The sequence below is a fragment of the Candidimonas sp. SYP-B2681 genome (assembly GCF_003971065.1).
Lineage (GTDB): Bacteria > Pseudomonadota > Gammaproteobacteria > Burkholderiales > Burkholderiaceae_B > Pollutimonas.
The window spans coordinates 1-57,322 of the sequence record NZ_RYDV01000007.1 but is presented as its reverse complement, the minus strand read 5'-3'; the positions used below and the strand labels follow the sequence as shown (position 1 = coordinate 57,322).

General features: G+C 54.5%; 55 protein-coding genes and 1 tRNA gene. 30 read left to right on the top strand and 26 right to left on the bottom strand.

Features of this window, described 5'->3' with window-relative positions:
* The first annotated feature begins 43 nt into the window (after positions 1–43).
* A complete protein-coding gene (gene dbpA, locus EKL30_RS14805) occupies positions 44–1,432 on the top strand; it encodes an ATP-dependent RNA helicase DbpA (RefSeq protein WP_126708024.1) in 1,389 nt (462 codons plus the stop codon).
* Between the two features lie 15 nt (positions 1,433–1,447).
* Here dbpA and ribA read toward each other — a convergent pair whose 3' ends face one another.
* On the bottom strand, positions 1,448–2,119 hold the full coding sequence (gene ribA, locus EKL30_RS14800; RefSeq protein ID WP_126708023.1) for a GTP cyclohydrolase II: 672 nt from the start codon (positions 2,117–2,119) through the stop codon (positions 1,448–1,450).
* 360 nt (positions 2,120–2,479) lie between these two features.
* Here ribA and EKL30_RS14795 point away from each other — a divergent pair, with 360 nt between their 5' ends.
* The 5 genes from EKL30_RS14795 to EKL30_RS14775 all read left to right on the top strand — a co-directional run bounded on the left by EKL30_RS14795 (position 2,480) and on the right by EKL30_RS14775 (position 4,955).
* Positions 2,480–2,845, top strand: a complete 366-nt coding sequence (locus EKL30_RS14795) for a hypothetical protein (protein WP_126708022.1) — start codon at positions 2,480–2,482, stop codon at positions 2,843–2,845.
* 47 nt (positions 2,846–2,892) lie between these two features.
* Entirely contained in the window at positions 2,893–3,234 is a 342-nt protein-coding gene (locus EKL30_RS14790; protein ID WP_126708021.1) for a hypothetical protein, read from the top strand.
* A 52-nt stretch (positions 3,235–3,286) separates the two neighbouring features.
* Entirely contained in the window at positions 3,287–3,979 is a 693-nt protein-coding gene (locus EKL30_RS14785) for a cytochrome b/b6 domain-containing protein (RefSeq protein ID WP_126708020.1), read from the top strand.
* Positions 3,980–4,050: 71 nt separating this feature from the next.
* Complete coding sequence (locus EKL30_RS14780) at positions 4,051–4,251, top strand: hypothetical protein (RefSeq protein ID WP_126708019.1); 201 nt, start codon at positions 4,051–4,053, stop codon at positions 4,249–4,251.
* A 197-nt stretch (positions 4,252–4,448) separates the two neighbouring features.
* Complete coding sequence (locus tag EKL30_RS14775; RefSeq protein WP_126708018.1) at positions 4,449–4,955, top strand: hypothetical protein; 507 nt, start codon at positions 4,449–4,451, stop codon at positions 4,953–4,955.
* Between the two features lie 72 nt (positions 4,956–5,027).
* On the opposite strand, the gene EKL30_RS14770 is transcribed toward EKL30_RS14775, so the two are convergent.
* On the bottom strand, positions 5,028–5,381 hold the full coding sequence (locus tag EKL30_RS14770; RefSeq protein WP_126708017.1) for a DUF1428 domain-containing protein: 354 nt from the start codon (positions 5,379–5,381) through the stop codon (positions 5,028–5,030).
* Between the two features lie 670 nt (positions 5,382–6,051).
* Between EKL30_RS14770 and EKL30_RS14765 the strand changes: the two genes are divergently transcribed.
* From EKL30_RS14765 to EKL30_RS14750, 4 genes are all read left to right on the top strand, one after another.
* A complete protein-coding gene (locus EKL30_RS14765; protein WP_126708016.1) occupies positions 6,052–7,044 on the top strand; it encodes a glutathione S-transferase family protein in 993 nt (330 codons plus the stop codon).
* Positions 7,045–7,056: 12 nt separating this feature from the next.
* On the top strand, positions 7,057–8,283 hold the full coding sequence (locus EKL30_RS14760; RefSeq protein WP_126708015.1) for an alpha-hydroxy-acid oxidizing protein: 1,227 nt from the start codon (positions 7,057–7,059) through the stop codon (positions 8,281–8,283).
* 20 nt (positions 8,284–8,303) lie between these two features.
* Positions 8,304–9,248: a VTT domain-containing protein gene (locus EKL30_RS14755; protein WP_126708211.1), complete on the top strand. Its 945-nt coding sequence runs from the start codon at positions 8,304–8,306 to the stop codon at positions 9,246–9,248.
* Between the two features lie 283 nt (positions 9,249–9,531).
* The gene (locus EKL30_RS14750) at positions 9,532–11,982 is read left to right on the top strand and encodes a penicillin acylase family protein (RefSeq protein WP_126708014.1); all 2,451 of its coding nucleotides are present in this window, start codon (positions 9,532–9,534) and stop codon (positions 11,980–11,982) included.
* Between the two features lie 202 nt (positions 11,983–12,184).
* Here EKL30_RS14750 and EKL30_RS14745 read toward each other — a convergent pair whose 3' ends face one another.
* The 6 genes from EKL30_RS14745 to EKL30_RS14720 form a co-directional block, all read right to left on the bottom strand.
* Positions 12,185–15,034, bottom strand: a complete 2,850-nt coding sequence (locus tag EKL30_RS14745) for an adenosylcobalamin-dependent ribonucleoside-diphosphate reductase (protein WP_126708013.1) — start codon at positions 15,032–15,034, stop codon at positions 12,185–12,187.
* Positions 15,035–15,149: 115 nt separating this feature from the next.
* Complete coding sequence (locus tag EKL30_RS14740; RefSeq protein WP_126708012.1) at positions 15,150–15,305, bottom strand: DUF2474 domain-containing protein; 156 nt, start codon at positions 15,303–15,305, stop codon at positions 15,150–15,152.
* A complete protein-coding gene (gene cydB, locus EKL30_RS14735) occupies positions 15,305–16,312 on the bottom strand; it encodes a cytochrome d ubiquinol oxidase subunit II (protein ID WP_126708011.1) in 1,008 nt (335 codons plus the stop codon). The genes EKL30_RS14740 and cydB overlap by 1 nt, the downstream gene beginning before the upstream one ends.
* A 4-nt stretch (positions 16,313–16,316) precedes the next feature.
* The gene (locus EKL30_RS14730; protein ID WP_126708010.1) at positions 16,317–17,750 is read right to left on the bottom strand and encodes a cytochrome ubiquinol oxidase subunit I; all 1,434 of its coding nucleotides are present in this window, start codon (positions 17,748–17,750) and stop codon (positions 16,317–16,319) included.
* A gap of 77 nt (positions 17,751–17,827) precedes the next feature.
* Entirely contained in the window at positions 17,828–18,712 is an 885-nt protein-coding gene (locus EKL30_RS14725) for a fumarylacetoacetate hydrolase family protein (protein WP_126708009.1), read from the bottom strand.
* Between the two features lie 21 nt (positions 18,713–18,733).
* Entirely contained in the window at positions 18,734–19,324 is a 591-nt protein-coding gene (locus EKL30_RS14720; RefSeq protein WP_126708008.1) for a lipocalin family protein, read from the bottom strand.
* 148 nt (positions 19,325–19,472) lie between these two features.
* Here EKL30_RS14720 and EKL30_RS14715 point away from each other — a divergent pair, with 148 nt between their 5' ends.
* From EKL30_RS14715 to EKL30_RS14690, 5 genes are all read left to right on the top strand, one after another.
* The gene (locus EKL30_RS14715) at positions 19,473–19,913 is read left to right on the top strand and encodes a hemerythrin domain-containing protein (protein WP_126708007.1); all 441 of its coding nucleotides are present in this window, start codon (positions 19,473–19,475) and stop codon (positions 19,911–19,913) included.
* 53 nt (positions 19,914–19,966) lie between these two features.
* The gene (locus tag EKL30_RS14710) at positions 19,967–20,311 is read left to right on the top strand and encodes a hypothetical protein (RefSeq protein WP_126708006.1); all 345 of its coding nucleotides are present in this window, start codon (positions 19,967–19,969) and stop codon (positions 20,309–20,311) included.
* A 521-nt stretch (positions 20,312–20,832) separates the two neighbouring features.
* A complete protein-coding gene (locus EKL30_RS14705) occupies positions 20,833–21,240 on the top strand; it encodes a hypothetical protein (protein ID WP_126708005.1) in 408 nt (135 codons plus the stop codon).
* A 146-nt stretch (positions 21,241–21,386) separates the two neighbouring features.
* The gene (locus tag EKL30_RS14700) at positions 21,387–21,581 is read left to right on the top strand and encodes a hypothetical protein (protein ID WP_126708004.1); all 195 of its coding nucleotides are present in this window, start codon (positions 21,387–21,389) and stop codon (positions 21,579–21,581) included.
* Positions 21,582–22,926: 1,345 nt separating this feature from the next.
* Positions 22,927–23,559, top strand: coding sequence for a hypothetical protein (locus EKL30_RS14690; RefSeq protein ID WP_126708002.1), 633 nt, complete (start codon positions 22,927–22,929; stop codon positions 23,557–23,559).
* 74 nt (positions 23,560–23,633) lie between these two features.
* On the opposite strand, the gene EKL30_RS14685 is transcribed toward EKL30_RS14690, so the two are convergent.
* A complete protein-coding gene (locus EKL30_RS14685; protein WP_126708001.1) occupies positions 23,634–24,398 on the bottom strand; it encodes an SDR family oxidoreductase in 765 nt (254 codons plus the stop codon).
* Positions 24,399–24,742: 344 nt separating this feature from the next.
* Here EKL30_RS14685 and EKL30_RS14680 point away from each other — a divergent pair, with 344 nt between their 5' ends.
* Together EKL30_RS14680 and EKL30_RS14675 are read left to right on the top strand one after the other, a co-directional pair.
* Positions 24,743–24,931: a hypothetical protein gene (locus EKL30_RS14680; RefSeq protein WP_126708000.1), complete on the top strand. Its 189-nt coding sequence runs from the start codon at positions 24,743–24,745 to the stop codon at positions 24,929–24,931.
* A gap of 151 nt (positions 24,932–25,082) precedes the next feature.
* Positions 25,083–25,598, top strand: a complete 516-nt coding sequence (locus EKL30_RS14675) for a hypothetical protein (RefSeq protein WP_126707999.1) — start codon at positions 25,083–25,085, stop codon at positions 25,596–25,598.
* Between the two features lie 175 nt (positions 25,599–25,773).
* On the opposite strand, the gene EKL30_RS14670 is transcribed toward EKL30_RS14675, so the two are convergent.
* From EKL30_RS14670 to purB, 4 genes are all read right to left on the bottom strand, one after another.
* Positions 25,774–25,983 (bottom strand): cold-shock protein, encoded by a 210-nt coding sequence (locus EKL30_RS14670; RefSeq protein ID WP_126707998.1) that lies wholly within the window; start codon positions 25,981–25,983, stop codon positions 25,774–25,776.
* Positions 25,984–26,301: 318 nt separating this feature from the next.
* Positions 26,302–26,377, bottom strand: a tRNA-Lys gene (locus EKL30_RS14660).
* A gap of 129 nt (positions 26,378–26,506) precedes the next feature.
* Positions 26,507–26,959: a cytochrome c gene (locus tag EKL30_RS14655; RefSeq protein WP_126707997.1), complete on the bottom strand. Its 453-nt coding sequence runs from the start codon at positions 26,957–26,959 to the stop codon at positions 26,507–26,509.
* A 137-nt stretch (positions 26,960–27,096) separates the two neighbouring features.
* Positions 27,097–28,473: an adenylosuccinate lyase gene (purB, locus tag EKL30_RS14650; protein WP_126707996.1), complete on the bottom strand. Its 1,377-nt coding sequence runs from the start codon at positions 28,471–28,473 to the stop codon at positions 27,097–27,099.
* 237 nt (positions 28,474–28,710) lie between these two features.
* Here purB and EKL30_RS14645 point away from each other — a divergent pair, with 237 nt between their 5' ends.
* Entirely contained in the window at positions 28,711–29,325 is a 615-nt protein-coding gene (locus EKL30_RS14645; RefSeq protein WP_126707995.1) for a glutathione S-transferase N-terminal domain-containing protein, read from the top strand.
* Positions 29,326–29,382: 57 nt separating this feature from the next.
* Here EKL30_RS14645 and EKL30_RS14640 read toward each other — a convergent pair whose 3' ends face one another.
* The 9 genes from EKL30_RS14640 to EKL30_RS14600 form a co-directional block, all read right to left on the bottom strand.
* Positions 29,383–30,201 carry a sulfite exporter TauE/SafE family protein gene (locus EKL30_RS14640; RefSeq protein ID WP_126707994.1) on the bottom strand — a complete coding sequence of 273 codons (819 nt, stop codon included), beginning with the start codon at positions 30,199–30,201 and terminating at the stop codon, positions 29,383–29,385.
* A 57-nt stretch (positions 30,202–30,258) separates the two neighbouring features.
* Positions 30,259–31,374 carry a tRNA 2-thiouridine(34) synthase MnmA gene (mnmA, locus tag EKL30_RS14635; protein ID WP_126707993.1) on the bottom strand — a complete coding sequence of 372 codons (1,116 nt, stop codon included), beginning with the start codon at positions 31,372–31,374 and terminating at the stop codon, positions 30,259–30,261.
* A 26-nt stretch (positions 31,375–31,400) separates the two neighbouring features.
* Positions 31,401–32,651: a glycolate oxidase subunit GlcF gene (gene glcF / locus EKL30_RS14630; RefSeq protein ID WP_126707992.1), complete on the bottom strand. Its 1,251-nt coding sequence runs from the start codon at positions 32,649–32,651 to the stop codon at positions 31,401–31,403.
* A gap of 10 nt (positions 32,652–32,661) precedes the next feature.
* The gene (gene glcE / locus EKL30_RS14625; RefSeq protein ID WP_126707991.1) at positions 32,662–33,762 is read right to left on the bottom strand and encodes a glycolate oxidase subunit GlcE; all 1,101 of its coding nucleotides are present in this window, start codon (positions 33,760–33,762) and stop codon (positions 32,662–32,664) included.
* A gap of 9 nt (positions 33,763–33,771) precedes the next feature.
* Positions 33,772–35,265 carry an FAD-linked oxidase C-terminal domain-containing protein gene (locus tag EKL30_RS14620; protein ID WP_126707990.1) on the bottom strand — a complete coding sequence of 498 codons (1,494 nt, stop codon included), beginning with the start codon at positions 35,263–35,265 and terminating at the stop codon, positions 33,772–33,774.
* Between the two features lie 49 nt (positions 35,266–35,314).
* Positions 35,315–36,727 (bottom strand): FAD-binding oxidoreductase, encoded by a 1,413-nt coding sequence (locus tag EKL30_RS14615; RefSeq protein WP_126707989.1) that lies wholly within the window; start codon positions 36,725–36,727, stop codon positions 35,315–35,317.
* Between the two features lie 53 nt (positions 36,728–36,780).
* A complete protein-coding gene (aroG, locus tag EKL30_RS14610; RefSeq protein ID WP_126707988.1) occupies positions 36,781–37,875 on the bottom strand; it encodes a 3-deoxy-7-phosphoheptulonate synthase AroG in 1,095 nt (364 codons plus the stop codon).
* A 265-nt stretch (positions 37,876–38,140) separates the two neighbouring features.
* A complete protein-coding gene (gene tldD / locus EKL30_RS14605) occupies positions 38,141–39,598 on the bottom strand; it encodes a metalloprotease TldD (RefSeq protein WP_126707987.1) in 1,458 nt (485 codons plus the stop codon).
* Between the two features lie 24 nt (positions 39,599–39,622).
* Positions 39,623–40,447, bottom strand: a complete 825-nt coding sequence (locus EKL30_RS14600) for a carbon-nitrogen hydrolase family protein (protein ID WP_126707986.1) — start codon at positions 40,445–40,447, stop codon at positions 39,623–39,625.
* Between the two features lie 155 nt (positions 40,448–40,602).
* On the opposite strand from EKL30_RS14600, the gene EKL30_RS14595 reads away from it, so the two are divergent.
* Positions 40,603–40,965, top strand: a complete 363-nt coding sequence (locus EKL30_RS14595; RefSeq protein WP_126707985.1) for an H-NS family nucleoid-associated regulatory protein — start codon at positions 40,603–40,605, stop codon at positions 40,963–40,965.
* 12 nt (positions 40,966–40,977) lie between these two features.
* On the opposite strand, the gene EKL30_RS14590 is transcribed toward EKL30_RS14595, so the two are convergent.
* Positions 40,978–41,628, bottom strand: a complete 651-nt coding sequence (locus tag EKL30_RS14590) for a DUF4136 domain-containing protein (protein ID WP_126707984.1) — start codon at positions 41,626–41,628, stop codon at positions 40,978–40,980.
* A 181-nt stretch (positions 41,629–41,809) separates the two neighbouring features.
* Between EKL30_RS14590 and pepN the strand changes: the two genes are divergently transcribed.
* Both pepN and EKL30_RS14580 read left to right on the top strand, forming a co-directional pair.
* Entirely contained in the window at positions 41,810–44,518 is a 2,709-nt protein-coding gene (pepN, locus tag EKL30_RS14585; protein ID WP_126707983.1) for an aminopeptidase N, read from the top strand.
* The gene (locus tag EKL30_RS14580; RefSeq protein ID WP_126707982.1) at positions 44,515–45,537 is read left to right on the top strand and encodes a class 1 fructose-bisphosphatase; all 1,023 of its coding nucleotides are present in this window, start codon (positions 44,515–44,517) and stop codon (positions 45,535–45,537) included. The genes pepN and EKL30_RS14580 overlap by 4 nt, the downstream gene beginning before the upstream one ends.
* Positions 45,538–45,621: 84 nt before the next feature.
* Here the strand turns inward: EKL30_RS14580 and EKL30_RS14575 are convergent, their stop codons facing one another.
* Entirely contained in the window at positions 45,622–46,608 is a 987-nt protein-coding gene (locus EKL30_RS14575; protein ID WP_126707981.1) for a quinone oxidoreductase, read from the bottom strand.
* An 80-nt stretch (positions 46,609–46,688) separates the two neighbouring features.
* Between EKL30_RS14575 and EKL30_RS14570 the strand changes: the two genes are divergently transcribed.
* On the top strand, positions 46,689–47,576 hold the full coding sequence (locus EKL30_RS14570; RefSeq protein ID WP_126707980.1) for a DMT family transporter: 888 nt from the start codon (positions 46,689–46,691) through the stop codon (positions 47,574–47,576).
* Here the strand turns inward: EKL30_RS14570 and EKL30_RS14565 are convergent.
* A complete protein-coding gene (locus EKL30_RS14565) occupies positions 47,560–48,627 on the bottom strand; it encodes a tartrate dehydrogenase (RefSeq protein WP_126707979.1) in 1,068 nt (355 codons plus the stop codon). The two genes, EKL30_RS14570 and EKL30_RS14565, sit on opposite strands and share 17 nt — an antisense overlap.
* Before the next feature lie 102 nt (positions 48,628–48,729).
* Positions 48,730–50,244 carry a helicase HerA-like C-terminal domain-containing protein gene (locus EKL30_RS14560; protein WP_126707978.1) on the bottom strand — a complete coding sequence of 505 codons (1,515 nt, stop codon included), beginning with the start codon at positions 50,242–50,244 and terminating at the stop codon, positions 48,730–48,732.
* A gap of 112 nt (positions 50,245–50,356) precedes the next feature.
* Here EKL30_RS14560 and EKL30_RS14555 point away from each other — a divergent pair, with 112 nt between their 5' ends.
* The 8 genes from EKL30_RS14555 to EKL30_RS14520 all read left to right on the top strand — a co-directional run bounded on the left by EKL30_RS14555 (position 50,357) and on the right by EKL30_RS14520 (position 57,096).
* Positions 50,357–51,088, top strand: coding sequence for a YebC/PmpR family DNA-binding transcriptional regulator (locus EKL30_RS14555; RefSeq protein WP_126707977.1), 732 nt, complete (start codon positions 50,357–50,359; stop codon positions 51,086–51,088).
* A 68-nt stretch (positions 51,089–51,156) separates the two neighbouring features.
* Positions 51,157–52,452 carry a phosphoribosylamine--glycine ligase gene (gene purD / locus EKL30_RS14550; RefSeq protein WP_126707976.1) on the top strand — a complete coding sequence of 432 codons (1,296 nt, stop codon included), beginning with the start codon at positions 51,157–51,159 and terminating at the stop codon, positions 52,450–52,452.
* Between the two features lie 43 nt (positions 52,453–52,495).
* Positions 52,496–53,401: an oxygen-dependent coproporphyrinogen oxidase gene (gene hemF / locus EKL30_RS14545; RefSeq protein ID WP_126707975.1), complete on the top strand. Its 906-nt coding sequence runs from the start codon at positions 52,496–52,498 to the stop codon at positions 53,399–53,401.
* Positions 53,392–53,997, top strand: a complete 606-nt coding sequence (gene nadD, locus EKL30_RS14540; protein ID WP_199748583.1) for a nicotinate (nicotinamide) nucleotide adenylyltransferase — start codon at positions 53,392–53,394, stop codon at positions 53,995–53,997. The genes hemF and nadD overlap by 10 nt, the downstream gene beginning before the upstream one ends.
* Positions 53,998–54,019: 22 nt before the next feature.
* Entirely contained in the window at positions 54,020–54,418 is a 399-nt protein-coding gene (gene rsfS / locus EKL30_RS14535) for a ribosome silencing factor (RefSeq protein WP_126707974.1), read from the top strand.
* Between the two features lie 9 nt (positions 54,419–54,427).
* Positions 54,428–54,898 carry a 23S rRNA (pseudouridine(1915)-N(3))-methyltransferase RlmH gene (gene rlmH / locus EKL30_RS14530; RefSeq protein WP_126707973.1) on the top strand — a complete coding sequence of 157 codons (471 nt, stop codon included), beginning with the start codon at positions 54,428–54,430 and terminating at the stop codon, positions 54,896–54,898.
* 42 nt (positions 54,899–54,940) lie between these two features.
* On the top strand, positions 54,941–56,377 hold the full coding sequence (gene pyk / locus EKL30_RS14525) for a pyruvate kinase (protein ID WP_126707972.1): 1,437 nt from the start codon (positions 54,941–54,943) through the stop codon (positions 56,375–56,377).
* Positions 56,378–56,436: 59 nt separating this feature from the next.
* Positions 56,437–57,096: a nucleoside triphosphate pyrophosphatase gene (locus EKL30_RS14520; RefSeq protein WP_126707971.1), complete on the top strand. Its 660-nt coding sequence runs from the start codon at positions 56,437–56,439 to the stop codon at positions 57,094–57,096.
* Positions 57,097–57,322 lie beyond the last annotated feature (226 nt).

The window sequence follows — 57,322 nt, the reverse complement described above, 5'->3', positions numbered from 1 at the left end:
CAATCCTGGTTCCGGGCCAGACGAACCGTTCTGCCGGCCTATCGTGACGACTCTACCTTTTTCTTCTCTGCCGTTCTCGCGCGCAATCCTCGATAATCTTGACAATCTCGGTTACCAGACCATGACGCCCATACAGGCGCAAGGTTTGCCACTAATCGTAGAGGGCCGCGATCTTATCGCACAAGCCAAAACCGGCAGCGGTAAAACCGCCGCCTTCGGCCTGGGTATCGTGCATTCCTTGAATGTAGCCCTGTCTGCGACGCAGTCGCTGGTGCTGTGTCCCACACGCGAACTCGCGGAACAAGTGGCGAACGAACTGCGGCGTTTGGCACGCGCGCTGGGCAATACAAAAATCATCACGCTGTGCGGCGGCACGCCCATTCGCCCTCAAGTCGAATCGCTCAAATTCGGCGCACACGTCATCGTGGCGACGCCGGGCCGGCTCATGGACCACATCGACCGAGGGACCGTAGACCTGTCTGGAATCCGCACCTTGGTGCTTGACGAAGCTGACCGCATGCTCGATATGGGATTCTACGACGATGTCACCCACATAGTCAGCGTTTGCCCGGACAAACGACAAACCTTGCTGTTTTCCGCCACCTATGCAGACGACATCCGCAAGGCCAGCGCCCGTTTTATGAAGAAGCCGGCCGAAGTCAAGGTCGAGTCCGTCCATAACGCCAGCCAAATCGAGCAGCTGTTCTACGAAATCGAACCCGATCGCCGTCTTGCCACGGTCGCTCTATTGCTCGAACACTTCAGACCGGTGTCCACATTGGCATTTTGCAATACCAAGGCGCAATGTCGCGAGCTGTCCGAAGTTCTGGAATCGCGCGGCTTCAGTGCTCTTGCCTTGCATGGCGACCTTGATCAACGTGAACGTGAAGATGTACTGATACAGTTTGCAAATCAAAGCTGCTCCGTGCTGGTCGCAACCGATGTAGCCGCACGCGGACTTGATATCCAGACATTAGACGCCGTCATCAACGTTGACGTAACGCCCGACCCTGAAGTGCACATTCACCGAATCGGCCGCACCGGTCGCAGCGAGGCAAAAGGTTTGGCCTTAAGCCTGTGCACGCCTGATGAAATGCGCTGGGCTAACCAGATCGAGAAATATCAAGGCCAGCCCCTGATCTGGGCGAATCCAAAAAACTTAAAATCCGCGGCAGGTGGATCATTGAATCCGCCCATGATCACGCTTTGCGTTCAGGGCGGTAAAAAAGACAAGTTGCGGCCGGGCGATTTGCTGGGCGCCTTGACCAAGGATGCCGGTTTTTCCGCCGATCAGATTGGCAAGATCAATATTCTGGAATTCGTAAGCTTCGTTGCCCTGAACCGCCAAATTGCTAAAGAAGCCTTCGCCAAACTAAGTAATGGAAACATCAAGGGCAAACGGTTCCGGATGCGGTTCATGTCTGACATCTAAACTGAAACACAGCCGCTATAGCTTTTCTTTCAACCAGTGTCCGAGCTTCGCGGCTTTTGTGCTTAAGTAGTTTTCATTGAACGGATTGCGATTTACCTGGATGGGTATGCGCTCGACGATGGGAACTCCAAGGCTCTCTAGGGTGTTGACCTTGCGCGGATTGTTCGTCATGAGCCGCAATGAAACGATTCCGAAATAATCGAGCATGGGCTTGCACAAGTCGTATCGGCGCATATCGGCTGGGAAGCCCAAGCGCTCATTCGCTTGAACGGTGTCTGCGCCTTGGTCTTGCAACTGATACGCACGGATTTTGTTCACCAAGCCAATTCCCCGCCCTTCTTGGCGCATATACAACAGTGCGCCCCGCCCTTGCGCGGCAATGGTTTTGAGCGCCGTCTCAAGTTGGGCACCACAATCGCAGCGTTGACTGAACAAGGCATCGCCAGTAAGACATTCGGAATGAACTCGAGCAAGGACCGGTCGGCCGTCGCCGACGTCACCCAGAGTAAGCATCAGGTGCTCTTTCCCGGTTGCTGCCTCGATAAACACATGAATACCGAAGGTCGCCCAAGGGGTAGGAAGCTTGCTCGATGCGACAAATTCCAGTTCGTGATCTGACGGAACACCAGCAGCAACTTTTTTATTGTTCTGGACTACGACAGCTTCATCGCCATGCGGGGGCAGCATAAATTACCTCAAAACTTAAAGAGACGAGAGGTTAACATTCTTCAATGATGGTATAGCGCCAGCGACAAGACTGTCGCGCGCTGCACTGACCTCTTTTTGCGGCAACCAAATGAAAAGGTGTGCCGGCTGCTTCTATAGTACTTCTGTAACACCATTGCCAGTAGTAGGCGCGAATAGTTTTCACCGTTCCACCAACGGGACAACAGAACCGTCTGTTATGGGCACCACCGTGGTACAGCCCACATCCGGACGATTCCACAATGCCAACGCGTTGTTCAAATCCCGGATAAAATAAATCCATGCCTGCGATGGCCCAACCAGCGAGCGACATATCGCGGCTTAACTTGAAAGATACACGATTTGAATACGACACAAAATGAATCCTGGGGATTCCTGCATCCCGATTGTCACGGCCAAAAAGCGCTAATGTTTTTTAGCTGGGATTTGGCAAAAACCATAGAGCAACAGTTCACCTTGCATGCCCAGTCGTCCTTGTCCATACAACTGTACGAAGCACAAAAAGCAGTGGACCGACTTTTGAAGCAATATGTGCAAATCCAGGCCAACCCGGATGCCTTCGATGGCCAAACGATCCAGCTACATCTGGAAAGCGATGATGCCGAGCCGGACGCGCCGCCAGTTGTGGCTCTGCGGACCTCACCCCATCTTGAAAAGCTGATTATTGAAATCCAAGCGCAACAGCAAGCGTCACGCAGCATCAACTGATCCGCACGGGCTATCATTCTGTACATTATTGTCACCACGGAGTCCATATGACCATAAAGCAATGGGGCTATGAACGCGCCGACTGTCGAGGAAGCTTCGCACTAAGCCTCTTCCTTGACGATATGGACCGACTGATCGACCACTACACCGCCCAGGCCGTAGAAGAGCCCGAAGCCGTTTTATTCCGGGCTCAGGCTGCCGCTAATAAGCTACTGCAAGCCTACGACAAGAATGCGCGAAACACGGTGGCGTTCAGCAATCAATTTATTGAAGTCAAATCGGTTATCGACGCTGCTGGAACTTTGGTGCTTGTGCCTATATTCTCTTCTGGGCTGAAGCAAAAGCTTATCGAACTATTAAAGCGCAGCAACGACACCAGCCTGCACTAACCCGAGGTTGCGTTAAAGCTAGCCCTATCACGATTAGAAGCTACGGAGCACGATGTCTCAACCTATCGCCCGGATTCGGGTCTGGGATCTTCCCATTCGATTATTTCATTGGATGCTGGCTCTATGCGTGATCGCGTCGTTCCTTACCGTCAAGCTGGGAGGCTTATGGATGGATTGGCACGCCCGGTTTGGGCTGATCACATTTGGGCTAATTGTATTCCGGCTTGTATGGGGGCTAGCAGGCTCGCATTACGCCCGCTTCGCGCAATTTATCCACGGTCCTGCGGCGATAATGCAATACTTGCGCGATCGTTCCAGCCATATCGCCGGACACAATCCCTTGGGCGCATGGTCGGTTGTGGCGCTTTTACTGCTCTTGGCATTCCAGGTTTTCAGCGGCCTATTCGCCAACGACGATGTTCTGACCTCTGGCCCGCTCGCCTTTTTGAACGAAGACTGGTCAAACACGTTTACCAGCCTGCACAAGCTGAATGAATGGCCGATTATTGCCATGGTGGTTCTTCACATCGCCGCCATCGTTTGGTATCGGCTCAAGTATCAAGAAGACTTACTCAGCCCCATGATCAGTGGCGATGCCAATTTATCGACAGCGCCCACCAGTTTGCCCGCCCAAGCGAAAGACACATGGGCGACGCGGTTGGGTGCTTTAGCGCTTGCCACCATTATTGCCGCCGCCGTGTGGGGGCTTACGACACTGACGCCATCAGTGGACGCATTCTACTGATAAATTGGCAAATTGCTCTGCGCTATCCCCGATCAAGAGCCCTGCAGCAGTGGGCAGGCTAAAATGCAACGATGAAAATCGGAATTATTTTCCTCAGCATTTTGGCGGCCGCAGGCACATGGTGGTGGAGCACCCAGTTTCGCCGCCCTGACCGCCGTCCGCCCTTTACTACAAAAATCAAACATCTGTTCAAAAGCCTCGTGGCTGGTGCGGCGGTCTACTTCGTGCTGATGTCCCTCGTCTTGATCTATCTAACCGTTAGTACCGGTTGACCAAGACGCCAATACTATTCGTCCACCGGCTGCAATCACTTGCCAGCATGCAAAAAATGAATTGTAATACCGCTTACAAAGCGTGGTATTACCGCGTAATATTGTAACGTTATCGCGACGTTGACTACGAGCATAACAGTGCAGCCAACACGGTCGCCCAACACCTCGATGGTGTTATCCCTACTATGAGTTCCACCATGTTCGCCTTTGCTCCACGACTACTTGCCCCCGCGTTATTAATGCTGGTGAGTCCGGCCTTTGGAAGCGCCCAACCCAGCTGGCCAATCAGTCCATCTCGATTGCAGCTCAGCACGCCCTACGGCGACCTACAGGTTAAAAGCAGCGAGTATATTTACGAAGCGCGTCTTCAAATCGATAATACTGACGTTGATCCGGAAATCCACGGCATCCTTAACATTACGTATGCGTTCAATATGCCTACGTCCCAGGCAGCTTTGGTATCAATCAACAGCGGCAACAACGGCTGTCCCATCACTTACCGGTGGGTCGTATTGAAAAAAACTGGCTACGACATTTCGCCTGAGTTCGGTTCATGCAACGAGCAAATCAAGGTCACCGCGAAAGGTCGGCACCTTACCCTGCAAACCCCCAGCACCCAGGCCGCCGATAAAATCGACGAGTATGTATACGATGGAAAAACCGTAAAGCACCGCTTACGCAACCTGAAAAAGGAGTTTAAATAGCCGATTACGGGGTCCAGCACCTACAATTATTTTGATCATCAGTGCATGGGCGTGAACACGTCATGCGGCGTTCTATACGTCGAGTATAGGAACGAAACCACCGAAGATCATGCGCTTGCCATCGAATGGCATTTGCTCGCCCATGGCCTTCATACGCGGGTCAGACATCATCTTTTCGTTAGCGGAATCGCGTACCTCTTTCGACGGATACTCGAGCCAGCTGAATACCACGACCTCCCCCTGTTCGGCCTTCACGGCTCGGCGAAAGTCGGTGACTTTGCCATCGGGTACGTCGTCTTCCCAGCATTCGACAAACCGCGTCGCGCCAAATTCCTTGAATAATGGCACGGCCTTTGCGGCGTGATCGCGGTACGCCTCTTTATTGGCCTTAGGCACCGCTACAACAAACCCTTCAACATACTTCATCGCAGTTCTCCTTTGCTAAAGTAAAAATGGGTTTATATCGCCCTATTCTACGAGCTAAGGGGTAGCGCATAAAGTGAAACCTTAAAAAAAAAGGTTGCCCGAGGACGTTTCTCACCGTCAACGGTACAACAACGCGCGCCGGCTAAGCCTTGCAGACAATTTGGCCGCACAACTAGAGAGAGCGCAACCAAGGGTGAGCCAAGTCCATCCACTGGTGTCACCGCCTGATTGAGACCCCTTCCGTCTGACAATCGAATCCGCCTCACAAGCATCGACAAAAAATAATCTATGACATCTTCTATTGAACCTTGATTATTCCTGTTTATTGAATAGTATATGTTTCTTCAGCGTATTTATTCATCTAGCCGAATCTATTAAAGTAACTACATCGAAACTCCGGTTACGCGCGAATAGGTCAGGCCGAACTGGCCGCGGCGATTCGCAGGGCGATGTCACCATCGGTGGAAGCGGCGCAAGGCTGAAGCGAGCATTTACCCAGGACTATCTCGCAAAAAAACCGTTCGCATGTAACCCGCGCCGAAGCGCTGGCTGAACTGGCAGAAGCCATTCGAGCGTAGCGAACTTAATGCAGGTCACCTTGGACATTGCCTTGGACGCCATTGTCGAGTAAACGGGCGAACGTAAGGAATTAACAAACAAAGGAATCACTATGGGACTTCTAGTCGATGGAAAATGGCATGATCAGTGGTATGACACGGCGAGCACGGGCGGGCGCTTCGTGCGCAGCGATGCGCAGTTTCGCAACTGGATCACTTCCGATGGCAGTGCCGGTGCAAGTGGAACTGGCGGATTCCGGGCCGAGCCTGGCCGCTATCATCCCTATGTGTCGCTGGCCTGCCCCTGGGCGCACCGCGTATTGATCCTACGGACATTAAAGGGCCTGGACCAGATGATCAGCGTGTCCGTTGTCAATCCCTATATGGGCGAAAATGGCTGGACCTTCGAGCCAGGCCCAGGCGTCGTGGCTGACCCGGTTGGCCAGGCCAAATACTTGTATGAAGTCTACTTGCGGGCACAGCCCGGCTACAGCGGCCGCGTAACGGTGCCTGTTCTATGGGACCTACAGCGCAACACGATCGTCAGCAATGAGTCGTCCGAGATCATCCGTATGCTCAACTCCGCGTTCGATGGAATCTGCGCCAGCGAAGGCGACTATGCGCCCGCCGAGCTACTGCCGCAAATCGATGCGATCAACGCTGAAATCTATGATGCCGTCAACAATGGCGTCTATAAAGTCGGTTTTGCGACCGCCCAGGACGTATACGAACACGAAGTCGGCACGCTGTTCCGTTTCCTTGATGAACTCGAAATCCGGCTTGGAACTCAGCGCTACCTGCTGGGCGACCGGGTCACCGAGGCTGACTGGCGGCTGTTCACCACGCTGATCCGCTTTGATGCGGTCTACCACGGCCACTTCAAGTGCAATCTGAAGCGCCTGGCTGACTACGAGAATCTGTGGCGCTACACGCGTGAGCTATACCAGTGGCCCGGGGTCGCGGCCACGGTCAACTTCGAGCATATCAAGCAGCACTATTACCGTAGCCATCACAGCATCAACCCTAACGGTATTGTTCCGGCCGGGCCCCTGCTGAATCTGGAGCCTGCTAGTCCTAAGGTGACTGCAACGCAGCCGATTGTTTAAAGGAGAAGTACCATGAGCGACACTGCAAACCATGTCGTTTCCACCAATACCGTTGAACCAACCAACCATTCGCGCCGCGACATGTTCCGGCTAGCCGGAGCAGGCTTTGCTACCGCCGCACTTTCCGCCTCCGGCCTGGCTCGCGCGCAGGTACAAGAAGAAGCGAGTACTGAGTCGATGATGATCGAGCGCAAAGGAATCAACAAAGACCTTCGCGTATTCAATATCGATCTTCTCGAAGAGGAGGCCAAGCAAAAATACGGACATGGCACGTATGTGTTCGTGTCGCATGGCTCGGGCGATCAGTGGACCTTGCGGGAGAACCGCCGCGCATTCGGCGACTATGTCTTTACACCCCATCGGATGCGGGGCATTGTTCGCGAAAAGATCGACACCTCCGTCACGCTGCTGGGCGAAAAGCTTCCCCATCCCGTGATCGTGACACCATTTGGCAGCCACGGCCTGCACCACCCGGCCGGAGAAGTCGCCACCGCTGAAGGCGCAGCGCGCTCGGGCGCCTTATTGACCGTGTCCAGTGCATCGACGCGCAGCATGGAAGACATTGCCAAGGCTTCTACCGGGCCGAAGTGGTTTCAGATGTATTTGACGGTCGATGCCGGCCAATCCAAAGAGGTGCTCCTGCGCGCACGCCATGCCGGCTTCAAGGCCATTGTCTTTACCGTCGATGCCATCGGCCAGGGCTCCTCCGATGAATACATGCGTCTAGGCAACCCCCGCCCATGGCTGCCCTATGGCAACTTTCCCACCGGCAATGCCAACGCCTTCAAAACGAACCTGACCTGGGACGACTTGGAATTCATCGGCGCGACCACCGGCCTGCCGGTCATCGTCAAGGGCGTGACCCGGCCCGAAGACGCCGTCGCCGCCGTCAAGGCAGGCGCCGCGGCAATCCAGGTCTCCAACCATGGTGGACGGGCGCTGGATGGCACGCCCGCGGCCATTACCGTACTGCCCCAAATCGCCCAGGCGTTACAGGGCGACGTACCCATCATCATGGACAGTGGCATTCGTCGCGGCACCGATATCGTCAAAGCACTGGCTTTGGGCGCGGACGCCGTTGCCATCGGCCGCCCCCTAATGTACGGCCTGACGGCGGGCGGTTCAGGCGGCGTCAATGCCGTCATGGAGTTCATGAACCGGGAACTGGTCAATACCGTGCTGCATAGCGGCGTGGATAGCATCAGCAAACTGAACGAAAGCCACGTGCGGCGCGCCTAGGTCCATCGCAGCCCGCCATGATGCAATCCATACTGCAACTGATCGAGGAACACGGCCTTGCCGTCGTGTTCCTTAACGTGCTTATCGAGCAGGCGGGTGCGCCCATACCGGCGTACCCCGTTCTAGTCATCAGTGGCGCGCTGCTCGATACCAGCGCTTATTCCGCGCTGGCCTTGTTGGGGGTCGCCGTCTTGGGCGCCCTACTTGCGGACTTCGGGTGGTATCTGGCCGGGCGGCGTTATGGCCGTAAAATGCTTTCGACGCTGTGCCGCATTTCCCTGTCACCTGACTCGTGCGTCAAGCAGACGGAATCCATTTACTTGAGCTGGGGGCCGCCGTCACTGATGGTGGCCAAGTTCATCCCCGGGTTTGCCTCCATCGCCAGCGTGCTGGCAGGCGCCGTCGGAACCAAAAAAAGAAGCTTTCTGCTGTTCGACGTCATAGGCGCCGCGCTCTGGGCCGGGTCCGCCATCTTCTTGGGTTCGCTGTTTAGCACAGCCGTTGACGAACTGCTGAGTGTACTGGTCAGCCTTGGCCTGCTGGGTGTGCTGTTGCTGGGCGCTGGGCTCTTGCTGTTCATCGCGAACAAGTGGTGGCAGCGCAAACGCTTCATCAAATCCCTGTGCATGGAGCGAGTCACCGTCGAAGAGCTCCACGATCTGCTGCAATCGGGCAGCCAACCCATCATCGTCGATGTGCGATCGGCGCTTGCACAAGCGCAAGGGCGAATTCCGGGCGCGATCTCGCTAACCGCCGGAAGTATTGCAATGAACGCAGAGCGAATAAGTGAAGTCATCGTTTACTGCGATTGTCCAAACGACGCCTCGGCCGCCGTCGTCTCCAAGCAGCTGATGCAAAAAGGCTATGGCAGGGTTCGGCCCCTTGCGGGCGGCATTGAAGCCGGGTTGGATGCGGGCTATTCGATTGAGGACGAAATTGACACCCTTCTCGCTCCTGAGGCATGAAGATGCCAGCATGCATCGTTAGCCCCGGCATGCTTCCCGACAACCCGATACCAGGCACCTCATCATAACTTCCGCCACTCCCCACCTCGTCACGCTCACCCGCCGTTACATGCCTATACGGAAAAAACCGTAGGCAAAGTGTATAGAAATTGTGTAACTTACCCGACCCTTAAACAATCATTGGTTACATAAGCTCATAGACTATTGTCAAGTTGTATGACACGCTTTCGCTTCATCAAACAGTCAAAGAAAAATTCATCGACCACTGTTAAAGGGAGCATGTATGAGGACACATCGTTTACACGCCTTGGCGTGGGCTATAAGCCTGGGGCTTACCGCCGCGTGCGCTGGCACCCTCCACGCACAAACGTCAGGCGGCAACGACGAAAGCTATACCACGGCGGGCATCGAAAAACCCGCAAAGGTATTGATCGATAAATGGGGCATTTCGCATATCTATGCCAATACGTTTTACGACGCTTTCTACGTGCAGGGCTTCATGGCGGCGCGCGATCGCCTGTGGCAGATCGATACCTGGCGCAAACGCGGGCTTGGCGAGATGGCCAAGGATTTTGGGCCCGCTTACGTTGAAGGCGACCGCATGGCGCGCGCTGTCCTGTTCCGTGGCGATATGTACAGGGAATGGCTGGCCTATGGCTCCGACGCCAAACGCGTAGCGGAAGTGTTCGTGGCAGGGGTCAACGCCTATATCGATCAGACAGAAAAAGATGCATCGCTGTTGCCCGAAGAGTTTCGCATGCTGGGCTACAAGCCGTCCAAATGGAAGGCTGAGGATATCGTCCGAATCCGTCACCATGGCCTCACCCTCAATGCAAAAAATGAAATCGACCGCGCAGAAGTGTTCTGCAAAATTAAAAAGGATCCGGTCCGCGTCGATTGGCTGCGCCGTGAAACCGTGCCTAATATCGACCCCACGATCGCCGAAGGCCTGGATCCGTGCGACGTACCCTTCGCTCAGTTGAAGAAAGCCTATGACTTGGCCACAGCGACGCCCAAATTTTCAAAAGAAGCCATTAAGGCCACCACCGAAAAAAGCACCAATATTGCTTCGCTTTATAACGTCATCGACTTCAACAGCGATACCGCCCGTGGCTTTGGATCGAACAATTGGGTTATCGCCGGCGAAAGGACGACAACGGGGCGGCCTATCCTGGCGAACGATCCCCACCGCTCCCATGGTGCGCCCAGCCTTCGTTATATCAGCCACCTAAACGCCCCCGGCCTGAGCGTCATTGGTGCCGGCGAACCGTTCTTGCCTGGCATATCCATTGGCCATAACGGCACCATAGGATTCGGGCTCACCCGCTTTTATATGGATCAGGAAGACGTTTATGGATATGAACTTAATCCCGACAATAAATCCGAATACAAATACAAAGGCCGTTGGGAGCCGTTCAAGGTAATCACCGAGGACATCGACGTCAAAGGCGAAAGTGCCCCGCGCAAGGAAAATATTGTCTTCACCCGGCATGGCCCGCTGCTATACAAAGACGACGCCAAGAACCAGGCGTGGGCCCTGCGCGCCGCCTGGCTAGACTTCGGCATGGCTCCGTATTTTGGATCGATGGACTATATGCGCGCCCAAAACTGGGACCAGTTTCGCGCGGCGATGAACCGCTGGGGCGCTCCTGGCGAAAACCAGGTGTTTGCCGACAAGAACGGCGATATTGCGTGGATGCCGGGCGGCCTGACCGTAAACCGACCAAATTGGGACGGCCTGACTCCCGTACCGGGCGATGGCCGCTACGAGTGGGCCGACTATCGCAGCATGGACGAATTACCCTCCGAGCATAATCCCGAAAAGGGCTATATCGTCACGGCAAACGAAAACAATATACCTCCGGACCATCCTGCCTATAAGAAAGCCATCGGCTATGAATGGAGCAACGATTCCCGTGCCAAGCGCCTGAAGGCATTGATCGCCAAGAACGATAAATCTTCGATAGAAGATTCCAAAGCCTGGCAGCTGGATACCACTTCATTGCCTGCAGTACGTCTGGTCGCCTTGCTGAAAAACGTTCCTGAACCTACCGACGACGACACCCGACAAGGCGTGAACCTGCTCAAGAACTGGGATGGAAACGAAACGGTTGAGAGCCCAGAAGCGGCATTGTTCGAGGTATGGTTAAGCAGGCATCTGAGGAAGGCCTTGGTCCAGCCGGCAGTAGATCCCGACGCGGCGAAGCTGGTGGGCCAGGGCGACGTAGAAAGAATCATACAAGTGCTGGAAAAACCAGAAGGCTGGCTATCCACAGAAGCGCGCGATACGGTATTGACCAGCTCGTTGAAACAGGCCGTTGCACAGACCAAAGAAAAGCTGGGCCAAGATCCCAAAGATTGGCAATGGGGCAATCTGCACCAGGCGGTATTTACCCATCCTTTGAACCCCATACTGGATAAGGCGGATAAAGAAAGATTCAATGTCGGAAAATGGCCGTTGGCCGGATCTGCATACACGCCGCTCGCGGCCAGCTACAACGAGAACTTCCAGTTGCAGTCGGGCGCTTCTTACCGAATGATCCTGGATGTTGGGAATTGGGATGCGTCGCAAGTCATAAACACCCCGGGGCAATCGGGGAACGTCAACAGCAAGCACTACCGCGACTTGGCGCCATTATGGGTCGGTGGGCAATATTTCCCCTTGGTGTATTCCATGGACGCAGTGCAAGCCAATACCGAGACCACGATCAACCTCTCCCCGGACGAACGCTGAAGGAATAAAGCGGCTCTAGGACAGGCTCATGGCTTTGCCAGAAGCCTGTCCGGTTCCCGCACATGGCGGCTGCGACCACCAATACAGAAAGCAATTTGGGGCATGTTCACCTTGCTAAAGAAATCCATTTCTTCGCGGTGATGAAACATGCCGCTATTACAACGCCACCAAGACATGAGCTGCTAACTAACGCCGTTGAGACTCAGCCGCAGCTGCCTATCGCACCACATGCGGTACAAAAATCACAACCATCCTTCTTGATAACGGCATGATTGCCACATTCGTTGCACGGTTTGCCGAGCATCGTGACGCTGACCGTAGTATGTTGTTTCGGCTCGTCGGCCACAACGCCCATCGCGTTCACTGGCATCCCTTCTTCGGTCAGAATGCCCAGCATTGCATAGCGATGAATCACCAACTGGGCCACATACGCTACCGTCGAAGGATAATTAGCCTGTTTCTCGCTACCAGGCACCCGCGCCAGGAAGTCACCGCGCGGTTCGGCATAATTAAGCAACTTGCGCAGCTTCATGCCGATCCAGGCCGGGTCAACGACCCGCATGTCCAGACTCAACAGCTTGCAAAGCCCGTCCAGTGCTCGCGGATGGGCACCCGTAAGCCACATGCTATACGGCCGGCGGCTGCCGTCGGGCATCTGTAGCTCTTTGAGCATCAGAACGAAATCATCTTCGGTAGATGGATTGCGTACATCAGCGACCCAGGCCAGAGTGCCGTCGGTACCGGTTTTAGGCTCGTGCGGTGCGAAAAGCGCATTCAAAACAGGTGTGGGGTCGCTGGCTTGGGAAGCAAGCGCGCCAAGGTCGTTATAGCGCCATTCAACCAGCTTGGCCAACGCGGCGGTAGCGCTGGGGACCTGCACGAGTTCGCCATTGGGCGGCATAGGCATCTGAAAACCATCGCCATAAGCATTCGCCAGCACCGAGAGTTTTTTGCGCAGCCAGCCCCGATCGTTGGCACGCATATCGGTGGATAAGGTTTTAGCAATAGCGTCCAGCCCCCGTGGAGGCTGCCCGCCCAAGACCCACACCTCGAAAGGAACATTCGACTGATCCGCCACAACCACTGCGAATTCACCTTGTGGGGTATGTATGGTTTCACTTACCCAACCCGAGGCGCCTGCTGGCAAACCCGGACGGGAGGGCCAACGCAGGGAAGCCAAAGGAGGCGACATGGCGACTTCAGTCAAGACAAGCCGTTTGTCCTGCTCCGACAGAGTGATGGGCTGAGGTGTGCTGCCCTCGACTGCCGGGGTAACGGACAGCACAGCACCTAAAATACTATTGGGGCGATAGGTCGTAATGCCTTTCAAACCGCGATGCCATGCCTCCATGTACAGGTTCTTGAACTCGTCGTAAGGATAATCGGCCGGCACGTTTACCGTCTTTGAAATGGCGGCATCCACATGTGGAGCCACCGCCGCGACCATCAACATATGATCAATGGCGGAAATATCCAGCGCCGAAACAAAGGCCTCTGGCAGATTATCGACATCGCCCCCCATGGCGCGATAAACGCGATAGGCGTGATCTTCGACGGTGTAGTCCTTTTTGCTGCCATCCCCCATGCGCTTCATGCGATTGTAGAACCAGGAAAATGCCGGCTCGATGCCATTCGAGGCATTGTCGGCGAACGCCAGAGAAATCGTGCCAGTCGGTGCAATGGAAGTCAGGTGCGAATTGCGAATGCCATGCTCGCGAATTGCATTTTTCAGTTTTTCGGGCAAACGCGCCGCAAATCCACCTTGCAAATATTTCTCGACATCTAGCAAGGGAAAGGCGCCGCGTTCCTTGGCCAAATCCACTGACGCTTCATAAGCGGCATCGCGCATCTCGCGCGCCATGTCGGCAGCAAGATCGCGCCCTTGTTGAGTATCGTAACGAACGCCCATCATGATCAATGTGTCGCCTAAGCCGGTGAAACCTAGACCAAGGCGGCGTTTCGCATCGGCTTCACGCTTCTGCTCGTCCAGCGGCCACTTGGTGGCAATAAGCACGTTGTCCAGCATGCGCACCGCGAGCTTGGTGGCCTTGCGCATTTGGGCGAAGTCAAATGCGGCGTCGGCCGTGAACGGGGCCGTGACATAAGCGGTGAAGTTCAAGCTTCCCAGACAGCAACAACCATAATCTGGCAAAGGCTGCTCGCCGCAGGGATTAGTGGCTTCGATCGTTTCACAATACGAGAGATTATTCTCCTCGTTGATGCGGTCCAGATACAAAACGCCGGGCTCTGCGGCAGCGTATGTACTTTGCATAATCAGGTCCCAAATCTCGCCGGCCTGCACTGTGCGGTACACCCATTGACCGTCGTCGCGCAGGTAAGCACCTTTGCTTTTCAGGTCGTCGTTGGGTTCTGTTGGATGAGTAAGTTCGAACGGCGCGCCGGCTTCAACGGCCCGCATGAAGTCATCGGTGACTCCGACGGAAACATTAAAGTTATTCAGCTGACCACGCTCTTGCTTTGCGGTAATGAACTCCATTACGTCGGGATGGGCCACGTTAATAACGGCCATTTGTGCCCCCCGTCGGGCGCCAGCGGATTCCACCGTTTCGCACGAGCGGTCAAACACCCTCATGTAGGAAATTGGCCCCGACGCGCTGCTGCCGGTGCCTTTGACGATGGCGCCCCGCGGACGGATGGCCGAAAAATTGTAGCCAACACCGCCGCCTCGGCGCATCGTTTCCGCCGCTTGAGCCAGTGCCGTATAAATCCCAGGCTTGCCGCCGACCTGTTCGGTAATGGAATCGCCTACCGGCTGCACGAAGCAATTAATTAGGGTGCTCTGCAGATCGGTACCTGCCGCACTATTAACACGACCGGCGGGAATAAAACCGTGCTGCATCGCCCAGAAGAAGTCCTCTGCATACTTCTTTCTTTGCTTCGGTTCCTCAACCTGCGCCAGCGCATTGGCCACGCGTGCGCGAACCTCGGCTATGCTGGTTTCGCCACCCTTGGCGTATTTCTCGATGAGTACTTCGGTAGAAATATCTTGAGGTTCAGCCAGCGCAATCGCCGTGCTCTCCAGTTGTTGCATCGTTTAGTCCTTATGCGTACGCCAGAATGTTATCGATAAACGGCTGGCGTCGAAAAATGTTAGTTCAGATACCTGAAACGGTATCATGCAGACGGCCGCTTGCTAATGATGTCGATCAAGAATGACCGGTGGTCATGCCTGCTAAATTCATCAGTAGTTTCAGCAAATATGCCGCGATGGCCAGCACAGCGATGCTGGCCGCCCAAATACCGACGAGCCACGCAATACGTCGGCCCCAGAGCCTGGAAGGTTTAAGGGGCTGTTGGGGCATCAGTGGTAGCCATCTTCTGCTCTGACTTTGCCACGAAATACATAATACGACCATGCCGTGTACATGAGAATGAGCGGAATAATTAGCAGGGCGCCCACTAGCGTGAAGCCCTGACTTTGTGGCGGCCCGGAGGCATCCCAGATGCTGATATCTGGCGGAATAATATTAGGCCACACACTGATTCCTAGACCACTATAGCCCAAAAACACGAGTGCAAGCGTGAGCAAGAACGGGCCCGCATGGGGATCGTTATTCAGCGAGCGCAGCAAAAACCACGTAACGAGCAACACCAGTACGGGCACCGGAGCGAACCAGAACAGATTGGGCAAGGTGAACCACCGCTCCGCGATTTCACTATGGGCGAAAGGTGTCCACACACTAAGAATGACAATAACCGCCAGCAATATCAACGTCAGTGGACGCGCCAGCTGCCGCATGCGGCTCTGCAAAAGTCCCTCTGTCTTGAAGATGAGCCAGGTGCATCCCAACAAGGCGTATGCCGCGATGAGCCCCAGGCCGGTGAAGATGGCAAATGGCTCCAACCAGTCGAGCGGCCCGCCCGCATACGCGCGATTCACCACATCGATGCCATCGATATAGGCGCCAAGCGTCACGCCTTGGAAGAAGGTCGCGGTGAGGGATCCGCCAATGAAGGCTTTATCCCAGAAATGCCGGCGCCGCGCATCCGCTTTGAATCGAAATTCGAATGCGACGCCGCGAAAGATAAGGCCCAACAACATGAAAATCAGCGGCAGCATGAAGGCACTGAGAATAACCGAGTAAGCCAGTGGAAATGCCGCAAGCAGGCCCGCCCCGCCCAGCACCAGCCAGGTTTCGTTGCCATCCCATACGGGCGCCACGGTATTCATCATGACATCACGGTCTTCTTTCCCTTGAATGAAAAGGTAGAGTATTCCGATGCCGAGATCAAAACCGTCCATTACGACATACATCAAGATGCCGAACAGAATAATAATCGCCCATAACAGGGCCAGATCGATGCCCATAGCCTTATCCCCTGGTTGCGTACGCCTCGGTTGAGGCACCATCGTTATCAGGCGCTGCGGAAAGAGGACGGCTGGGTGTGTGCTGTTCGCCGGGGCCGCCTTCGGGTGCTGTCCGGTCCTCGTGCAACATCGGCCCCTTGCGAATCAATCTTAATATATACACGGTGCCCGCTCCGAACAGGATAAAGTACACAATAACGAAAAGCGCCAAGGTAAGGCCAACTTCGAAGGCTCCATGTGGCGTCACCGCGTCGGCCGTGCGCATCACGTTATAGACGACCCACGGCTGACGCCCCACTTCTGTAGTGAACCAGCCGGCCAAAATGGCGACAAGCCCGGTAGGTCCCATGTACAGCGCAAAGCGCCACAATTTGGGGGATTGAAAAAGGCGACCGCGCCAGCGAGCCCACGCTGCCCAAACACCAAGCGCTATCATCAAAATGCCCAGCCCCACCATTATGCGGAAGGTCCAGAAGACAATCGTGACATTGGGACGGTCGTCCCGAGAAAACTCTTTCAGGCCCGCGAACTGCCCGTCCCAGCTATGCATCAGGATAAGGCTGCCCATACGAGGGATTTCAAGGGCAAAATGGTTTTTTTCTTCCTCCATGTCGGGCCAGCCAAATAGCGTTAATGGAACCCCTTCGTTGAGCTTACTTTCCCAGTGACCCTCGATAGCGGCTAGCTTGGCGGGTTGATGCTGAAGGGTATTAAGGCCGTGAAAGTCCCCAATGACCGCCTGCAATGGCGCGACAACAAGCAGCATCCACATGGCCATCGACATCATTGTTCGTATAGCCGGGTTATCGTTGTTACGCAAGAGATGCCAGGCGGCAGAAGCTGCGACAATCAATGCGGTAGCCAGAAAAGCGGCCACCCCCATATGTGCCAGGCGATAAGGAAACGAAGGGTTGAATATGACGGCCAGCCAATCGACCGGCACCACGCGCCCCCCGATAATCTCGTAGCCTGCCGGCGTCTGCATCCAGCTATTGGACGCGAGAATCCAGGTCGCGGACACCAGCGTGCCTAGGGCGACCATAATCGTCGAGAATAAATGCAGTCCTGGGCCGACGCGTGTCCATCCAAAGAGCATTACACCCAGAAAGCCCGCTTCCAGGAAAAAGGCGGTCAACACCTCGTATGCCAACAAGGGCCCCGTTACACCGCCGGCAAAGTCCGAAAAAAAGCTCCAGTTGGTCCCGAACTGATACGCCATGACCAAACCGGAGACGACACCCATCCCGAAGTTGACCGCGAAAATCTTGCTCCAGAAATGGTAGAGGTCTCGGAATACCGGATTGCCGGTCTTGAGCCAGCAGCCCTCGAGAACCACCAGGTAGCTAGCCAAGCCTATGGTGATAGCGGGAAATATGATATGAAACGAGATTGTGAAGCCGAACTGTATTCGTGCCAGCAACAATGCGTCTACGTCCATACATTCCCCTTTGATGAAACGCTGCCCGATCGGCAGGACAGCGGGAAAGCTTCGTATTGGTGCTTAAAATAGTACTCCTAATTGCCAACGGGAGTCCTGCTTAATCCGTCCAGCAAGACCGAATCCCATGCATGCAACGTTTGTCGTTGCTCACCTAAACCCTCGATGCCAAGATGCATAACGTCTCCGGCTTTGAGGTAAACCGGCGGTTTTTGACCGAGTCCCACACCAGGCGGAGTTCCGGTCGATATAAGGTCACCCGGATACAGCGTCGTAAACTGACTGATGTAATGGACTAGATATGCCACGTTGAAAATCATGGTCTGCGTGCTGCCACTTTGGTAGCGCTTTCCATTTACTTCGAGCCACATTGCCAGGTCCTGCGGGTCAGGGACGTCGTCAGCAGTGACCAGCCAGGGGCCTACCGGGCCGAACGTGTCGCAACCTTTGCCTTTGTCCCACGTGCCACCGCGTTCCATCTGATACTCACGTTCGGACACATCGTTCACAATGCAATAGCCGGCCACGTAGCGTAAAGCGTCATCCAGACTGACATAGCGCGCCTTGGTGCCGATAACGACGCCGAGCTCGACTTCCCAGTCGGTTTTTACTGATCCCTTCGGAATAACGACTGGATCGTCTGGCCCTGTGGGCACAGACCACTTATTAAACAAAATGGGTTCTTTAGGTATTTCAGCGCCGGTTTCAGCCGCGTGATCGCTATAGTTGAGACCCACACAAATGAATTTTCCTATCCCCGAATAGGGGGTGCCAAGGCGACCAGGCTTTTCGACGACCGGCAAATCATCTATGTTCAAGGCTTGTAGGGATTTCAATTGTGCCGGGCTTAATGTCCGTGCATCGATATCAGTCAAGGTGCCCGACAAATCGCGAACGCGACCTTGTGCATCAAGACATCCGGGCTTTTCGCCACCGGCCGGGCCATAACGTAATAGCTTCATAATTTGCTCAGGTCCTGAAATTTATTGGTTGGTTTTAATAACTTGTTGGACTGGAAAGCCCTGCGTACCGGCATAGTCAAGCAGTCTATTTACAGTGGTTTCATCGGCGTTCTTCGCGCGGGATAAAACCCACAGATATTTTCGGTCAGGCGTGCCGACCAGGGAATACTCGTAATCCCCTTCCAGTCTTATTATCCAGTAATCTCCCCACACTGCAGGAATCCATGAGAGCCATGAGGGCGCAAATCGAACCTCGAGTCTAGCTGTGTCGGGCGGCGCAAAGCGTCTGGACAAACGCCCCTCTGCCTTTGCTTCTTCCCGACTGCCGTCTTCCTTCACACATTGGTTCACGACGTTGATGCGGTCATTTTCCTGTAGGGTATATTCAGCCTTGACTTCGCCCGCACAATCGGCCTGGAATCGATTGGGCAACCGGGCCTGTTCATACCAAACGCCAGCGTAGCGGCTCAAGTCCACGTTCTGCTGCGTAGCCAAATCGGCTTTAGAAGCCGATCGTGGAGCGGCGCATCCGGCCAGGGTCCACAAGGCGACTAAACCCACAATGGTGACAGAGAGCCGCCTGGCCCGTCGCCCGGAAATAGCGTTGACCATAATGTACCTTTATTCTCATGCCGAATTTTCGTTTATCTGAAGGGTGAGTTGCGACCTTGCACCGGCAAATACCGGTCCCGCCAAGAAGCTGACACGATTAAAGGGTATGCTTTCAGTATGCCGATGGCCAGTCTCTTAGAGGAACCCGATGAATATTTTTGAAGTACTCAGAGAAAGTCACGAAGTCCAGCGTGGCTTGACTAAGCAACTACTCGGAACCAGCGGCGACAGTCAGGAACGAAGCTCACTTTTCGAGAACCTGAAGACCGTTTTGGCCGCTCATGCTCTCGCCGAGGAGCGCCACCTGTATGTTCCGCTAATGGATACTGATCCCGGGATCGACCTGTCTCGACATGCCATAGCTGAACACCATGAAATCGACGAGCTAGTGGAAAGCCTCGAAGAAACCGACCCGTCTAGCCCCGGCTGGCTTGCCACCGCCAAAAAATTATCCGACAAAGTACATCACCACCTCACAGAGGAAGAGCACAAATTTTTCCAAATGGCAGGAAAGATTCTGAACGAAAAGCAAAAGATTTCTTTGGCCCGACAGTACGTGACCGAATATGAGAAGGCACTCGCGTCGTAGACCTAGCCTAAGCCGGTTAAAATCACCGGCCCAACCATCCATTCGAGTAAAACATGGCAAGCAAGAATCGCGCTGAAGGGGCTGAGGCCGTGGTCGAGTTCATTCGGGACTCAAGACTTCCGATCGCGCCTGGTCAAGACGCCCAGGTACAGCTTATCGTATCGGCGAAAGCCGGCGACAAGTGGCGTTTGAATCGAGTCAGTCTGCCTGTCGGCCTCCGTTTCGACGAAGAAGGCGCCGAAGTGTCGATACCGGGCATTGGTACTCCGTTTTACCGGTCGTACAGTCCTGTCCCGGGTACGCGTTTTATATACGACACGCTAAAGGCGAAATTATTCATTGAAGGACATTTGAATAAAGGCAGAGGCGACCCTTACGTTATCCTGATATCTCGCTAAGCAAGGTTTGAAGCCTACTTGCAGAGCCTCAACTTGCGTAATGACATAAATAGCCTACCCGGCATCATGGAAGCGTTTCGGTGCTCGCGGCCCACACACCGCTGGCGCTTGATGTGACCAAACCTTTCAATTCTATGCAAACTGCGATACCCTTTATTCATGCAATACACAAACACAGCTTCGATATGCACAGCTTGTTACGCACTCTCGCTTGGCAGCGGCGGAACTGAACCCCATGCCGCCATGAAGCTTATGTCGGCGCGGCCCCCGAACGCTTACGAAGGTGTTCTGGAGCGGCAATATAATTGCACGGTATGCAATACGATTTGGCTTCGACGCACCGATAAGTGGGGTGTCGATGCCGGGTTCCGCCTACTTCCATAGGCTGGTTGCCTTAATACCGGCAAAGAATCGTTTTCCACATTGAATGGTCGGGCGGATGGATATCCCATCAACGTTCATGCTTGTCGTCGACTATGCTCGATACTTCAAGCAAGCGAATTCTAAGAGTCAGGATAACTATGGAAAACCCATTTGGAGACGACACGACCTCCACCGGCGGCACCCGGAACTATCTGTTGCTCGTATCCACGTCTCAAGACAACCTAAAGGCAATCCAGAAGGTGGTAAGCAATCTAAAAGCGACGGTAGATAAAAATGCTATTCCGCTCTGGATTGATTCGAAAGGAATAGGCGTTTTCATGACCACGGATCTTGTCGCAATCGACATAAGATCTGCGGCGTTCGAGGGCGTCATGGGGGAATTCTCAAATATCAAAGACGTCGTCGTGACAGAGGTCGGCAGTGACTGGTACGCCGGCGACCAAACCCAAATCAAGAACTGGCTTACCTCACACGCGGGGAGCCCTTTACCCGTGCCTGCCGATTCACGGTTACGGACCCGTAAAGCGGTAACCAAACGGCGTTGATCTTGTTCGTCTTAATGAGTGCGCTCAAAAGGCCAGATCGAAGGGTTTGCCTGAATACGCTCGCAATTCCTGCAGGGCCGTTAATATTGCGGGGCCAGGCATGAATTTTGCACTACAGGGAATACCACCCACCCTGGGAGACCGATATGACACAAGCCAAACTCGAGCCCGGCGAACCACGCATTTCATTGGCAGGCAAGCGCGAATCCGACCGCGCGGAATCCGATACCAAAAAAGAGAGCGATCCGCCGCGCAAATCGGGAATAAAGCAAACTACAAAGCGTCGCAACAAAGAACAGACGGCGAGTCCGCTGGATCCTGGCATAGATCTGGGGGGCTAACCTTGCGGTCGCTCCGTTAGCGATTGTTTCCAGTTGCCCGCGAACCCAAAATGCGGTGCTTCAATTTGACCCGGCATCCAAAAATCAGTGAATGGAGCTATATCCGGCTCGCAATGCCAGTAAGCCTTTCCATTAGCATCCATGGCCCACCATCTTGCGAGTTCGGGTGCCTGCGACCAATCGACCAAATCGTATGCCATAGCAGCCTTCCGCGTGTTTGGATGGGTTACAGCGCAACTAAAGTTTGGCTTCGGCACGTAGACCCTGGATAGTTTATCCGACAGATACCGTACAAGCCGAGAGTTAAAAGCGTACTAAACGTCGGGCTGTGTCAGTTCGACATGCCCTTCGTCCCCTTCATCGCCCGCGCTCACGAGTCTATTTCTACCCTCGCAGCCGGGGCAAATGAAATAACACCCTTCGTCGTCGATTTCAGGTTCGACTGTGTGCGACATAACAATGAGCCCACAGTGCCGGCAAGTCCACATGGTCCACTCCTACCTAGGAAATATCATCATAGCGCAAGTAGACAGCAAGGGAACCGGTAGCGCAATGGTCCCAATCGGTGTACCTGGACTGCAGAATTCATTGCACTATTTGGCAGGCTGCGGGAACGGTAAGGCCGGCTTGACTTCAATTCTTATTGTCTTACGAGTATCGCCGCTACGGCACTCTTGCCAATGGCTGAAGGGCATGAGCACTGCGCATAAACCGCCAACGAAAACACTCCAGCCATTGTCGAGAAATCCAATCGAAGTCGCGCTTTTACATGTATGTGCATGCTTGCCGTCTCCAACGACGTATGCGTGACAAGTAACGAAAGCGATCAAACGGATTTGTATTCGTTGCAGTTGCGCCTAAACGGAAGTGGAGTTGTACCGTTTCCGCATCCTGCTTAGCAATTTCCTTTCTTCGCTTGCCCTGGTGGGCAAAAATCACCATTTCGGTTGTCATGCGGGTGCCCACTATGAATATATCCCACGCATCCCGACATCACAGACAACACTACTGCCATCAACATTATCTTCATTCCGACTCTTTGATTTTGTAACCATGTCGATTCTAACGGCGATGCCCGCGTTCCCACCTTGCGAGCAGTAACCATTTGCTACACAAGTTAGGATTCTTGATAGGACACCGCTAACGGCGGCGAGCGTAGCCATGTGGCGGAGCTTCGGCGCAGCCGTGCAAATTGTCGCAAAGGGCGGGTAAGCGTCGAAAGAAACGGCCCACTACGAACAGCCCGATACGAAGCTCGGCCTACGCCGTACGGGCAAATGTCCTTACACGCCTTCCTCGATAGAATCGGATACCTTTACTTACTAATGCATCAAAGGGGAGCTTTATGTCCTACTTCGGCGAGTTTGATGGTGTTACCGAGCCATCAAAGCAACATCTCATAAGGTTTCTGCAGCAGTCAAGAAACTTCCTGTCCGATGTCATTCGAAATAGGCTTGTGGGCTTTGGACGAGTTCACGACTTAGACCTTTTTGATGCAGAGACGAGGGGGCAAGCCGAGGGCCTGATCTATGACCGCGACCGCGACTTCAAAAGAATAATCGACGCGGTGGATCATCTGCCGCGCGCTAGCGAAGCATTATCCAAGCATGGCCTCGTAGGCGCACCTCAAAAACTGAGACTTTTGGCCATGGTCCGCCTTGAAAACCGCGTCGGATTCTTTCGTAACGAAGAAATAATAAAGAAGATTCTCGAAGACATAGACAACATCTTAGATGCGACGCGCGACGCTCCGGAATTTGCATCGAACGAATACGGCCCTAAGGCGTCGCAATATCAATCCTCTTTTATATATGCGGAAATGAAGGCAAACATCGAGGAAATCCAAAAGATGATTGGGATCCTTCTGCAGAATGTTCAGCGCCTTGCCCGTCGTCCTGTGGCCAGAAAAGGAAAGTTTGCGAATAGTCGCGGCTATGGCGGAGCCGCAGTTGACGGCCAACCCGCGGTAGTGTCGTAAGCAGCGACCACTTGGGCCTTCCACCCGCGCATTAAAACGCAGCGTTCCCGACATGACCGGGGAGTTTCGCCTGTCTACGTCCGATTAATGGAAATTCCGCCATCGGCCATCAAGTTTGACCCCGTCGTGAAACTCGATGCATCGGATGCGAGGTAAAGCGCCGATCGTGCAATCTCCTGCGGCAGTGCCAAACGCTTTAGCGCGTGCAGCCCTTCGACGAAGGCACGGGCTTCTGGCGTATTAGTCGCGGCCCGCCCCATCGGAGTATCTGTGCCTCCCGGTAGAAGAGCATTGGCTCGGATTCCATGCGAACCATACTCAACAACGATCACTTGCATGAGGCCGATCAACCCGGCCTTGCTTGCCGCATAGGCCCCCATTCCCGGGAAGCCCACGGCGTGACCAACAAAGGATGATGTGAATATAATTGAGCCACCGCCCCGCGTTACCATCGCTGGAATTTGATATTTCGCACCAAAGAACGCGCTGGTCAGGTTTGTATCGAGAATTACATTCCATGCATCAGCTGAAATATCGGGAACCGATGCACTCTCCCCTGTCGAGCCGGCATTGTTGAAGGCAATATCCAATCCCCCAAAGCGACCGACGGCTATATTCACCAATGTTTTGGCAAGTTTCTCTTCTTTGATATCTCCGGCGACAGCAATCGCTTCGCCCCCACTATCTTTAATCTGGGCGACAAGCAAGTCTAACTCGACTCGACGGCGTGCCGTTACGACGACTTTCGCTCCCTCTTTCGCGAACAACTTCGCGGTCTCGTAGCCAATGCCTGAACTTGCGCCCGTTACAATCGCCACTTTTCCGGACAACTGATTCATTTTTTAATCCTTACGCTGATTTAACTTTGGATAATCAGCGTAATGAAGCCCGCAGCTCAGAGCTATCCGTTTCTTGCTGTCACGTTTTGAGAACCGTCTTCATGAAGGGTCGGGCGATGCGGTTCGGTTCAGTTTCAGTGCCCTATTCCGTGCCGCCGAACTGGCGACTCAGCACGGCGTACAACGTCGTTGTAGCGAAACGGCGGATCCTGTCTTCGCATTGCCCTCGTTCGCTGGCTGAAGACTCTCTAATCCGTAGTTCCCTCCTCTACCGAATGAGCGTCTTCTGCGTCCTCAGGCACGCGTATTGCCGCTGTTTCTTATCAGTCCACGAGGAGGCGATCATGACGAAGCCAATGCCAGACACCGATCCCGTGAAGCGCGAACCTCCTGGGGAAATTAGCAAGGTTCCCAATAACGACGTTGGCGGCGGCGGACGCCCGGCCGGTAAGCCGGAAGAAGAAACTCCGGACTCAAAAGGTAACCGACAAGATAACGTCCAGCCGGGAGGCGATGAGCCGACAAGTCGTTAATGGCATGCACGTAGCACTCTAATCAGGTAGGCCGTCTGTAGAGGGCTTTTTTGCGCCCACTCCGGTCAGGCACGTCGCTTGCCGTATTAAGCAAGCAAGGCTTTTAGGCTGTTCGACCGAGCTGCCCTGCTTCTGCTTACGGAGAAACGCCATGGAACAAAATAAGAGAACCGGGAAGCGCCCGCAACCGGACCTGGAACAAGGCAACGAGATGGACCCCCGCGTGAAGGAGTCCTATGGCCCTGGAGGGGATCGAGCAGGTATAGACGGCCCCGGCGTGCCAACTAAGAAAAATCCCGGTCAAACCAACCCCGCTCATAACACCCCTAGCCACATGCGCCAAGATCAGCCAAACCAGCAAGATTTAGGGCAGTCCGGCCAAGGTCAGACACAGAGCTATCCTGGCATCAAGGGACCCAAAACGCACGATCTTCAGCAAGATAGCACTATGGACGAGGAACAGGCAAAAGCCAGCGAAGAGGCTGTGGACACCGTCCGGCGCAAAGAAGGCAATGCGAAGCATGACGCGCAAGAGGCGGAAGGGAAAAAAGCCACACAGTTCGATGGCAACCCGAATCCACAGGGAGCTCCTTCGTCGACTTTCGGGCCTAAGGATGATACGCCGATGAAATTGGAGAAAACCGACGGGCCGCGCGACGATCAGTAACAGCTCCACAACGCCATACTGGCCCCTTCATTGGGGCCTTTTTTATAATCCAAAAAGAGGGTCGCTGGAGACGTAACCAGCATCCCAAAGCAAGAAGGCCGAACCCAATGCTTAATAGGGCTCGACCAGTCATTCAACAGCTCTGTCCGCTCACCAATTCTGGCAAGCGGAGCGATTAAACCACTTGAATCATCGTCGCTTGAGGGCCTTTCTGCCCGGCTGTTGAGACATACGACACGCGCTGGTTTTCTTCAAGGCTTTTATGACCATCGCCTTGGATGTCGCTGTAATGTGCGAAATGGTCCTTGCTACCGGATTCAGGCGAGATGAAGCCGAAACCCTTGTCGTTGTTGAACCATTTCACGATACCAAATTCTGTTTTCAATACAAATCCTAAGGAGAACTGAAAAATAACCCCGCAATAAGTATGGGGTCAAGGCTCTACGATACCAGAATAGTTAACAGCCCGGGCCACGCTGCGGCATCGGAAATGATCAATCGGGAGTAGACCTTTACACTGTTGGCGCGGTGCTCGGACGTAAGTCGACTACCAGCACCAAGCGTCACAGCTACCTTGCCATAGATTCGTTGAAGACCGGGCTTGGCAAGATAGGCCGCAGGGCAGCATAAAGGACCATGTCAGAAAAACCCCAGACAACAAAAAGGCCAACTCCGAAGAATTGGCCTGAATGCTTGATATTACTGGTGGGCTGTGGGCGGCTCGAACGCCCGACCTACGGATTAAGAGTCCGCTGCTCTACCAACTGAGCTAACAGCCCTTGTGCTGCAAAGAAAAAGATTCTACCGCGAAAAGAGTCCTCGCGCCACGAAAAGACCGATTTTTTTCGCAAAAAGCGCCCGAAAGTTTGGAACACCATGCAAACCGCGCATAACCTCCCGTCTCGCGCTTATTTCTTTTTACGGTATGAGTCGTGACAGGATTTACAGCTCTTGCCGACTTCGCCAAAGGCTACCCGAAATGCGTCGAAGTCTCCGGTATCTGAGGCTGCCGTGAGCTTCGTCATACCCGTCTTGAATTTGTCCTGTGCCTGCTTGAATCCTTCGGAATCACTCCAGACTTCGGGCCGGGATTCTCCGCCTTCCTTGCCTGGACCATATGCCGTCCACGGCAGGTCAGCCAACACATTAAGTACTGCAATATTTTCCTGGATTTTCTGCTTATCGTAAGGTGCTTCCTTCTTGGCGACGGGAGCCATGCGGCCAAAGTGCGATCCTATCAGGGCCATGGCGGCCCCGCGATATTTGGCGGCGTCTTCAGCTTTGGCAAATTGCGCCATGGAAGGCGTCGATACCAATGCAATCAAACCGGCAACCGCAAACAAACCAATTTTCTTTTTCATAGATGCTCCTGAATTAAGACGGTAGTTAAAGCAGTAAAAAAAGGGTAAACACACTGGTGAAACGCAAGCACAAACAAAAACCCGCGGCAGGTTCGCGCAATGCGGGAACAAGCAACACGGGCTGGTAAAAATGGGTCTTAAATTTTCTTGGCTAAATCGGCTGCCAGGCCAATGTAGGTCCGCGGCGTAAGAGCAAGCAGGCGCGCCTTGGGTTCGGCGGGCAAATCAAGGCCGTTAATGAATTCGGTCAGCCCAATTTGGTTGATTCCCTTCCCGCGCGTAAGCGCTTTTAGCTGTTCGTATGGGTGAGGCAGGCCGTAACGGCGCATCACGGTCTGCACGGGTTCTGCCAGTACTTCCCAGCAAGAATCGATATCCTCATCGATGGCAGCAGCATTGAGTTCTAATTTATGCAGGCCACGCAAGCAAGAATCGTAAGCCACCGCACAATAACCAAAGGCCACGCCCAAGTTACGCAACACCGTGGAATCAGTCAGGTCACGTTGCCAGCGCGACACGGGCAATTTTTCAGATAAATGGCGCAGGACCGCGTTGGCCAAGCCAAGGTTTCCTTCGGAGTTCTCGAAATCGATCGGATTGACTTTATGCGGCATGGTCGACGAGCCCACTTCCCCCTCTTTCAGGCGCTGTTTGAAAAAACCAAGCGCCACGTAGCCCCATATGTCGCGATCAAGATCCAGGATAATGGTATTAGCGCGCCCCACTGCATCGAATAACGCGGCCATCCAATCGTGGGGCTCGATTTGGATCGAATACGGGTTTTGCACCAGGCCCAACTTTGCCAGGACACCAGCACTGAAGGCAGGCCAGTCAATCTCGGGGTAAGCCGACGTATGGGCGTTGTAATTGCCAGTGGCGCCATTCAATTTTGCCAGAGGCTCGACGGCTTCGATGGCAACGATGGCGCGCTCAAGGCGGGCAGCTACGTTGGCGAACTCTTTGCCCAGCGTTGTAGGGCTGGCGGGTTGTCCGTGGGTGCGCGCGAGCATGGGTTGATCGGCGAACTGCCGGGCCATGGTTTTCAGGTGCTGGCACAGTTCGTTCAGCTTGGGCACGATGAACTGCGATCGTGCACGCGTGAGCATCAGAGCGTGCGAGGTATTGTTGATGTCTTCCGAGGTGCAGGCGAAATGAATGAATTCTGCAGCAGCTGCGAGCTCGGTGTTATCGGCAACACGCTCTTTCAGCCAGTACTCCACCGCTTTGACGTCATGATTGGTCGTCTTTTCGATTTCTTTGATGCGTTCGGCATCGGCTTCGGAAAACTCATCGACGAGCTTGTTCAACGCCGCTTTGGCGGACTGCGAGAACGACGGTAATTCAGGTAGGCCAGCCTCGGAAAGGCCAATCAGCCATGCAATCTCGACTTCAACCCGGTGAGCCATGAAAGCTGCTTCGGACAGGGTTGCACGTAACACTTGACCTTTCGCGGCGTATCGGCCGTCGAGGGGGGACAAGGCGTTCAAATGGCTTAGTTGCGGAGCTATTAACATGGCAGTTCACGGAAAGGAAAATTAGCCCGCATTCTAACATCCGCAGTGCGCTGCCCCCAAAGCCTGGCTAATAGATGCATCGTTTGGCGGCAATATGTCAACCGTCATAAAGAGAATCCGCATATAAACGACACATTCGAAGCGGGCTGGCGGTGGCACTCGTTTTGTCCGGGTTTTTGGCAAATAAGCAACGGTATCCTGCTATACTTTTTTTGCCTTTAACTCACAAACTTTGCCATGAAACTAATCGGTTCGCTAACTAGTCCTTACGTACGCAAAGTGCGCGTCGTTATGGCCGAGAAAAAACTTGATTACGAGTTTATCCTCGAAAATGTGTGGGCCGAAGATACACAGATCCAGACGTCTAATCCGCTGGGTAAAGTGCCCTGTCTTATCATGGACGATAACGGGAGCCTGTTCGATTCCCGTGTCATAGTCGAATACCTCGATACGCTTTCGCCAGTCGGCCGGCTAATTCCCGCCCCCGGCCGCGACCGCGCCGCAACCAAGTGCTGGGAGGCCGCCGCCGACGGCGTACTCGACGCCGCTGTAGCGATCAATATCGAAATCAATCGGCGAGCCCCAGAGCTGCGTAGCGATGCCTGGATCGAGCGCCAGCACAAGAAGATAACTGCCGCACTCGATTACATGGACAACAACCTGGCTGATCACCCGTTCTGCATGGGCATCAACTTCAGCCTGGCCGATGTTGCCGTTGGATGTGCGCTGGGCTATCTCGATCTGCGTTTTGCCGAACTTAACTGGCGTTCGCAATACAGTAACCTGCAGCGCCTTGACGAAAAACTGCAAAGCCGTCCATCGTTCACTGCAACGCTGCCGCCCAAGGGCTGAATGCCCTTGCCGGGGCAGTCGGATCAAGCCTTCTGCAAGGCTGATCCGACATAGCGTTTATGGCTGAAAAGCCTTATAGGCTTCATACAGCATGTAGGCAGCCAGCACAAACAACAAGCATGCAAACACCCGCTTCAACGTCTTTACGGGCAAGCGGTGGGCACATCGCGCTCCGAAAGGAGCCGTTAGTACGCTCATCGCTGAAAGCACGATGAGCGCCGGCCAATATATATAGCCCAGCATTCCGTCGTGGCCCGCAACTTCGTGAAAGCCGGAATATATATAGCCGGCACTATTGGCTATTGCGATGAAGAAGCCCAATGCGGCGGAGGTCGCTACGGCGTTATGCATCGATACATTGCTGCGCGCCATGAAGGGTACCGATAAGAAGCCTCCGCCCGCCCCCAATAACCCTGAGGCGAAGCCGATACCTGCCCCGACACCGGCCGTAACCGCTTTACCGGGCATGGTTCTGCCTGCTTTAGGCGGCTTGCCACTTAGCATTTTGGCGCCCGAATAGGCAACGAAAGCGGCGAATATCAGCGCTAACCACCCGCCACTTAAGTACGAGAACACGGCGCCGCCGGAAAGCAGGCCGCCAATGATCATGCCCGGCGCCATCACTGAAACGATATCCCACCTGATGGCCCCTTTTGCGTGATGCGCACGCATACTGGAGACCGACGTAAAAATAATGGTTGTCATGGACGTCGCGATGGCTGCATGCACAATGAACTGATCCGGCACGCCGTACAAGGGAAACAGCATGGTCAGAAATGGCACCAATATCATCCCTCCCCCAATGCCCAACAAACCGGCCGCGAAACCAACCATGGCACCTATGCATGCCAAACTGACAATAAAAACCGGATCCATAAAGACCTTGAAAGAAGAGTAGAAAGGATGTTGCCTGAAAATCAGACGCTGATGTGTTTATACTATGATGCCACCGCCCAGGCATACATCGCCCGCATACAGGACCGCAGATTGGCCGGGCGTCACCGCCCATTGGCTTTGTTCAAACGACAAGCGGAAATTATCGGCTGTGCCGTCCTGCAGTTCACACGCCGCGTCAGCTTGCCGATAACGTGTTTTGGCCGCGTAGCTTCCCGCAAGAGGCGCATAACCAGAGACCCAGCTGACATCCTGGGCGTGCAACTCTTGGGCCAACAACCATGGATGATCATGGCCTTGCACCACATATAGGGTGTTGTGTTCTATGTCTTTACGTGCCGTGTACCAAGCGTCGGCGGTGCCATCTTCGCGCTGCCGGCCTTTTATGCCACCAATTCCGAGACCCTTGCGCTGGCCCAGCGTATAAAACGATAAGCCTTGATGTTCGCCCAGCACCACGCCTTCAGGTGTCTTGACCGGCCCCGGTTTAGTCGGGAGATAACGGTTAAGAAACTCGCGGAAAGGACGTTCGCCAATAAAGCAGATTCCCGTGGAGTCTTTTTTGGCCGCATTCGGCAGTTGCAAAGCCTGCGCCATACGCCTGACTTCTGTCTTGGGTATTTCACCCAAGGGAAAAAGCGTTCTCGACAACTGGGCCTGATTCAACCTATGCAAGAAATAACTCTGGTCCTTGGTGTGATCTACGGCCTTCAACAACTGGTGTAGCTCGCCCTCTTCAGTTTGAACCGTACGCACCCGTGCATAGTGGCCCGTTGCAATGCGCTCTGCACCCAGCGACATGGCGTGGTCGAGAAACGCTTTGAATTTGATTTCGGCGTTACACAAGACATCGGGATTGGGGGTGCGACCCGCCGAATACTCACGCAGGAAGTCGGCAAATACCCGGTCCTTGTACTCGGCAGCAAAATTGACGGCCTCGATTTCGACGCCGATAAGATCAGCGACACTGGCGGCATCCAGCCAGTCTTGACGCGAAGAACAGTATTCAGAATCGTCATCGTCTTCCCAGTTTTTCATGAACAAGCCTACGACTTCATAGCCCTGCTCTTTCAACAACCAGGCTGTCACCGAGGAATCCACCCCGCCCGACATACCCACCACGACGCGCCCTTTTGATGCAGATATTTTAACCATGCGGGTATTTTAGACGGTTCCGCCGATCACGAGAGCGAGTCACCCGGCCCCGGCTTTAGCGCTTCGTCAACCACTTCGATCCAGTGGCGAACGGGCGTCGCCGTGCCACTTTGCAAATGGGTGATGCAGCCTATATTCGATGAAATAATCGTTTTGGGCGCAGTTGCCTGAATCGCTGCGAGCTTACGATCGCGTAATGATCGCGAGAGCTCTGGCTGCGTGACGGAATACGTTCCTGCGGAACCACAGCATAAATGCGACTCTGTAAACGGTTGCAAGGTAAAGCCGAGCTCGGCCAGCATGCGCTCGCTCACGCCGCGCAGGCCCTGCCAATGCTGCAATGTACAGGGTGGATGAAATGCCACTGGTGCTGGTGCCGACTTCATCAGCGCCCTGAGTGCGGGCGCATGGGGCGCCACGATCTCGGCTACGTCGCGCACCTTATCCACCAACCGCAACGCCTTCTCGACATAGTCGCGATCGTGGCGTAAATGATGGGCATACTCTTTGACCATGGCGCCGCAACCCGATGCGTTCATAATGATTGCTTCAACCTTGCCTTGATCCAGCACGGGTAGCCACGCATCGATATTGGCTCGCATTTGGTCCAGTGCGGTCTCTTGGGCATCAAGGTGGAAATTAATGGCGCCGCAGCAACTAGCTCCGCCCGCCAACTGGGTGCCGATACCCAGCGCGTCCAGTACCCGTATGGTGGCAGCATCAATAGTGGGCATCATAGCCGGTTGAACACAGCCCACCATCATGAGCACCTGCCGTGTATGCCGATGGCCGCCGCTGGGCAATGTGCCCACAGCCCTCGCCTTTGGAACCTTGGCTTTCAAGACTTGAGGCAGCACTGGCCTCATGAATTTACCCAGCTTCATGGCTGGGGCAAACAAGGATGAATTCAGCGCCCTCCGCAGCAGTGTGCGGGTAAGCCGCTGGGAAAAAGGTCGCTCGACCTTTTGGTCGACCAGTTTGCGCCCAATATCCACCAGGACGCCGTATTCGACTCCCGAGGGACAGGTAGTTTCGCAGTTGCGACAGGTCAAACAGCGATCTAGGTGTTCCTGAGTTGCCCGGCTTGGCTCTACGCCTTCGAGCACCTGCTTCATTAAATATATGCGCCCGCGCGGACTGTCGAGCTCGTCTCCCAGAATTTGATACGTAGGACAAGTCGCCAAGCAGAATCCACAATGGACACAGCGGCGCAGGACTGCATCCGCATCCTGCCCTTCGTCGGTATCACGCACCCATGATGCCAGATTTGTTTGCATGATTGAGATCTCAGAAGTCGGGAAACAAGCGTTTAGGATTAAAAACGCCGACGGGGTCGAGCTCTTGCTTCAGGCGCAGGCTGATGTTCCTGAGCGCAGGTTGCAGGGGCTGGAAGACTGACAGATCGGCGGGCTTGGAACCGTAGCGATACAAGGTGGCATGCCCACCCAGTTGCGCTACCTTGCGGCGCAAGTCCGGGCCGGAGCTTACCTCGGGCAGCCAGCGCAAGCCGCCACCCCACTCGATCAACGTTGGACCGGCGTTTAACATGGGCGACTGCGGAGGTACCGCCACCCGCCACACAGTGGGGGTTTGAAAAAAAGAGTGGGTCTGGTCCCGAATGCTATCCCAAAAGGCTCGCGCAGCGGAGGCATCCAAATTCTGCCCCCCTAGCTTTTCCGACGCGATTCGCACCGCCGGTTCGCTGCCCGATAACCGGACGTATAAACGTCCCGCCTCTGCTCCTTCGCTCGCGCACCATGCGGTTGCAGAAATGGGTAAAGGTCGGCTTCGCCACTGTGTAAAAAAAGCAAGCGCTTCAGCCTGACCGAGTTCGAAAACTAATGTCTTCTCTTGAAAAGGCTTGGGAGCCACCTTAATGGATACTTCAGTCAGGGCGCCGAAAATTCCCATTGAACCCGTAAGCAATCGGGACACATCGAAGCCCGCCACATTCTTCATGACCTCGCCGCCAAAAGACAAGATACTGCCGGCGGAACTAAGCAGCTTGGCACCCAGCATGAAGTCTCGCGCACTGCCAGCCGCCATGCGCCGCGGCCCAGACAAGCCACTTGCGATACACCCCCCGATGGTCGATTCCGGACCGAAGCGCGGCGGCTCGAATGCCAGCATTTGATTCTGCTCATCAAGCATGGTTTCGATGTCGCTGAGCAAGGTTCCTGCGCGTGCGGTAATGACCAGCTCAGAGGGCTGGTAATTGACAACGCCGCGATATGGCGAGAGGTCAAGAACCGCGATCTCGTGGAGCGATTCGCGGTCACCCGGCTCGCCGTAAAAGGCTTTAGTGCCTCCACCGCGTATGCACAATGGGCGCTCGCCAGCCCTGGCGGTCATCACCTGCTGACAAATATCAGATAGTACAAATTCCATGGCTGATTCTTAAAAGCGAGGCAATTCAGAAAAGCGGACTTCGCCGCCGTGGACGTGCATTTTGCCGTACTCGGCACAACGCGCCAGAAGGGGAATGACCTTCTCGGGATTCAGCAAGCCGTACGGATCGAAACCCTTCTTCAAGGCGCTGAAAAAGTTGAGCTCTTCCCGCGTGAACTGTATGCACATCTGGTTGATTTTCTCTATGCCGACTCCGTGCTCGCCCGTTACGGTGCCACCTACTTCGACGCATAGCTCGAGTATGGCAGCGCCAAATTTTTCAGCTCGCTCGACCTCGTTAGGTTGATTGGAATCGAACATGATCAAAGGGTGCAGATTGCCATCACCCGCGTGAAAAACGTTAGCGCAACGCAAGCCGTATTCGTCTTCCATTTGTTCGATGGCGCCTAGGACGCGTCCTAAATGCCGGCGCGGTATGGTTCCATCCATGCAGTAGTAGTCAGGCGAGACTCGACCCGCTGCGGGAAAGGCGTTTTTGCGGCCGGCCCAGAAAAGCAAACGTTCTGCTTCGGAATGTGAAACCTGTAAACGCGTTGCCCCCGCATGGCGGAACACTTCTTCCATGCGTCTGATTTCGTCGGTAACCTCTTCGGAGGCGCCATCGGACTCGCACAACAGGATCGCAGCGGCATCGAGGTCGTAGCCTGCCTTGACGAACGGTTCGACCATATGCACGGCACGCTTGTCCATCATTTCAAGGCCGGCCGGGATGATGCCGCCCGCAATAATGTTGGTGACCGCCAGGCTGGCTGCCTCGACGCTGGCGAAGCTTGCCATGATGACCTGCGCGCGCGCCGGCTTCGGTATTAAACGCACAGTGACTTCTGTGACGATGCCGAGCATACCCTCGGACCCGATGAACACCGCAAGCAGGTCCAAACCTGGGCTGTCGGGTGCTTCCGAGCCCAGTTCAACCACGTCCCCATCGATAGTGATCATGCGCACACGTAAGACGTTATGGACTGTTAACCCATATTTCAAACAATGCACTCCACCCGAGTTCTCAGCAATATTGCCGCCTATCGAGCAGGCGATCTGACTGGACGGATCTGGAGCGTAATACAGACCATAAGGCTCTGCGGCCTCGGATATTGCGAGGTTACGAACGCCCGGCTCGACGATAGCGGTAGCCGATTCGGGGTCGATCTTCTTAATGCGATTGAGCTTTGCCAGCCCAAGCAAGATTCCCTGCGCATGCGGCATTGCGCCGCCCGACAGTCCTGTGCCGGCGCCGCGTGCGACGATAGGAATGTTGAATGCCTTACAGGCGCGCAATACGGCAATCACCTGCTCTTCGTTCTCGGGCAACACGACCACTGGCGGCAAGCAGCGGTACAAAGACAAGCCGTCGCATTCGTAGGGACGGGTATCTTCGACCTGAGAAAGGATGCAATGCTGCGGAATGTCAGGTGACAATCGCGCCAGCAAACCTGCAAAATCCGGCGCCAAGGTCGGCACCGGACTTATCGTGGGATGGTTCATTGTCTCTCTTTATTATCTTTTTACACCGGCTTGCGGTGCCCCGTTTATTTTATGATTCGGGAATGATTTTTCCCGGATTCAGTATATTGTTCGGGTCAAATGCCCTTTTCAGGCTGGCCATAAGGTCAAGCGCGTCGCGCCCATGCTCGGCCAGCATGAACTCCTTTTTATGCAAGCCTACACCATGTTCGCCTGTGCAGGTGCCGTCCATCTGGATGGCCCGCTCGACGAGTTGACGATTAAGACGTTCCGACTCCTCCCACTCGCTGGGATTGTCAGGATCGAGCAGCATCAGGACATGGAAGTTTCCATCCCCGACGTGGCCCACAATGGTGTACGGAAAGCTTGCAAGATCAAGCTGTGCTGCCGTTTCCGATACGCATTCGGCCAAACGCGAAATGGGGACACATACATCGGTCGTGCTGGCGCGGCTGCCCGGACGGAGCTGCAGACCCGCAAAATAGGCGTTATGTCGAGCGGTCCATAGGCGGCTACGGTCTTCAGCTTGTTCAGCCCATTCAAAATCCAGACCGCCATTGTCATGGGTAATGCCTTGAACGATTTCAGCCTGCTCTTTGACTCCCGCGGGGCTACCGTGGAATTCAAAAAGCAACAATGGCGATTCTTTCAGGCTTAACTTGCTGTAGGCATTCGTCGCTTTTACTGCTGCGGTATCCATGAACTCGACGCGCGCAACCGGGACCCCCATTTGTATGATCTCGATAACGCTTTGCACCGCATCGCGCAATGTTTCAAAATTACAAATGGCGGCCGAAATCGCTTCCGGCTGCGGATACAAGCGGATCGTCACTTCTGTGATGATTCCCAAAGTGCCTTCGCTACCCACGAATACGCGGGTAAGGTCGTAGCCCGCCGCCGACTTTCTAGCGCGGTTCGCCGTTTCAATAATACGGCCCTCGGCCGTGACCACCTTTAACGACATCACGTTTTCGCGCATTGTGCCGTAACGCACAGCATTCGTGCCTGACGCGCGCGTGGCTGCCATGCCGCCCAAGCTCGCATCCGCGCCTGGGTCGATCGGAAAAAACAAGCCGGTATCGCGGATCTCTTCGTTAAGCTGCTTACGCGTAACCCCTGCTTGCACGGTCGCGGTGAAATCCTCGGCATGGACGGACACCATTTTGTTCATACCCGACAGGTCAAGGCTAATGCCCCCGTGTATCGCCAGCAAGTGTCCCTCGAGTGAGGAGCCTGCCCCAAACGGTATCAGCGGGACCTTATGTTCGTTGCAATGCCGCGCAACCCAGGCAACGTCTTCCGTGCTAAGGGCGAACACAACACCGTCCGGTAACATGGGCGGGTACGGGGATTCGTCTCGGCCGTGATGCTCGCACACCGCGTGAGCCGTCGAGAAACGTTCGCCAAACTGTACCTTTAGCGCGTCAAGAAAACCCGCCGGAATTGTACGGCGAAGGTCTTGCGTAAAAACGGGGGCATTCATGCAGAAACTCCTTGTAGCGAGCCGGAATATCGGCATGCTTAATACTACGACTTTTAGGCGGCCGTGCCGATCAGGGCATTTGCTGATTGTGTACGGACCTGACGACGAACTTTCACGGCTTCAGATAGACGCTCGAGCACCTTTACCGAGGAGTCCCAATCGATACAGCCGTCGGTAATGCTCTGCCCATAAACCAAAGGCTGGCCTGGAACCATGTCTTGGCGGCCTCCCACCAGATTGCTCTCGATCATGACACCGAAAATCCGATCGTCGCCGGCTTCCATTTGAGCCGCGACATCGTTAATGACTCCGGGCTGATTTTTATAGTCCTTATTACTGTTCGCGTGGCTTGCATCAACCATCAGGCGCGGTCGCAAAGCTGCCTTGCCTAACGTCTGGCACGCCGCCTCAATGTTGGCGGCGTCGTAATTGGGGGCCTTCCCACCACGCAAAATAAGGTGACAATCGCTGTTGCCCAAGGTGGACACAATGGCCGAGTGACCGCCCTTGGTGACAGAAAGGAAATGGTGCGGCTGGGATGCGGCATTGATGGCGTCGATGGCGATTTTCACATTGCCGTCGGTTCCATTCTTGAAGCCCACCGGACACGACAAGCCAGATGCCAGTTCCCTGTGTACCTGGCTTTCAGTGGTACGAGCTCCAATGGCGCCCCATGACACCAGATCCGCAATGTACTGAGGCGTAATCATGTCAAGAAATTCGCATCCAGCAGGCATGCCCAATTGGTTTACGTCGATCAACAGCTCGCGGGCAATGCGCAGACCCTGATTGATGTTGAAGCTGCCGTCGAGACCGGGATCGTTGATCAAGCCTTTCCAGCCGACGGTGGTGCGTGGTTTTTCGAAGTAAACCCGCATGATGATCTCGAGTTCGCCCTTGAAACGTTCACGTTGCCCTATCAGGCGCTTGGCGTAATCTAGCGCCGCTGAGGGGTTATGAATGGAACACGGCCCTATCACGACGGTCAGGCGATCGTCCGAACCGTGCAAGATATCATGCACCGCGCGCCGGGTCTCATATACCGTTGCCGAAATCTCGGTGGTGCAGGCGAATTCCCGCATCACATGAGCTGGCGGGCTAAGTTCTTTAATTTCCCGGATTCTTAAATCATCAGTATTGTGCGACACAGCTTAACTCCAGAGTAATTGTCAACTTAGCAAGCGGTACAAAAAAAGCCGCCTAGCGTCGCTGGCGGCTTTTTGGGAATTTGTTTCTTGCTACTGCGTACTACGCTTCCCTTCCTCCACCAGCGGCTTAGGAAAAGTAAAAAAATAAAAGGAAGCGAAGGACGTTACGCAAGTCATGGACTAATCCTAGCACGTAGCGGCCCATGTGCCAACAAAAATCTGGGGCCTTGTGTTGCAACCATGCATTTAGCCCTGTGGACTCTAGCTACGCGGTGCCGCCAACCGTGAGGCCATCCATTCGGACCGTTGGCATACCGACCCCGACAGGAACGCTTTGACCCTCTTTACCGCAAGTTCCCACACCTGAATCCAACTGCAAATCGTTGCCGATTAGACTGACTCGATTCATGGCATCGGGGCCGTTGCCGATAAGCGTCGCGCCCTTCACCGGGTAGGTGACCTTGCCGTTTTCTATCATGTAGGCTTCAGAAGTGGAAAACACAAATTTTCCGCTGGTGATATCGACCTGGCCGCCGCCAAAATTTACGGCATAGATGCCCTTTTTGACAGAAGCAATGATTTCCGGCGGTGGCACGTGGCCGGGAAGCATGAAGGTATTAGTCATGCGGGGCATAGGCAAGTGGGCGTATGACTCGCGCCGCCCATTACCCGTAACGGGCATTTTCATCAGACGTGCGTTCATGGAATCTTGCATATAGCCCTTCAAGATGCCGTCTTCGATCAAGACGTTACGCTGCGTAGCGTTGCCTTCGTCGTCGATATTCAGGGACCCGCGCCTGTCGGCGATGGTACCGTCATCAATAACCGTTACGCCCTTCGATGCTACGCGTTCACCGATACGGCCCGAAAAAATACTGGACCCCTTGCGGTTGAAATCGCCTTCAAGCCCATGGCCCACGGCTTCATGTAGCAAAATGCCTGGCCAGCCCGAGCCCAGTACGACCGTCATTTCGCCCGCAGGGGCAGGCCTGGCGTCGAGGTTGGTTAACGCCTCGTGGGTGGCTCGTTGCACGTACGAACGTAAAATATCGTCGGTGAAGTAGGCCAGGCCCGTGCGTCCGCCGCCGCCCCCATGACCCATTTCGCGACGACCATCGCGCTCGGCGATAACTGTCAGCGAAAGGCGCACGAGTGGGCGAACATCAGCTGCCAGACGCCCGTCGCTACCCGCTACCAAAATGACATCGTACTCGGCGCCGAGTCCGGCCATTACCTGAATAATGCGCGGGTCGGCAGCGCGTGCCATCGCTTCGAAACGCTCGAGCAAGGCCACCTTTTCAGGCGCGGAAAGCGTGTTGACCGGATCAATGGCGGCATAAAGGTTGTGCCCCGCGGGAGGGTGCCCGCTTATCACTTTCTGCCGACCCGCTCCTTGTCGTGCAATAGTGCGTACAACGCGGGCGGATGACAGCAAAGCATCGGGCGAAAGCGTGTCTGAGTAAGCAAAGGCGGTTTTTTCGCCACTTATTGCGCGTACACCAACGCCTTGCTCGATCGAGAAGCTCCCCGTTTTGACGATGCCCTCTTCCAGGCTCCAGCCTTCGCTGCGGGTATATTGAAAGTACAGATCGGCGTAGTCGACCTTGTGTGTGAATATTTCGCCTAAGGCGCGCGCCATATCGGATTCGCTCAGACCCCACGGGTCGAGCAGGACCGATTTGGCGGTGGCGAGAGCGTTAATAGCGGGATCAGCAAGTTTCATAAAAAAGTACCGTTACAACGACAATTACATCGTGCGATGTTTAAGGGCGGGCAAGGATTCGCGCACGTCGGACAAACGCTGAAGGTTGACGTCGCCAATGGCGACTCCAGGACCTTCTGCAACGCTGTCAACGACGTCGCCCCATGGATCAATTAGAACAGAATGCCCCCATGTGCGGCGACCATTTTCATGTTTTCCGCCTTGAGCTGAGGCTAGAACATAGCATTGATTCTCAATGGCCCGGGCGCGCAAGAGCACTTCCCAGTGCGCCGAGCCCGTCGTGTAAGTAAAGGCAGCCGGCAGCACAATAAGGTTGACCTCGCCCATGGCGCGGAAAAACTCCGGAAAACGTAAATCGTAGCAAATGGAAAGACCCACCCGACCGCATGGCGCCATAAATGTTTGGGGACCATTTTCGCCTGCTCGTATGGAAACGGATTCATCGTAGGATTCCTGGCCCTTTTTGAATCCGAACAAATGAATTTTGTCATACCGGCCAACCCGATCGCCACTCGGCCCGTATACCAGGGTTGAGTTATAGATGCGGCCAGGGTCCTCGTTATCAAGGGGTAATGTTCCACCGACCAGCCAAATACCGTGGTGTTTAGCCTGGCCAGACAAAAACTCTTGGATGGGGCCGCTACCGGCTTGCTCTTTGATGCCCAGTTTGTCAGCATCGTTTCGCCCCATAAAGCAAAAATACTCGGGAAGCACCACGAGCTCGGCACCGCGTTCTACCGCGCGGGCGATCAAATCCCCAGCGTCCTGTAAATTGGCCTGAAGCTGCGTTGATGAAATTGTTTGAATCGCTGCGACGCGAAAACTTTCCTTGATTGTTGCCATAACCATTAATGAATGCCTAGAAATTGAAGCGATACAGCTAAATATAAATATACAAGGATAATCAATGTGCTTTATATAAACCCAATACGATAAAATAAGTGCCACCTTTTAGTCATCCAGTGGCTTCGGCTGCTATATGAATATCCTGACCTGGAACAGCCATGACGCGAGAATCGTATTCAGCACTCAAACAAAAAATTGAAAAAGAAATACTTAGGTTGCAAAAGCAAGCTCAAGCGTTGCAGATCAAACAACGACGTCCGGTAATAAATTCCATTATTCGTTCCATGCGGGAATACGATATCAGCCCACAGGAAATCAACGAAGCCTATACCGCAAGAACAACCAATTCGAGCCCACGTTCAGGTGACGTCTCTGTGGCGGCACCCAAGCGCCCCGTTGCACCTAAGTATCGCGACCCCAGTAGCGGAGCCACCTGGACAGGAAGGGGTAAAGCCCCGCGTTGGATCGCCGCTGCAGAATCAGAAGGCCGGGATAGAAACGACTTCTTAATTAAAACGTAGACGTAGTAAAGATCAATGATTGCGCGTGTAGTTTATTTCGCGCACCTCTCCGTTATTTCCGGGAAATCCATCGAATACAGCCTGAGCGAGGTAAGGCATGACTTGCGCCAGGCTATCGTATGTACTGACATTCTCGGCACTCGATCTATATACTTCCGTGCCATGATTTTGGTTATCCTTCATAATCACCGTCAGCGTGTTTTTATACACCTCCACGGGTATATTCTGCACTGAGGGCGTTACATACATTCCGCCCCACCAACCTCCATGGCCGCCATAGTACCCACCAAAGGCCGGGCCGAAACCCCAACCGTCATAAAGATACGGATCATCATAGCGCTGAACCCAAGTCTGGCTGACGGGGTTACCGTAACTGATCAACACGTCAAACCGCGCCGGCTCTCCCCCCCGTGCTTCGACGAGTCCTGTCGGGCCGATGGACGCCCGCAACATATCGGCGAATGACTCGAATTCCAAGTTATTGGCTTGATTCGCCGAAGGAACGATACGGTAGGTCTGGCCCTCTACATTCGCGGGCCACTGCTGATAACTCGTCACGCGCGCCGATAAGGTGGAAGCGCAGCCTACGATCAGGAAGAGGCTCGCCAAAACCATTCCGAAACGGAAAAATGCGCTACTTGAACGATTCTCTTGGTGCCACATATGTCCCCCTGCTTCACGCCACGCGGGCCCGTATATCGGTGTTAAGGCCTACCGCAAAATTTTTGTCATTACCGCATAATTAAGACCGTCGGACGAGTCCAAAGGTTGCATCCACTGCACAAAAACCGCGGGATTGCGCAAATACTACAATAGACTCATCATTGGACACGAGCTCTAAGAAATGCCTACCGATACAACCGCTGCCATATCCCGTCACGAATACGAGCCCTACCCCTACCGTTTGCCGGAGGTCGACTTGGAATTCGACCTCGACCCGGCCCAGACAGTGGTGTATTCCCGTCTTTCGTTTGAACGACTCACCGATGAAAACCTGCCGCTTACGCTAAATGGGCAAGATCTGGACCTGGAGTCTGTCGTCCTCGACGGCCAGACCCTGACGCCGCAGCAATTCCAGTTGCACGATGAACTTCTGACCCTTTTTCCGACGACAGCACGTTTCACGCTCGAAATAGTCAGCCGATGCCGCCCGGCCGAGAACTCCAGCCTGATGGGCTTGTACGTATCAGGCGAAAAACTTTTTACCCAGTGCGAGGCTGAAGGGTTTCGGCGGATAACGTGGTTTCCCGATAGGCCCGACGTCATGTCGCGTTATCGCGTGACGCTGCGCGCCGATAAAAAGCGCTATCCCTTGCTACTATCAAATGGCAACCGATTAGGCATCAGCGATCTACCCGATGGTCGCCACGAAGCCGTTTGGGAAGACCCTCACCCCAAGCCAAGCTATCTGTTTGCCCTGGTCGCGGGCGATTTCGCCTGCCGCGAACAAACGATACAGACTAGCAGCGGACGCGAGGCCCTACTGCAAATATACAGCGACAAAGGTTCCGAGAAAAAAACGGAATGGGCCCTTGACTGTCTGGTCCGCTCGGTCGAATGGGACGAGCAGCGCTTTCAACTGGAACTTGATCTGGACCGCTTTATGGTGGTCGCAGCACGCGACTTCAATATGGGCGCCATGGAGAACAAGGGACTGAATATTTTCAATTCCGCCTATGTGCTGGCCGATAAAGACTCTGCCACCGATACAGCCTATCGCGCCATTGAGGCCGTCATCGGCCATGAATACTTCCATAACTGGACTGGCAATCGCGTTACCTGCCGCGACTGGTTCCAGCTATCGTTGAAAGAAGGGCTTACCGTCTTTCGCGATCAGGAGTTCTCTGCCGACATGCTGGCTTTCAACTTGTCCGGACCGGAAGCCGCGAGTGCAAGGGCCGTTAAACGCATTGATGACGTCAGCACCTTGCGTATTTCGCAGTTTCCTGAAGATGCAGGTCCTATGGCCCATCCTATACGGCCTGAAAGTTATCAGGAAATAGGCAACTTTTACACGGCAACGGTTTATGAAAAAGGTGCCGAGGTCATACGCATGCAGCACACCCTTCTTGGCGAGGCGGGATTTCAGGCAGGCGTAGACGAGTATTTCCGCCGCCACGATGGCACTGCCGTGACGTGCGATGATTTTGTCAGCGCGATGGAATCGGTCTACATTCAACAGAATCCTGGCAAGACGCTCGATGTTTTCCGCCGTTGGTATAGCCAGGCCGGTACGCCGAGGGTCAACGTGGAATTAACTTACGATGCCGACAAGAAAATGTGTTCGATCACGCTACGCCAACGTTGCGACCCCGTCGGCATAGAAAAACTGCTATCGCCACCGATCAAGAAGCCGCCGCTGCATATTCCTTTTGCAATAGGTCTGCTGGACCAGCAAGGTAAGGCGCTGCCCATCCAGGTCAATGGTGCAACGGTCGACACCGTATTGCTGGAGCTTCTGGACGAACAGCACACCTGGGAATTTCACAGCATTCCCGAACGACCTGTGCCCTCGCTTCTACGTAATTTTTCGGCTCCCATCATCGTCGAATACGACCGGCCGAACAGCGAACTGACCCTACTGGCGCAACACGACAGCGACCCCTTGGCACGTTGGGAAGCCGTCCAGGAATTGGCAACGCGTCAATTATTGTCACTGGTGGGCGACTTCTCTGCTCAGAGACCGCCCACTCTGACATCGAACCTTATTGATGTCTGGCGCCGCCTGCTAAATGACGCGCAGCTTAGCAATGACTACAAAGCACGGATCCTTACCCCACCGACCGAAAAAGAGCTGTTGGAAAAAACGGCGCCCATGACGCCTCTGGAAGTCGTGCAGGCCAGCAAGTACTTACGCCGTCAACTGGGCAAGGAATTGGCTTCTGAATGGCTTACTACGTATGAAAGCTGCGCCAGCAACGAAAGCGACTACCGACCGGACCCGCTGTCGTCTGGGCGCCGGGCCTTACGTAATCTGTGCCTGCATTACCTTATGGCGGGCGGGCACCCAGAAGCCGAAGCCATGGCGCTGGCCCAATATTACGGCGCACAAAATATGACCGACCGCATGGGCGGACTTTCCGTTTTAGTGCATTTCTCTACGTCAGAGGAATGCTCACAAGCGCTGGATCACTTTTACCAACAGTGGCAACAAGATCCACTTATCATCGATAAGTGGTTCGCCCTGCAGGCTTCAGCGCCGGCGACCACGATTGATACGGTGCGAGCGCTGATGCTGCATCCCGCGTTTTCCTTACGCAATCCCAATCGCGCCCGATCGCTAATTTTCCAGTTCTGCATGAATAACCTTCAAGGCATCCACACACCTGCCGGCTATGATTTTTGGGCGAATCAGGTCATTGCCTTGGACCAGCTCAATCCCGAAATCGCCGCAAGACTGGCACGCACCTTCGACAATTGGTCCCGGTTTGCATCACCGAACCGGGAATCCATGCAAGGCGCCCTTCAACGTATACAGCAACACCCCGATCTATCGCGGAATGTAGCCGAAATCATTTCCAAAGCATTGAACATACAGCAGGAGTACAAATGAAACGTAAGACATTGACCCAGTATCTGGTCGAGCAGCAAAGAAAAAAACAGGCCGTCTCGGCAGAAGTTCGCCTGCTGATTGAAACCGTGGCGCGCGCTTGCAAAGCGATTAGTCACGCGGTCAGTAAAGGCGCGCTTGGGGGGGTCTTGGGCAGCCTCGAAACGGAGAACGTCCAGGGCGAGGTTCAGAAAAAACTTGATGTCCTGTCCAACGAAATCCTGCTGGAAGCCAACGAATGGGGCGGCCACCTCGCGGCCATGGCTTCTGAAGAGATGGAAACGATCCACCTTATACCGAATCGTTATCCGAAGGGCGAATATCTGTTGTTGTTTGATCCTCTCGACGGATCGTCCAATATCGATGTCAACGTATCGATAGGTACCATTTTTTCGGTATTGCAAGCGCCGCACCATGCTTCAGGGCGCGATGTAGACGAAAGCGATTTCCTGCAATCTGGCGCCCGCCAGGTCGCTGCTGGCTATGCGGTATATGGGCCACAAACCATTCTAGTGCTTACCGTAGGAACCGGAGTCGTGGGCTTTACGCTTGACCGCGAAATGGGATCTTGGGTAGTAACCGACGAAGACATCAAGATCCCCGAGCAAACTGCCGAGTTTGCCATCAACATGTCGAACATGCGTCACTGGGAGCCGCCGGTCAAGCGCTATATCGAAGACTGCCTGGCGGGCAAGACGGGACCATTGGCTAAAGACTACAACATGCGGTGGATCGCTTCGATGGTTGCCGACGTGCACCGCATTCTTACGCGTGGAGGCATATTTATGTACCCGCGCGACGAGCGGCCTTCGGGGAAAGCCGGAAAATTGCGGTTGATGTACGAAGCCAATCCCATGAGCTTTATCGTGGAACAAGCCGGCGGGGCCGCAATCGACGGCAATCAGCGAATTCTGGATGTGGAGCCCACCGCCTTGCATCAACGAATCGGCGTGGTAATGGGATCAAAAGAAGAAGTCGAAACGGTAAAACGCTACCATCAGGAAGCACAAGTCCTGCTGTAAAACGACATCGGATTACCCATAACATGGGTAATCCGACGCCAGCATCGGAAATACTAAGGCCAGATGCCTGGCCTTAGGCAGGAATTAGTCGAGCGTAAGTATGGTCGCACCTGTGGTCTTGCGGCCTTGCAGTGCATCTTGGGCTTGGCCGGCGTCTTCTAAGGCGAAACGCTGACCGATAGTGATCTGGATCTTCTTCTTGGCAACCAGACCGAACAGCTCGTCAGAAGCAGCTTTCATTTTGTCCAGGGTGGGTACATGGGTCGCCAGCGTCGGACGGGTCACAAAGAGCGAACCTTTCGCTGCCAGTATGCCCAGATTCACGCCGTCGATGGGCCCCGAAGCATTGCCGAAGCTGACCATCAAACCACGTGGTTCAAGACAGTCGAGCGATGTCAGCCATGTGTCTTTTCCTACGCCGTCGTATACAACTGGCACTTTCTTGCCATTCGTGAGCTCGTTGACGCGTTCTACTACATTTTCCTTAGAGTAATCGATAACTTCCCACGCACCATGTGCTTTGGCCAATGCTGCTTTCTCGGGGCTAGACGCCGTGCCAATAAGTTTTACGCCCAACGCTTTCGCCCACTGGCACGCAATCAAGCCGACACCGCCCGCAGCAGCATGGAACAAAATCGTTTCACCCCCTTGCAAGCGATACGTCTGACGGAACAAGTACTGCACTGTCAGACCTTTTAGCATGATTGCCGCCGCGTCTTCGAATGAGACGCCTTTGGGAATCTTGACGACACGATTCCCCGGGACATTGCGTGCCTCGGCATAAGCGCCCAAAGGACTTTGGCCATAGGCCACCCGGTCACCCACTTTAAGATGCGTGACATCATCCCCTACCGCTTCAACGATACCGGCGGCTTCAAAGCCCAGCCCATGAGGCAAAGGGTGTGTATAAAGCCCTGTTCTGTAGTAGATGTCGATGAAATTCAGGCCTACCGCTTTCTGGCGTATAGTTACCTCGTTTTTTTCGGGCGCCGGCACAGCTACCGAAACGAGTTTCAGTACTTCGGGGCCACCATTTTTCTCGATGCGTATTGCTTTGACCTGGTTTTCCAAAACGGACTCCTTGCTGAAATATTACGTGCGCGACAATAGTGCCTAGTTTAGATCCTTAATGCAATCATTTAGCTGAAAATATGAATCGTCAACGCGCCCTCTTTGCAATTCATAGCGCGGCAATTCTTTTTGGCCTGACCGGCATCTTTGGCGAGCTGATCCAGGCTGATGCCATGGTCATCACCGCAGGGCGCGCGAGCTTCGCCGTCCTCGCGCTATTCGCCTTCATTCGTTATCAAGGTGCATCGTGGACCCAAGGGCTCAGTGTCCGAAGTTTCGGGGTGCTGGCGGGTGCTGGCGGCATGCTGGCGGTGCACTGGATCACCTTCTTCATCGCGGTAAAGATCGCTGGTGTCGCCGTGGCGACACTTGGATTTGCCAGCTTTCCCGCGTTCATCACGGTGTGTGAGTGCCTTTTCTTTAAAGAGAAGATCAGTATTTCAGAATGGCTTATATTGGCTTTGGTAAGCGTGGGTCTAGTACTGGTTACGCCGTCTTTCGATCTTCAGAACGAGGCAACCATAGGGCTTGCATGGGCGATATTATCCGGTTTTGCATTCGCCGTTTTTACGCTAATCAATCGTCGTGCAGCGGCTCGTATACCGGCGCAACAAGTCGCGCTTTGGGAAAACCTGGTCGTCGCTTTTCTTACGCTGCCCTTTACTTTTCCCGCCGTTACTGGGCTCGCTGCTATCGATTGGCTATGGATCGCGTTGCTGGGTGTATTTTGCACCGCCCTGTCTCATTATCTACTGGTCTCCAGCCTGATGACATTAAAGGCTCGCAGCGCGGGTATTGTGATCGCGCTGGAGCCCATCTACGCCATTTTCTTCGCCGCAATACTGTTTTCCCAGTACCCTTCCAACCGAGCACTATTTGGCGGCGTACTGATGATCGGCGCCATCGTGTGGTCGGGTCTGAGAAAATCGGATAAGAAAACCGTTACAGCGGTTAACCCTTCGCAATAAGGTCGGCCACCGCCTTGCCGACTTCCTGCGTGCTGGCGTTTCCGCGCATATCCGGCGTACGAGGACCGTTTTCAAGTACCGTTTCGATGGCCTTGACTACTTCCTTCGCTGCTTCCGGGTAGCCCAGAAAATCGAGCATCATCGCCCCGCTCCAGATCTGGCCGATAGGGTTGGCAATGCCTTTGCCGTAAATGTCGGGCGCCGAACCGTGCACGGGTTCGAACAGCGATGGAAACGTGCGTTCCGGATTAAGGTTGGCCGATGGGGCGATACCGATCGTACCCGTGCAAGCCGGGCCCAAGTCAGACAAAATATCGCCAAAAAGGTTGGACGCAACCACCACGTCGAACCAGTCGGGATGCTGCACGAAATGGGCACAAAGAATATCGATATGGTATTTATCCCAGCGCACATCGGGATACTGCTGCGCCATTTCAGCGACGCGTTCGTCCCACCAAGGCATGGAAATCGATATACCATTCGATTTCGTGGCCGCCGTAAGATGTTTGCCACGCTTTTGTGCAAGCTCAAAGGCAAATTTCAGGACGCGTTCGGCCCCCACGCGCGTAAAAACGCTTTCCTGAATAACGACTTCACGCTGGGTGCCCTCGAACAGCCGCCCGCCGCTATTGGAATATTCGCCTTCGGTATTTTCGCGCACAATGAAAAAGTCGATATCACCAGGCTTGCGGTCCGCCAGCGGCGACTTCACCCCGGGCATCAAGCGAACCGGACGCAAGTTGATGTATTGATCGAATTCACGACGAAATTTGAATAGCGATTCCCACAAGGCGACATGGTCAGGTACCAGATCGGGCCAGCCAATTGCACCGAAGAATATCGCTTCCCGATCGCTAAGGCGCTCTTTCCAATCTTCAGGCATCATGCGGCCATGTTTCGCGTAATAATCGCAACTCCAGTCCAGAACATCCCATTCAAACTGTATGCCATGCCGGCTAGCAACGGCTTCCATGACGCGCAAGCCTTCGGGCATCACTTCTTTACCAATACCATCGCCAGCGATTACCGCGACTTTATGAACTTTCGACACTGTGGTTCTCTCTTTATTTTTAAGTTAAACGATTACTGAGTTAAATAAGTAAAAGATTCGGACATATTTGCTGTTGCGACGCCAAGGCAAAATTATCAGGCGTTAGCGGCGCCCCCGGAGCGACCCCAGCACGCCGCGTATCAATTCGTTCGCGGTACGGCGTGCAACGCTTTTAACGACTGACTGTACGACACCGTCGCGGCGCCCGCCACGCGGACCGGTAGAGCCAAAAAGAAAGTCGCTTACGGTGCCCATAAGACCGCTATTCGCCGCGTCGGCGTTGCCAGCTGAATTACTCTTCGCTTCGCCTGGCTTAGCGGGATCGTTGAGGGTGAGTTCGTCTGCCCGCTTTTTCAAAATTTCGTAAGCCGATTCACGATCGACCATTCTGTCGTACTTCCCGCCCAACAGCGAGGCATTGCGTATCGCCAGCCGCTCGGCATCGGCTGCCGGACCAATACGACTGCCGGGGGCGAACATCCAAACTCGTTCAGTAACGGTGGGACGACCCTTGGGATCAAGCATTGACACCAACGCCTCGCCCACACCCAGTTCGGTTATGGCCGCCTCGATATCGAGAGACGGGTTGGGACGCATAGTTTGAGCCGCTGTCTTTACCGCCTTTTGGTCGCGGGGAGTAAACGCCCGTAACGCGTGTTGTACCCGGTTTCCGAGCTGGCCCAATACGGTATCAGGGATGTCCAGTGGATTTTGTGTGACGAAGTAAATCCCTACCCCTTTGGAACGAACCAGGCGCACAACCTGCTCGATTTTCTCGAGTAAGGCCTTGGGCGCATCGTTGAATAAAAGATGAGCTTCATCGAAGAAGAACACGAACTTCGGTTTTTCAGGATCGCCGACTTCTGGCAGGCCTTCGTACAAGTCTGCCAGCATCCACAATAAGAACACGGCATACAGACGCGGCGACTGCATGAGCTTGTCGGCGGCCAGAATATTGATGATTCCCTGACCTTTTTCGTTGACGCGGATCCAGTCAAAAATATCCAGCATAGGCTCACCGAAAAATTGATCGGCGCCTTGCGATTCGAGCCGCAACAGGCTGCGCTGAATCGCCCCAATCGAGGCAGAAGAAACATTGCCATAGCGAGTACGCAATTCTGTTGCCCGGTCAGCGACGTCTTGCATCATGGCTCGCAGATCTTTAAGGTCCAGTATCAAGTGACCTTCGTCGTCGGCGACTTTGAAGACAAGGCTAAGGACTCCTTCCTGCGTATCGTTAAGTTCCAACATACGAGCCAACAGCAATGGCCCCATGTCGGAAACGGTGGCCCGTACGGGGTGCCCCTGCTCGCCAAAGATGTCCCAGAGGACGACGGGGTTGCCGCCCCACGCCGGCTCGGGCAACCCTAATTTGGCGAGCCGTTCTTGCAGCTTGGGGCTGGCCACGCCCGCTTGTGAAATTCCGCTTAAGTCACCCTTTACGTCTGCCAGGAATACTGGCGTACCCATACGGGAAAACGCTTCCGCTAACACTTGCAAGGTAACGGTCTTTCCCGTTCCGGTAGCCCCCGTAATACAGCCGTGTCGGTTGGCAAGTTGAGGAAGCAGGAGTGCTTCCGCGTGGTCATTTTTTGCAATAACGATAGGCTCGGCCATATGTATTTACCATTCCGGAACAGGGGTAAAGGGAATGCCCAAGTGTAATTCGATGCTCCTTCCTCTGCACGCGGTAAAATCACCTTCTTTACCTTCAATGTAATGACACTTTATGGCCGGTCACAGTAAATGGGCGAATATCCAGCACCGCAAGGGTCGCCAAGATGCCAAACGGGGCAAGCTCTGGACAAAGATCATCCGCGAAATCACCGTCGCGGCACGCGCCGGTGGTGCTGACCCGGATACCAACCCGCGCTTGCGCATGGCATGGGATAAAGGCATGGCAGCCAACATGCCGAAAGAAAACATCCAGCGCGCGATACAGCGCGGTGCAGGCGGAGTCGATGGCACCAACTACGAAGAAATTCGCTATGAAGGCTATGGCATAGGCGGGGCCGCCGTTATTGTCGACTGCATGACCGACAACCGCATACGTACGGTGGCCGAGGTTCGACACGCATTAAGCAAACACGGCGGCAACCTGGGCCAGGAAGGATCGGTCGCGTTTATGTTCCAGCATTGTGGCCAGTTTTTGTTCGCACCTGGCACCTCGGAAGAGCTCGTAATGGAAGCGGCACTTGAAGCCGGGGCAGAAGACGTCCAGACAGATGAAGACGGCGTTATTGAAGTCATATGCTCGCCTGCCGATTATGCGGCGGTCAAGACCGCCTTCGAGCAGGCCTCGCTCGTTCCTGAAGAGCAAGGTATCATCATGAAGGCCTTGAGCGAAACCGAGCTTACCGGTGAAGATGCCATCAAAATGCAAAAAATGCTAGATGTGCTGGAGGGCCTGGACGATGTCCAGGAGGTCTATACCACCGCCGTTCTGAATGAGTCGGAATAGGGACACAGGTCCCCTTCTTCAGCTTTTACTATAACCAATCGCCTAAACAGCATCTTTCTTCTCTTACTATGAAATTACTTGTAATCGGTGGCGGTGGCCGCGAACATGCTTTAGCCTGGGGTCTGGCGAAGTCTGCGCGTGTCGAGACGGTATACGTTGCTCCCGGAAACGGCGGAACAGCGCGCACACCTATGTTGCAAAACGTTCCATTGAGCGATATCGACGAACTTATTGCGTTCGCAAAAAACGAGAAGATCGCCTTCACGGTGGTCGGCCCCGAAGCGCCGTTGGCAGCCGGTATCGTCGATGCTTTCTTGCTGGCTGGACTGAAGATTTTTGGCCCCACACAGGCAGCGGCACAGCTGGAAAGCTCGAAAGACTTTGCCAAGGCGTTTCTGGTACGCCATCAGATTCCTACTGCAGACTACCAAACCTTTACCGATCCGATTCAAGCCAAGGCCTATATCTTGGCCCAAGGGGCTCCGATCGTTGTCAAAGCCGACGGACTGGCAGCGGGCAAAGGCGTCGTCGTGGCAAACACCACCGACGAGGCATGTGAAGCCATAGATCAAATGCTAGGCGACGGATCGCTGGGTGCTGCCGGAGCACGCGTCGTTATCGAGGAATGTCTGGTGGGCGAAGAAGCGAGCTTCATCGTAATGTGTGACGGAAGTAGCATACTGCCATTGGCGACCAGCCAAGACCACAAGCGTCTTAAAGACCATGACGAAGGCCCTAATACGGGTGGTATGGGAGCCTATTCCCCAGCGCCCGTAATCAGTCCGGCACTGCATAACCGGATCATGCGTGAAGTCATTCATCCAACGATCTCCGGCATGGCCAAGGATGGCATACCTTTCACGGGCTTTCTGTATGCGGGGCTTATGATAGGCAGCGGAACCGACACAACGCGCTCGATAAAGGTGCTTGAGTTCAATTGCCGCATGGGCGACCCGGAAACCCAGCCCATCGTGATGCGCATAAAAAGCGACTTGGCGCAGGTATTCGAACTTGCCGTTACGGGCCGGCTAAGCGAAGCCACGATCGACTGGGATCGTCGCACTGCCTTAGGGGTGGTATTGGCTGCCCACAACTACCCCGGTACACCGGGGACCGGCGACACGATCAGCCGCTTGCCTCAGGACACCGACGAATGTATGGTGTTCCATGCAGGGACGACGCTGGATAATGGCGTACTAAAAACAGCGGGTGGCCGGGTGCTCTGCGTTACCGTCTTGGCCGACTCCGTAAAACGTGCACAATCTGCGGCATACGCAGCAATCGCCCAGACCCACTTCGACGGCCAGCAATACCGCACAGATATCGGATGGCGTGCCATACCGGCCGCAGCTAGCTCCACATGACACATCGCCCTGCTTCGGCACGAAACACAAGGAAGCCTTTTCCATGACCGTTCCCATTTCAACCGCCTACGATTATTTTATTGATTTGCAGGCACGTATCGTAGCGGCTCTGGAAAACGTCGATGGCAGCAGTTTCCAATCAGACCGATGGGCCCGTGAAGAAGGCGGTGGAGGCTTGTCGCGCTATCTAGAGGGCGGCGCGGTATTCGAGCGTGCTGGCGTACTGTTCAGCCATGTACAGGGCAAAACATTACCGCCGTCTGCCACCGCACATCGCCGTGAATTAACCGGCCGTTCGTGGGAAGCCATGGGAGTATCTATGGTTCTGCACCCTCGGAATCCTTATGTGCCTACCGTCCACATGAATGTCCGGCTTTTTGTGGCCCGGGCCAATCAAGAAAGCGAAGAAGACGTATTCTGGTTCGGCGGCGGCCTCGACTTGACACCGTTTTATGCCTTCGAAGACGACGTGCGACACTTTCATCAGGTTTGTCACGATGCCGTAGAACCATTTGGCGTCGGTAAATACCACGCTTATAAAGAATGGTGCGATGAGTATTTTTATCTGAAGCATCGTGGTGAAACCCGCGGCGTTGGGGGCCTTTTCTTCGACGACTTGAACGAAAACGGATTCGACCACAGCTTTGCATTGACCCGCTCGGTGGGCGATTCCTTACTGAACGCGTATATGCCTATTGTGGAAAAACGGCAGCAAATGCCCTATACGGAAAAGCAGCGCGACTTCCAAGCCTATCGTCGCGGACGCTACGTCGAGTTCAACCTTGTCTTCGACCGAGGTACCCTGTTTGGCCTTCAGTCGGGCGGACGCACCGAGTCCATCTTGCTTTCGATGCCGCCCATGGCCGCGTGGCGCTATTGCTGGACTCCCGAAGCGGGCACACCCGAGGCGGCATTGTCGGACTACCTGAAACCACGTCAATGGCTATAAGGAAATCAGGATTGCTGGGCGGGAGCTTCGATCCTGTGCATTTGGCCCATATTGCGTTGGCTGAAACAGCCAGACTTACGCTAGACCTTGATAACGTTCAGCTGATTCCGGCTGCCGATCCATGGCAACGAAATCCATTGACTGCCACCGGAGAGCAACGCCTTGCGATGCTCGAAATTGCGACGCAGAACCATCCTCACCTGCATGTTAATCCTATCGAGATCCACCGGGGCGGAACGACCTACACCATCGACACACTTAGGCAGATTTCAGACAGTACCGACCGATACTGGATACTCGGATCCGATCAGCTGCAAAATTTTTGCTCGTGGCATTGTTGGCAGGAGATCGCTGACTTAGTCACATTGGCCGTTGCGAAGCGTCCTGGCACACCACTGATTGCGCCCCAGCCGCTGGCACAACATCTTCGCCAAACGGGGCGCGAACTTGTCGAATTACCCTTCGAGCCCAGCACGATTTCCGCAACCCAGATACGTCGCCGGCTCGCCCGCGGCGATTCCACAGATGGATTGCTGGATGTTGCTGTGGCGCAATATATTCAACGAAATGGGCTCTATCTAGCGCCTGTTGCCTAACGACTCATTGTATAGTTCACCCATGGATATTCAAAAACTGCAACGCCTTGTTATAGACGCCCTTGAAGACGTCAAAGCACAAGACATCAAAATCTTCAACACCACACACATTACCGGCTTGTTCGACCGCGTAATCATTACCTCGGGTTCCTCCAATCGTCAAACGCGCGCGATTGCGTCCAGCGTCGCCGATAGCGCCCGGGAAAGCAAAATACCGATCATCGCCTTCGAAGGCCAGGATACCGGGGAATGGGTGCTTGTCGACCTGGGCGACATCGTTGTTCATTGCATGACACCGGCCATTCGCCAATACTACAATCTTGAAGAGATCTGGGGCGGCAGGCCCGTAAATGTGAAGCTGCTGCCGCAATCGACTCAGCCAAGCATGCCTGAATCGTTCGACTACAACGACGACGAATAACAGCAAACAATGAAACTCGTCGTAGTCGCGGTAGGGGTGCGTATGCCCGACTGGGTGGAAACTGCCTGGCGCGATTATGCACGACGCATGCCTGCCGATTGTGCGATCGAACTTAAAGAGGTCAAGCCGGAGCCCCGTACTTCTGGCAAGACCGCCGCTCAAATGATGCAGGCCGAGGCCCGTCGCATCGAAGCCGCCCTACCGCCCAGTGCCACCCGAATTGCCCTTGATGAACATGGCAAAGATATGGACACTATGGGCCTCGCCCACGAACTCGAAAACTGGCGTGGCAGCGGCCAGGATATCGCTTTCTTGATAGGCGGGCCCGATGGCTTGGATGCCGCCTTGAAACAAAGCTGCAGCGGAAGGGTGCGCCTTTCTTCGCTTACCCTGCCTCACCCTATGGTGCGAGTGATTTTGGCCGAGCAACTCTATCGGGCCTGGGCTATCATGACCGGTCACCCATACCACCGCGCCTGAGTTTCCGGGCTGAGTGCTCAAACTTATGGAGCCACCGCAGTCATGATTAAACGCCGCAGTAAAATCGTAGCAACCTTAGGTCCAGCCAGTTCCAGTCCCGACATAGTCGAACAATTGATCCGTGCCGGCATGGACGTCGCCCGCCTGAACTTTTCGCATGGCGAACCGGAAGATCACCGCAAGCGCGTTGAACTGGTTCGATCCCTATCGGCAAAGCTGGGCACGCATGTGGCCATCATGGGCGACCTTCAGGGCCCAAAGATCCGCATCGCCCGGTTCACTAACACCAAAATAAACCTTAAAGCCGGTGACCCTTTCACCCTATCGAACTCGCACCCTTCGGATCAAGGTAACGAAACTATCGTCGGCATTGATTACCCGAGCCTGGTGCGCGATTGCCATGTAGGCGACGAATTATTACTGGATGACGGCCGTGTTGTATTACTGGTCCAAAACGTGGAAGAACACGCCGTGCACTGCGTTGTCACGGTGGGCGGCCCGCTGTCCAATAACAAGGGTATAAACCGGCGCGGCGGCGGAATTTCAGCACCCAGCCTTACAGATAAGGACCGGGAGGACATCAAGCTCGCTGCCGAGCTTGAAATGGATTATGTTGCGGTATCTTTCCCGCGCTACGGCAGCGATATCGAGGAAGCGCGCAGGCTGGTTGAAGCCGCGGGAAGCAAGGCCTGGATCATCGCGAAGATTGAGCGAGCCGAAGCGGTAGCCGATGACGCCGCTTTAGACGCAATTATCTTGGTCAGCGATGGCGTCATGGTTGCGCGCGGCGATCTTGGGGTAGAAGTCGGTGATGCCCGTCTGGTCGGTATACAGAAACGGATAATCCAACATGCTCGCACGCATAATAAGCTGGTCATCACCGCAACGCAGATGATGGAATCCATGATCAACAGCCCATTGCCGACCAGGGCTGAAGTGTCCGATGTCGCCAACGCGGTTCTGGACTATACCGATGCGGTCATGCTGTCTGCCGAAAGCGCCTCGGGACACTACCCTGTCGAGGCGGTGGCGGCCATGGCCCGCGTGTGCCTTGGAGCCGAACAAGAGCCTGTAACCACGCGCTCGCAACATCGCCTTGGTGAGACCTTCAGGCGCTGTGACGAGACCATCGCCCTGTCTACCATGTATGCGGCTAATCATTTCCCGGGCGTCAAAGCTATTATCGCCCTGACTGAAAGTGGTCATACGCCACTGATCATGTCCCGAATTCGATCCGGCGTGCCTATCTATTGCTACACGCGCCACCCTGGAACGCTACGTCGCGCGGCCATGTTTCGCGGTGTGTACCCCGTAGCGTTTGATACAACCGGTGGTGATGGGTTGTCCGTCAGTGAAGCAGCCATAGCGATTCTCAAAGAGCAGTCGCTTTTGCAGGAAGGCGACTGGATTATCCTGACTCAGGGCGACTTCAACTATAGTGGCGCGACGAACGGCATGAAAATATTGAAGGTAAGCTAGCAGGCTTGCCTCTTCCAATATAGCCATCTAGCCTTCCTAGCCGCGCGCCAAGTTTATTGATGACATTTCCCGTTATTTATCTGGCTTCCGCCAGCCCACGTCGGCATGAAATTCTTCTCCAGATGGGGGTCGAGCACGAGATTCTTCACGTGCCGTCTCCTGAAGGAGAAGACGAACCGCAACTGCTCAATGAAACGCCCCAGGACTATGTCCTGCGTACGGCGAAAGAAAAGGCCATTCGTGCAAGGCATTGGCTGACCAGTCAAAATGAAGCAGGCTTGCTAAATTCGGCAGATGCTCAGCGCCCGCTTTTGTCAGCCGATACCACGGTGATACTGGATCAAGATATCCTGGGTAAACCAGCGGATCTTGACGATGCACGTGCCATGCTCGCTCGTTTATCCAGCCGTAGCCATGCTGTTCACACGGCCGTCGTGCTCGCACACAAAGATTTTCTTATTGAAGATGTATCGATCACGGAAGTCCGTTTTAAAACTCTGACGGACGAAGAGATCGACGACTATTGCGCGACGGGGGAACCCTTCGGTAAGGCAGGGTCTTACGGAATACAAGGCAAGGCAGCCGTGTTCATTGAGCACATATCGGGAAGCTATACCGGCGTCATGGGATTGCCCGTGTTTGAAACCTGGCGGCTCCTCCAAACCGCGCTGGACACGACTACATCCACCACGTATCTCGCAAGCCATCAGCCTTCTTAAGCCGCCACATTAAAGCACGACACTGCCAGCGCAGTGCGCCCAGTCGTTCAGTCGTTCAGTCGTTCAGTCGTTCAGTGCGAACAAGTGTCTCTCTAAAAATCTTTGAAGTAAGCGTTCGGGCAACCCGTCTCGATGGATCGATGGAGTTAACACTGTTAACTCAACAAGAGGGTTTCCAGTTATGCGGCAGCAGTTCGCTGATCCGGCTGGCCGGTTGTGTGGGCAG

What these genes read in the sequence shown, in the direction of transcription:
- EKL30_RS14740 (WP_126708012.1), bottom strand. Translation starts at nt 15,305, where the DNA reads ATGCCCCAACAGCCCCTTAAACCTTCCAGGCTCTGGGGCCGACGTATT.
- EKL30_RS14755 (WP_126708211.1), top strand. Translation starts at nt 8,304, where the DNA reads ATGCAATCCATACTGCAACTGATCGAGGAACACGGCCTTGCCGTCGTG.
- EKL30_RS14730 (WP_126708010.1), bottom strand. Translation starts at nt 17,750, where the DNA reads ATGGACGTAGACGCATTGTTGCTGGCACGAATACAGTTCGGCTTCACA.
- EKL30_RS14750 (WP_126708014.1), top strand. Translation starts at nt 9,532, where the DNA reads ATGAGGACACATCGTTTACACGCCTTGGCGTGGGCTATAAGCCTGGGG.
- EKL30_RS14710 (WP_126708006.1), top strand. Translation starts at nt 19,967, where the DNA reads ATGGCAAGCAAGAATCGCGCTGAAGGGGCTGAGGCCGTGGTCGAGTTC.
- EKL30_RS14595 (WP_126707985.1), top strand. Translation starts at nt 40,603, where the DNA reads ATGACGCGAGAATCGTATTCAGCACTCAAACAAAAAATTGAAAAAGAA.
- EKL30_RS14720 (WP_126708008.1), bottom strand. Translation starts at nt 19,324, where the DNA reads ATGGTCAACGCTATTTCCGGGCGACGGGCCAGGCGGCTCTCTGTCACC.
- rsfS (WP_126707974.1), top strand. Translation starts at nt 54,020, where the DNA reads ATGGATATTCAAAAACTGCAACGCCTTGTTATAGACGCCCTTGAAGAC.
- EKL30_RS14645 (WP_126707995.1), top strand. Translation starts at nt 28,711, where the DNA reads ATGAAACTAATCGGTTCGCTAACTAGTCCTTACGTACGCAAAGTGCGC.
- EKL30_RS14765 (WP_126708016.1), top strand. Translation starts at nt 6,052, where the DNA reads ATGGGACTTCTAGTCGATGGAAAATGGCATGATCAGTGGTATGACACG.
- EKL30_RS14745 (WP_126708013.1), bottom strand. Translation starts at nt 15,034, where the DNA reads ATGCAACAACTGGAGAGCACGGCGATTGCGCTGGCTGAACCTCAAGAT.
- EKL30_RS14780 (WP_126708019.1), top strand. Translation starts at nt 4,051, where the DNA reads ATGAAAATCGGAATTATTTTCCTCAGCATTTTGGCGGCCGCAGGCACA.
- EKL30_RS14700 (WP_126708004.1), top strand. Translation starts at nt 21,387, where the DNA reads ATGACACAAGCCAAACTCGAGCCCGGCGAACCACGCATTTCATTGGCA.
- EKL30_RS14560 (WP_126707978.1), bottom strand. Translation starts at nt 50,244, where the DNA reads ATGGCCGAGCCTATCGTTATTGCAAAAAATGACCACGCGGAAGCACTC.
- EKL30_RS14775 (WP_126708018.1), top strand. Translation starts at nt 4,449, where the DNA reads ATGTTCGCCTTTGCTCCACGACTACTTGCCCCCGCGTTATTAATGCTG.
- purB (WP_126707996.1), bottom strand. Translation starts at nt 28,473, where the DNA reads ATGTTAATAGCTCCGCAACTAAGCCATTTGAACGCCTTGTCCCCCCTC.
- EKL30_RS14640 (WP_126707994.1), bottom strand. Translation starts at nt 30,201, where the DNA reads ATGGATCCGGTTTTTATTGTCAGTTTGGCATGCATAGGTGCCATGGTT.
- EKL30_RS14590 (WP_126707984.1), bottom strand. Translation starts at nt 41,628, where the DNA reads ATGTGGCACCAAGAGAATCGTTCAAGTAGCGCATTTTTCCGTTTCGGA.
- EKL30_RS14690 (WP_126708002.1), top strand. Translation starts at nt 22,927, where the DNA reads ATGTCCTACTTCGGCGAGTTTGATGGTGTTACCGAGCCATCAAAGCAA.
- EKL30_RS14685 (WP_126708001.1), bottom strand. Translation starts at nt 24,398, where the DNA reads ATGAATCAGTTGTCCGGAAAAGTGGCGATTGTAACGGGCGCAAGTTCA.
- EKL30_RS14705 (WP_126708005.1), top strand. Translation starts at nt 20,833, where the DNA reads ATGGAAAACCCATTTGGAGACGACACGACCTCCACCGGCGGCACCCGG.
- rlmH (WP_126707973.1), top strand. Translation starts at nt 54,428, where the DNA reads ATGAAACTCGTCGTAGTCGCGGTAGGGGTGCGTATGCCCGACTGGGTG.
- EKL30_RS14620 (WP_126707990.1), bottom strand. Translation starts at nt 35,265, where the DNA reads ATGAACCATCCCACGATAAGTCCGGTGCCGACCTTGGCGCCGGATTTT.
- EKL30_RS14760 (WP_126708015.1), top strand. Translation starts at nt 7,057, where the DNA reads ATGAGCGACACTGCAAACCATGTCGTTTCCACCAATACCGTTGAACCA.
- EKL30_RS14600 (WP_126707986.1), bottom strand. Translation starts at nt 40,447, where the DNA reads ATGGTTATGGCAACAATCAAGGAAAGTTTTCGCGTCGCAGCGATTCAA.
- EKL30_RS14675 (WP_126707999.1), top strand. Translation starts at nt 25,083, where the DNA reads ATGGAACAAAATAAGAGAACCGGGAAGCGCCCGCAACCGGACCTGGAA.
- mnmA (WP_126707993.1), bottom strand. Translation starts at nt 31,374, where the DNA reads ATGGTTAAAATATCTGCATCAAAAGGGCGCGTCGTGGTGGGTATGTCG.
- EKL30_RS14785 (WP_126708020.1), top strand. Translation starts at nt 3,287, where the DNA reads ATGTCTCAACCTATCGCCCGGATTCGGGTCTGGGATCTTCCCATTCGA.
- EKL30_RS14570 (WP_126707980.1), top strand. Translation starts at nt 46,689, where the DNA reads ATGAATCGTCAACGCGCCCTCTTTGCAATTCATAGCGCGGCAATTCTT.
- cydB (WP_126708011.1), bottom strand. Translation starts at nt 16,312, where the DNA reads ATGGGCATCGATCTGGCCCTGTTATGGGCGATTATTATTCTGTTCGGC.
- glcF (WP_126707992.1), bottom strand. Translation starts at nt 32,651, where the DNA reads ATGCAAACAAATCTGGCATCATGGGTGCGTGATACCGACGAAGGGCAG.
- EKL30_RS14555 (WP_126707977.1), top strand. Translation starts at nt 50,357, where the DNA reads ATGGCCGGTCACAGTAAATGGGCGAATATCCAGCACCGCAAGGGTCGC.
- EKL30_RS14725 (WP_126708009.1), bottom strand. Translation starts at nt 18,712, where the DNA reads ATGAAGCTATTACGTTATGGCCCGGCCGGTGGCGAAAAGCCCGGATGT.
- pyk (WP_126707972.1), top strand. Translation starts at nt 54,941, where the DNA reads ATGATTAAACGCCGCAGTAAAATCGTAGCAACCTTAGGTCCAGCCAGT.
- pepN (WP_126707983.1), top strand. Translation starts at nt 41,810, where the DNA reads ATGCCTACCGATACAACCGCTGCCATATCCCGTCACGAATACGAGCCC.
- EKL30_RS14580 (WP_126707982.1), top strand. Translation starts at nt 44,515, where the DNA reads ATGAAACGTAAGACATTGACCCAGTATCTGGTCGAGCAGCAAAGAAAA.
- EKL30_RS14790 (WP_126708021.1), top strand. Translation starts at nt 2,893, where the DNA reads ATGACCATAAAGCAATGGGGCTATGAACGCGCCGACTGTCGAGGAAGC.
- EKL30_RS14520 (WP_126707971.1), top strand. Translation starts at nt 56,437, where the DNA reads ATGACATTTCCCGTTATTTATCTGGCTTCCGCCAGCCCACGTCGGCAT.
- hemF (WP_126707975.1), top strand. Translation starts at nt 52,496, where the DNA reads ATGACCGTTCCCATTTCAACCGCCTACGATTATTTTATTGATTTGCAG.
- EKL30_RS14680 (WP_126708000.1), top strand. Translation starts at nt 24,743, where the DNA reads ATGACGAAGCCAATGCCAGACACCGATCCCGTGAAGCGCGAACCTCCT.
- EKL30_RS14715 (WP_126708007.1), top strand. Translation starts at nt 19,473, where the DNA reads ATGAATATTTTTGAAGTACTCAGAGAAAGTCACGAAGTCCAGCGTGGC.
- EKL30_RS14655 (WP_126707997.1), bottom strand. Translation starts at nt 26,959, where the DNA reads ATGAAAAAGAAAATTGGTTTGTTTGCGGTTGCCGGTTTGATTGCATTG.
- EKL30_RS14770 (WP_126708017.1), bottom strand. Translation starts at nt 5,381, where the DNA reads ATGAAGTATGTTGAAGGGTTTGTTGTAGCGGTGCCTAAGGCCAATAAA.
- ribA (WP_126708023.1), bottom strand. Translation starts at nt 2,119, where the DNA reads ATGCTGCCCCCGCATGGCGATGAAGCTGTCGTAGTCCAGAACAATAAA.
- tldD (WP_126707987.1), bottom strand. Translation starts at nt 39,598, where the DNA reads ATGAAACTTGCTGATCCCGCTATTAACGCTCTCGCCACCGCCAAATCG.
- EKL30_RS14615 (WP_126707989.1), bottom strand. Translation starts at nt 36,727, where the DNA reads ATGAATGCCCCCGTTTTTACGCAAGACCTTCGCCGTACAATTCCGGCG.
- purD (WP_126707976.1), top strand. Translation starts at nt 51,157, where the DNA reads ATGAAATTACTTGTAATCGGTGGCGGTGGCCGCGAACATGCTTTAGCC.
- glcE (WP_126707991.1), bottom strand. Translation starts at nt 33,762, where the DNA reads ATGGAATTTGTACTATCTGATATTTGTCAGCAGGTGATGACCGCCAGG.
- nadD (WP_199748583.1), top strand. Translation starts at nt 53,392, where the DNA reads ATGGCTATAAGGAAATCAGGATTGCTGGGCGGGAGCTTCGATCCTGTG.